Raw genomic sequence first — 55,097 nt, 5'->3', positions numbered from 1 at the left:
GAGGGCAATGGGCTATCTGTTTCAATAGCTTATAGCAGTTGTCATCCCGGCCGCAGCGCAGCGGAGCGCCGGGATCTCCCACAGTTCAGAACCTGCAACGTGGGAGATCCCGGCTCTACGGATCGCTGACGCGCTCCTCCGGTCGGGAAGACACGTTTCCTTGCACGCCAATTGAGTCCGGGCCCTAGGGTCCGCACCCCGGCTTAGGCAGGGAAAACCGTGGATCGGTGACGAAGGTCTCGTCGGTCAGCGTTTCCAGGAAGGCGACGAGTTCTGAGACCTGGCGATCCTCCAGCCGCATCGCCACGCGATGCCGGCGGATCGCCGTCTCCAGCGTCGGAGCCGAGCCGTCGTGCAGGTATGGCGCGCTCAGCGCCACGTTGCGCAGCGAAGGCGTGCGGAAGCGCCCCGCATCGGCCGCCTCGCCGGTGACGTCGGCGAGGCCCTGGTCGCCAGTGAATGGCGCGTCGATGCGGTGGAAGCGGGGCTTGTCGGCGTCGGTGAACAGCGGGCCGGCGTGGCATCCGGCGCAGGTCGCCTTGAACTGCCGCTCGCCGCGCAGGGCTTCGGCCGACACCACGACGGCTTCGCCCCGCTTGCGCTGGTCATGGGGGCTGTCGAACGAGACGAGCGTGCGCTGGAAGGCCGCCAGGGCCTTGGCGATGGTGGTCATGCTGACCTCGCCGCGCGCCTCGGGAAAGGCTTCACCGAACATCTTGCGATAGCAGGCCTGGCCGGCCAGACGCGCGGTCAGCACCGCTTCCTGGCCGGCGAAGCCCATCTCGACCGGCTTGGTCCCGGCGATCGGGATCAGAGCCTGATCCTCCAGCCGCTTCACGCTTCCGTCGCCCCAGGTCAGCGCGCGGAAGTAGCCCACGTTCGCCAAGGTCTGGATGTTGCGCCGCCTGGGATCTCCGTGCACGCCCGGATGGGTGCGGTTGCTGTCGGTGAAGCCGCGTCGCTGCTCGTGGCAGCTGGCGCACGACATCGTGCCGTCGATGGAGAGGTCGGCGTCGTAGAACAGCTTGCGGCCCAGGGCGACCTTGGCGTCCGACATCGGATTGTCGGCCGGGACCGGCGGCGGCGCGACGCCCGGCGGCAGCTTCCACTCGAACGCCGCTGGCGCGAAGGCGGCCGTCAGCAGCAGGCCGGCTACTAACGCCAGCGCCTTGCCGTAAGCCTCCAGCCGCACGCCCCCTCTCCCTCGCCAGGTCAGGGCTTGCGGGCGACCATGATCTGCAGCTCAGCCTGGGCGTTGGCCGAGATCTGGATCACGTAGTCGCCGGGCGAAAGATCGAAGGTCACCATCTTGCGCACGGTCGAGCAGGCCGGACCCCGGCCGTGGGCGGTCGAGCGCTGGGTCGCGCCGTCCTTCAGCACGTCGATCCAGGCGCCCGTCCCCAGGGCGATCACATAGGCGCCGGCCGTCTCGATCTTCAGCGAGAACAGGCCGCCCTTGCTGACCGTGCCGCCGGGCTTTTCCGGCTGAACCGCATAGGCCACCTCCAGCGTCGGCGACAGCGCGGCGACATAGGCCTGGCCGGGCGCCAGCAAGGATTTCGGCAGGTCCGCGACCGAGGTCGCCGCCGCCAGCGGGCTCTTGGCCGACCACGCCGCCAGCTCGGGCGGCAAGCCGGTCTCGACGCCGGGCGCGCAAGCGGCGTCCGGCTGGGTCTGGGCGAAGGCGGGCGGCGCGGCCAGGGCGAGGCCGGCGGCCAGGATCAGGGCGAGACGCATGGCGGGGCTCCTCAGAACTTGACCCGCAGGTCGGCGCGGAAGTTGCGGCCTTCCTCGGGGAAGCCGTCGACCAGCTGGTACTTCTGGTCCAGCAGGTTGCGGGCGCCGACGATGACGTCGATCTTCGGCGTCACCGTCACCTGGGCCGTCAGGTTGGCCAGCACGTAGCCGCCGGTGCGGTAGTAGCGGGCGGGGCTGACCAGCGAGCTCGAGGTCACCGTCCAGCGCTTGGACGCCGCCTCCAGGCTGGGCGTCAGCGACAGGCGGTCGTTCAGCGTCCAGTCGGCATAGACGAACAGCTTGTGGTCGGGCGTGCCGGTCGGGCGGAAGGCGGCGTTGGTCGGGTCGGTCAGCTTGCGGTGCAGGTAGGTGTAGTTGCCGCCCAGCGTCAGGTGGTCGCCGGCCTTGAAGGTCGCCGCGCCTTCCAGGCCGTAGTACTCGCCGTCGCCGGCGTTCTTGGTCTGGTTGACCGTGCCGTAGGGCGCGCCCAGCGCCACCGGGATCAGGATCAGGGCGTCGCGCACGTCGCTGTAGAACACCGCCCCCTCGATCTTCAGCAGCGGCGTGAAGTCGACCGCGCCGCCCAGCTCGTAGTTGATCGCCCGCTCGGCCTTGACGTCAGGATTGGGCACAGCCTGGCCCATGCGGGCGCTGTAGCGCTCGAACAGGGTCGGGAAGCGGGCCCGCGACGAGACGCTGCCGTGCAGCTGCACGTCGGGCAGCGGCCGCCAGACCAGCGCCGCCTGGCCGTTCCAGGCCACATCGTCGGTCAGCGGATAGAAGACGAAGGCGTTCGAGTTGTAGTCCTGGGCCTGGTTCAGGTCGCGGCGGTCGCGCGAGACGCCGACCACCAGGTCGACCTTGTCGCCAAAGCGCTGGGTGTCCTCCAGGGCGATCGAGGTGGTGTCCTCGACGACCGTCTGGCGCGGCTCGGTCCCGGCCGGGGCGAAGCTCTGCTGCCATTCGACATGCTTGTCGCGGCGATAGAAGGCGGCGGCCTTCAGGGTGTTGCTGGCGGTGACGTCGACGTCCAGCTCCAGGTTCCCGCCATAGGCCACGTCGTCATAGTACGAGCGGAAGGCCCGCCCCAGAGTCTGGCTGTTCTGGCGGGCGTTGTCCCACGAGAAGAGCGCGTTCTCGAAGGTGTTGCGATAGACGCGCGCCTTCAGCACCGCGTTGTCGGCGATCTTCGTGCGGGTCAACAGGGCCAGACTGTCGATGTTCCAGTAGGGCCAGGACCAGTAGCGCGTGCTGGCCGTGTCGGTGACGTGATAGGGCGCGTTCTTCTCGCCCTCCTGGCGGGTGTAGGTGATCGAGTATTCGTCGGTGGCGTTGGGCGTAAAGCCGGCCTTGAGGTTGACCCGCCAGTCCTCGCTTTCGGAGTGGTCGCGATTGCCGCCGTTCTCCAGCGCCGTGGCCTTGTAGTCGTCGGGCAGGCGCCAGTGGGTGCGCTCGCTGCGCGCGCCGCTGGCCTGGACGTAGAACCGGTCGGTCTTGCCGCCGATCCGGCCCGACACGGTGTTGCTGTTGAGCGAGCCGTCGCCGTCGAGGCCCGCGCCCAGGCGGATCTCGCCCTCGAAGGGCTTGGCTGGCTTGCGGGTGACCAGGTTGATGGCGCCGCCCAGACCACCCGGACCGTCGAGCACCGAGACATAGCCCTTGGAAACCTGGACCTCGGAAAGATCGGCGGTGAGGAACCTGGCGAAGTCGATGCGGTTGTCGGCCGGCAGGAACACCCGCACCCCGTCGATCGACAGGGTGGTCTGGAAGCGGTCGAAGCCGCGGATGAACACCAGCCGCTCGTTGCGCGAGCCGCCGCTGTTACCCGCCGCCGCGCCGGGGATCAGGTCCAGCGCCTGGTCGACGCTGGCCTTGTCGAACTTGCGCAGGGTCTCGCCTTTGACCGTGCTGCCACCGATCGTTTCGCCGGCGGCGTTGCGGGCGGTCACCTGCACCTCGCCCAACGCATAGACGTCGCCCTGGGCGTGGGCGGCGCCGGCCAGCAGCGAACCGGCGAGCAGTACGGAGCGAAACAGCATGAAATCCCCTCGTTATGTAAATAGACTACATAACGAGTCGCGAGACGCCTCGCCTTGAAGAATTTCTCCACCGGCGCGTGAAACCGACAATGCTAGAGATCGCAGCGTCAATGGAGGCCTCCATGCTCAAGATACTGGGCCGCACCTCGTCGCTGAACGTCCGCAAGGTGCTGTGGACCTGCGGCGAACTCGATCTCGCCTATGAGCGCGAGGACTGGGGCATGGGTTATGCCTCGACGAGCGACCCGGCCTTCCTGGCGCTCAATCCCAACGCCCTGGTGCCGGTGCTGATCGACGAGCACGGGCCGCTGTGGGAATCGAACACCATCTGCCGCTACCTCGCCTCGCGCCACGTCGGCGGCGAGGCCCTGCTGCCTACCGAGCCGCGCGGCCGCGCCGCCGTCGAGCAGTGGATGGACTGGCAGGCCACCGAGCTCAACACCGCCTGGCGCTACGCCTTCGCGGGCCTGGTGCGGCGGATGCCCGGCTTCGACGATCCGGCCCAGATCGCCGCCAGCGTCCGCGCCTGGAACGGCGCCATGGCCCTGCTCGACCGCCAACTGGACCGCACTGGCGCCTTCGCCGCCGGCGAGGCCTTCACCCTGGCCGACGTGGTGCTGGGCGTCTCCGTCCACCGCTGGGCCGCCTCGCCCATCGACCGCGACGCCCTGCCGGCGGTCGAGGCCTACTACGCCCGCCTGAAGACCCGCGAGGCGTTCGCGCCGTGGGCGCTGGACGAAGTGCCGTAGGGCATCAAAGGCCGTCATCCCGGCCGAAGCGAAGCGCAGAGCCGGGACCCAGGGGCCAACGCGATGCGTCGGCCACCGCCTGAACGGCGACCCCAACCCCGCGCCCGGTCCCCTGGGTCCCGGGTCTACGGTCCGCTTTGCGGACCTCCGCCCGGGATGACGGGCCTGGGCAGGTGAGTCGATCGCCGCCCTCCCCTGCCCGTTTCCTGCGCAGCCTCATCGTCCGAACGCTGCGGAACGGTGATCCGCGAACCCATCCGCTCGCCACGCGAACAAAGTGGGCGGCGGGGACGCAAGGCGCCCTGCTTAGCTCGGTCCCGCGAGCCGCCCGGTCGCGGGCGGCGGCGAAGGGGATAGGGCCGAGCATATGCCAGACGGAGTCCGCGTACCGACCAGAAGACAGCTCTTGACCGCCATCGCCCAGGTGGGCGGGACGGCCGCGTTGTACCAGGCCATGACCACCCTCGGCCACGCCGCCGAGACCCAGTTCCACGGCCCGCCCGACCTTGCGGGCGCAAGGCCCGGCGCCTCGGTGCTGGTGCTGGGAGCGGGCCTGGCCGGCCTGCTGGCGGCCTATGAACTGACCCGCGCCGGCTACAAGGTGCGGATCCTGGAGTACCAGGGCCGCGCGGGCGGCCGGAACTGGAGCCTCCGCGGGGGCGACACCTATACCGAGCTGGGCGGCGCGACCCAGAAGGTCGGCTTCGCCGCCGGCAACTACTTCAACCCCGGCCCGTGGCGGATCCCGCACCATCACCGCACCCTGCTGCACTACTGCAAGCGGTTCGGCGTGGCGCTGGAGCCGTTCATCCAGTTCAACCACAACACCTGGGTCCATTCCTCGACCGCCTTCGGCGGCAAGCCGGTGCGCTTCAAGGCGGCCGCGGCCGACTTCGAGGGCAACGTCGCCGAACTGCTGGCGAAATCGATCAACACCAAGGCGCTGGACGACGCGGTCACGCCCGAGGACCGCGAGAAGCTGCTGGAGGCCCTGAAGGGCTGGGGCATGCTCGACGGCGACTATCGCTACGCCAAGGGCCTGCGCAGCTCGGCCCACCGCGGCTATGACCGCCCGCCCGGCGGCGGCGTGGACGGCGCGCCGATCCCGTCCGACCTCTACGCCCTGCACGACGTGCTCGATCCCCAGGTCTGGACCTCGATGGCCTTTTTCATGGGCCACGAGATGCAGACCACCATGTTCCAGCCGGTGGGCGGCATGGACATGATCGGCAAGGCCTTCGCCAAGCAGGTCGAGGGCCTGACCACCTTCAACGCCAAGGTCACGAAGATCGCCCAGGACGACAAGGGCGTGGCGGTCACCTTCAGCGACACCGCCACGGGCAAGGTCGAGACCGCCAAGGCCGACTGGTGCGTCTGTACGATCCCGCTTTCCATCCTCGGCCAGATCGAAAGCGAGATCAGCGACGAACTGGCCGCCGCCATCAAGGCCGTGCCCTATTCGGGCCAGGTGAAGATCGGCCTGGAGATGAAGCGACGCTTCTGGGAGGAGGAAGACTCCATCTACGGCGGCCACAGCTTCACCGACCAGGAGATCGCCCTGATCTCCTACCCCAACAACAATCTGTTCGGGAACGGACCGGCCGTGCTGCTGGGCGCCTTCGCCCGCGAGATGGGGGCCTATCGCTTGGCCGGCATGACGCCGCAGCAGCGCATCGAGGTCGCCCTGCAGCAGGGCTCGGTGCTGCACCCGCAGAGCTATCGCAAGGAGTTCGCGAACGGCGCCTCTGTGGCCTGGAGCCGCGTGCCCTGGGCCCTGGGTTGCTGCGCCCGCTGGACCGAGGAGACCCGCAAGGAGCACTACCAGACCCTGGTGGCCATGGACCGCCGCATCGTGCTGGCCGGCGAGCACGCCTCGTATGTCGGCTGCTGGATGGAGGGCGCCCTGCTCTCGTCCCTCGACGCCATCACCCGCCTGCACAAGCGCGCCCTGGAGGCCTGAGCATGACCCGTCCCGTTCTCGTCGCGGCGTCGGCGCTCGCCGCCGCCCTCGTCTGCGCCATCCCCGCCGTCGCCCAGGCCCCGCCCGGCGGCGACACCGGCGGCGGCGTGGTGCGCGTCCAAAAGCCGATCACCGGCCAGCAGGTCTACGAGGCCGTCTGCCAGGCCTGCCACATGGCCGACGCCAAGGGCGGAACCGGCGCCGGCACGATCCCCGCCCTGGCCGCCAACCCCAAGCTGGCCGCCGCCCCCTACGTCTCGATGGTGGTGGTGCGCGGCCAGGGCGGCATGCCGCCCTTCGCCGGCACGCTGGACGACGCCCAGATCGCGCAGGTCGTCACCTATGTCCGCACCCACTTCGGCAACGCCTACGCCAAGCCGGTGACGGCCGCCGACGTGGCCAAGGTCCCGCATCCGGACAGGTCAGGAGGTCACTAACCGGGACGTGGGGCGTCCGGCGTGCTACAGCGCGCCGATGAGCAACGAGACCAACGACGCCCCACCGAACGAAACCCCGATGCAGCGCGCCCTGCGCCTGAAGAAGGCCGCCCAGGGCCGCCACGGCCATGGCCCCAAGGCCTCCAGCGGCAAGGTCGACAAGGCCGACGCGACCGCGCCGACCGGCAAGTCCAAGCCCTGGATGACCCGCTAGGCTAGAATACCGGCCGGAGGACGACTCATGGCCGACAACTTCGTCCTGATCACCGGCTGCTCGGGCGGCGGCAAGTCCAGTCTGCTGGCCGAGCTGGCCGCCCGCGGCTACGCCGTCGTCGAGGAGCCCGGCCGCCGCATCGTGCGGCAGGCCCTGGGGCCTGACGACCCCGTCCTGCCCTGGAACGATCCGGCCGCCTTCGCCCGCCGCGCCGTCGAACTGGCCCTGGCCGATCGCGAGGCCGCCCGCGGCCCCCATGGCTGGGTGTTCTTCGATCGCGGCGTGGTCGACGCCGCCAGCGCGCTGGAGGCCGCCACCGGCGAGCCCACGCTGCGGGCGCTGGACCGCGCCCATCGCTATCACCGCCGCGTCTTTCTCGCGCCGCCCTGGCCCGAGATCCACGTCGCCGACGCCGAGCGTCGCCACGGCCTCGACGCCGCGCTGGAGGAGTATCACCGCCTGGAAGCCGCCCTCCCCGCCCTCGACTACGAGGTCGTGATCCTGCCAAAGACGTCGGTGGCCGCCCGCGCCGACTTCCTCCTCGCCACCCTGGAAGCCTGAACATGTCGATCCGCCCCGAACGTCCCGAAGACGTCGCCGCCATCGGCGCAGTGACCGCGGCCGCCTTCCTGGGCCGGCCCTACAGCAGCCAGACCGAAGCCCTGATCGTCGCGGCCCTGCGCGCGGCCGGCGCCCTGTCGCTGTCGCTGGTGGCCGAGGTCGACGGCGAGATCGTCGGCCACATCGCCTTCTCGCCCGTCGATATCGAGGTCTCGTCAGGCGACTGGTACGGCCTGGGTCCGGTGTCGGTCACCCCCGACCAGCAGGGCACGGGCCTTGGCCAGGCCCTGATCCGCGAGGGCCTGAAACAGCTGGAAGCGCGCGGCGCCGCCGGCTGCGTGCTGCTGGGCTCGCCCAAGTACTACGAACGGTTCGGCTTCGTGGCCGACGAGGCCCTGACCTACGGCGGCGAGGCCTCGCCCTACCTGCAGCGCCTAGTCTTCAAGGGCCGCCCGCCGCGCGGCGCGGTGACCTACCACACCGCGTTCGGGGCGTAGCCTCCACTTTATCCCGTCATTCCCGCCCTTGTGGCGGGAACCCCTCTGTCAGCCGCAAGAGCGGATGGGGCGGCGTGCTCAGCACGCCGTTGGCGTCTCACATGCGAGCGGAACCAGGGGGCCCCGCCACAAGGGCGGGAATGACGGGAGTTGAATGAGAAGAGCGAGCCCTAGCCGCCCCTAGACCATCCCCACCGTCTTGAGACGCGCCCGGGGGTGGATCTCGTTCTGGCTCATCACCACGGTCTGGCCGCGGAAGCGCTCGATGATCGAGCGGACATAGGGACGGATGCCCGGGCTGGTCAGCAGCACCGGCGACTCGCCCTGCAGGGCCGCGCGCTCGAAGGTGTCGCGCACCCCGCGGATGAAGTCCTGCAGGCGCGAGGGAGCCAGGGCAAGTTGCTTGTCCTCGCCGGGCCCGATCAGGGCTTCGGCGAAGGCCTGCTCCCAGTCGGCCGACAGGGTGATGATCGGCAGGGCGCCGTCGTCGCCGCGGTTGGCCCAGCACAGCTGGCGAGCCAGGCGCGCGCGCACCTGCTCGACCAGCTGGGTGACGGAAGCCGTGTGCGGGGCGGCTTCGCCGATGCCTTCCAGGATCTGCGGCAGGTCGCGGATCGACACGCGCTCCTTGAGCAGGGCCTGCAGCACGCGCTGGATGGTGGCGGCGTTGACGACGCCGGGGATCAGGTCGTCGACGAGCTTCTTCTGGTTCTCCGGCAGCTCCTTCAGGAGCTTCTGCACCTCGGCGTAGGAGAGCAGGTCGGCCATGTTCTCCTTGAGGATCTCGGTCAGGTGCGTGGTCAGCACCGTGGCCGGATCGACGACCGTGTAGCCGCGGAAGGTGGCTTCCTCGCGCAGGTCGTCGGCGACCCAGGTGGCCGGCAGGCCGAAGGCCGGCTCGCGCACGTGCTCGCCGGGCAGCTCCACCTGGCCGCCGCGCGGGTCCATGGCCATCAGGTGACCCAGGCGCACTTCGCCGAGGCCAGCCTCCATCTCCTTGATGCGGATCGCGTAGCCCTGGTTGGCCAGGCGCATGTTGTCGAGGATGCGCACCGGCGGCATGACGAAGCCGAACTCGGTGGCCAGGGTCTTGCGCAGGGCGCGGATCTGGTCGGTCAGGCGGCGGCCTTCCAGGTCGTTGATCAGGGTCAGCAGGCCGTAGCCCAGCTCGATCTTGACGTCGTCGATGGCCAGGGCCGCGCTGATCGGCTCTTCTTCCGGTTCGGCCGGGGCCGCGGCAGCCGCGGCGGCGGCGGCTTCGGCCGCCTCCTTGGCCGGGGCGAGCTTGGCCTGCTGGGCGCGGCGATAGGCCAGGAAGCCCGCGCCGACGGCCAGACCCGCGAACGGCAGCAGCGGCATGCCGGGGATCAGGGCGATGACGCCCGACGAGGCCGAGACCATGCCGAGGGCGACCGGGTTCATGGCCAGTTGGGTGGTCAGGGCCTTGTCGGCGCTGCCCTCGACGCCGGCCTTCGACACCACCAGACCGGCGGCGATCGAGATGATCAGGGCCGGGATCTGGCTGACCAGGCCGTCGCCGATGGTCATCAGGGTGTAGGTCGAGGCGGCTTCGCCGATCGGCACCTTGTGCTGCACGACGCCGATCAGGATGCCGCCGACGATGTTGATGCCGGTGATGATCAGGCCGGCGACGGCGTCGCCCTTCACGAACTTGCTGGCGCCGTCCATGGCGCCGAAGAAGGTGCTTTCCTGCTCCAGTTCCTTGCGGCGGATCTTGGCCTGGTCCTGGTCGATCAGGCCCGTCGACAGGTCGGCGTCGATGGCCATCTGCTTGCCGGGCATGGCGTCCAGGGTGAAGCGCGCGGCCACTTCGGCGATGCGGCCCGAACCCTTGGTCACGACCATGAAGTTCACCACCACCAGGATGATGAAGATGATCACGCCGATGACGAAGTTGCCCTGCATCATCAGGTTACCGAAGGCGGCGATGACCGCGCCGGCCCCGTGGCCGCCCTCGTGACCATTGCCCAGGATCAGGCGGGTCGAGGCGATGTTGAGGCCCAGGCGATAGAGGGTCGCGACCAGCAGGACGGTCGGGAAAGAGGTGAACTCCAGCGGCTTCTTGATCAGCACCGCCGTCATCAGGATCAGCACCGAGCCGGTCAGCGACACGGCCAGCAGGATGTCGAGCAGCGCCGGCGGCACCGGCAGGATCAGCAGGACGATGATGCCCACGACGCCGACGGCCAAGCCCATCTCGCCGCGCAGGATCCCCTCCCACAGCGACTTGGCGCTGGGGATCGAGGAAGCGGCCTTGGGGGCGGCGGCGTCAGCCATGGAAAGCCTTGCTGCTGTTTCTCGGACGTGACCGTTCCGCTTGAAGCGATTTGTGACGGCCCGCCATCTCCTTAATCGAAATTAGCCATGTTCGGCGCCGGACCGATCGTCGCGGGCGCCGAACAGATTCTACACTTGAGGTTTAGGCGGCCGCGCCGACGCCGCCCTGCGGCGGGGGCACGTTGACGCCAGCGTCGCCGTATTCCTTGAGCTTGTTGCGCAGGGTGCGGATCGAGATGCCCAGGATGTTGGCCGCGTGGGTGCGGTTGCCCAGGCAGTGCTCCAGGGTGTCGATGATCAGCGTCTGCTCCATCTCGGCCACGGTCTGGCCGACGAAGCTGCGGGTCACCGCCGCGGCGGCCACGGCTTCGGCCGCGGCCATCGAGGCCCCGCGGGCCACGGCCGCGTCGGGGGCCGGGGCCAGGGGCTGGCCGTCCGGCAGGCGGATGGCGAACTCCTCGATCTCGGCGCCGGTCGACAGCAGCACCGCGCGGTGCATGGCGTTTTCCAGCTCGCGCACGTTGCCCGGCCAGCGGTGGGCGATCAGGCGGCGCTTGGCCTCGGCCGAGATCGGCTTGAGGTCGATGCCGTTGGCGGCCGAGTACTTCTTCACGAAGTGCTCGCACAGATTGATGATGTCGCCCGGGCGTTCGCGCAGCGGCGGCAGCGCCAGGTTCACGACGTTCAGGCGATAGAGCAGGTCTTCGCGGAACACGCCTTCCTTGACCGCGTCGGCCAGGTTGCGGTTGCTCGTGGCGAGGATGCGGATGTCGACCTTGACCGGCTTGGTGCCGCCGACGCGGTCGATCTCGCGCTCCTGGATGGCGCGCAGCAGCTTGGCCTGCAGGCGCACGTCCATTTCCGAGATTTCGTCCAGCAGCAGGGTGCCGCCGTTGGCTTCCTCGAACTTGCCGATGCGGCGGGCCAGGGCGCCGGTAAAGGCCCCCTTCTCGTGGCCGAACAGCTCGCTTTCCAGCAGGTTCTCGGGGATGGCGGCGCAGTTGACGCTGATGAACGGCGCCTTGGCCCGACGCGATTTCGCGTGGACGTGGCGGGCCATCACTTCCTTACCCGAGCCGCTTTCGCCGGTGATCAGGATCGAGGCGTCCGACGGGGCCACCTGGTCGGCCAGCTTGATCACCTGCTCCATGTTCGGGTCACGGGCGATCATCGGACGGTTGTCGTCGGTGACGGCGGCCAGGACCGCAGCGATCAGCTCGGCGTCCGGCGGCAGCGGGATGAATTCCTTGGCCCCGGCCTTGATGGCGCCGGCGGCGCGCATCGGGTCGGCGTCGACGCCGCAGGCCACGACCGGCACCCGGATGCGCTCGTTCTCGTTGGCGGCGATCAGGCCGGCGATGTCGAGGCCGTAGTCGACCATCATCAGGTCGGCGCCCTGCCCGGCCCGCAGCGCGTTGGTGGCCTGCTCCGTCGTCTCGACGTGCGAGACCTTGGCCCCGGCGTTCATCGCCATCTTCACGGCGACCGAGAGCTGACCGTTCAGTTTACCAACGACCAAGAGGCGCATTGTCTTGTCTCCGGGCGGCCCTTCAGGACCGATCTTCTACTGCTTCGCCCTCTTTCAGAAGGCGCGGACTGGGGTGGACGGGAAGCCTGGGCGTCAGCCCGCGGCGTCGCCGTCCTTGATGATTTCCGTCATGGTCACGCCCAGGCGCTCGTCGACGACGACGACCTCGCCCCGGGCGACCAGGCGGTTGTTGACGTAGATGTCGATCGCCTCGCCGACCTTGCGGTCGAGCTCGAGGATCGAGCCGGCCTGCAGCTGCAGCAGCTGGGCCACCGACATGTTCGAGCGGCCGAGCACGGCGGAGATGTTGACGGGAACGTCGAACACCGGCGCCAGGTCGGAAGCGATCTTGTCGGAAAGCTCGACCGGGATCTCCGAGGCCAGCATGCCGCCGTTGAAATCGTTGAGGGTCAGGTCGTCGGACATGGCGGTCAGCCTTCGCTAGGAAGAAGGGGTTCGGCGTGCAGCCCTTCGGCCGCGATGGCGGCTTCCAGGGCTTGGGCGACGCGTTGCGCCGCCTCGTCGGGATTGAACTCGGCGCGACCGTCGCCCCAGTCGAGGACGAAGGCGGCGGGCGGCCGGGCGCCGTCGGCGCGGGCGACGATCGCGCCCGGGAAGCCGATGGCCTGGGCGGTCTGCTCCAGGGCGGCCTGGGTGCGCTCGACCAGGTGCGGCGCGACGCGGACGGAAAGCTTGGGCTGGGCCTCGACCTCGCGGGCCAGGGCCAGCAGGGCCGCCGAGGCCGGCGCCTCGGGGAACTGGTCGAGCGCCGCATCGGCGATCTTGTTGGCGCAGGCGAGCGCCAGGCGAGCGGCGTGCTCGCGGTGCTCGTGGGCCACGGCCGACAGGGTCGCCAGCGCGCCGTGCACGGCGTGGGCGATGGCGTTCATGGCCTGGGCGGCTTCCTGCTCGGCGCGGGCCACGGCCGAGCGCTCGCCTTCGGCATAGGCCTCGGCGCGCGCGGCCTCGACCTCTTCGGGCGTGAAGCTCTTCTTCACCTTGGGCGCCTCGTAGGCGATCCCGCCACGGTCGTCGAAGACCGTGTCGAAGGCGAAGCGCTGATAGGTTCCGTTGCTCATCCCGCGCGCCTCAGTAGATCAGCTCGTCGTCGCTGCCCGAACCGGCCAGCATGATCTCGCCCTTGGCGGCGAGGTCCTTGGCGATCTGGACCATGGCGACCTGAGCCTGGTCGACGTCCTTCAGACGCACCGGACCCATGCTTTCCATGTCCTCGCGCATGATCTTCGAGGCGCGTTCGGACATGTTGGAGAAGAACATCTCGCGCAGCTTGTCCGAGGCGCCCTTCAGGGCCAGGGCCAGCTGTTCCTTGCCGGTGGCGCGCAGCAGGGTCTGCACGCCGCCCGGATCCAGCTTCGACAGGTCCTCGAACACGAACATCAGGGCCCGGATGCGCTCGGCCGCCTCGCGGTTGCGCTCTTCCAGGGCGGCGATGAAGCGAGCCTCGGTCTGGCGGTCGAAGTTGTTGAAGATCTCGGCCATCATCTCGTGGCTGTCGCGCTTGGAGGTGCGCGCCAGGTTCGACATGAACTCGATCCGCAGGGTCTGCTCGATCTTGTCGAGGATCTCGCGCTGCACCGGCTCCATGCGCAGCATGCGGGTGACGCATTCCAGCGCGAAGTCTTCCGGCAGGCAGGCCAGAACGCGGGCGGCGTGGTCGCTCTTCACCTTCGACAGCACGACGGCGACGGTCTGGGGGTATTCGTTCTTCAGGTAGTTGGCGAGCACCGCCTCGTTCACGTTGCCCAGCTTGTCCCACATGGTTCGACCCGCCGGACCGCGGATCTCCTCCATCAGCTGGTCGACCTTCTCGGGCGCCATGAACGACATCAGCAGGCGCTGGGTCTGCTCGTACGAGCCCATGATCGCGCCCGTCGAGCTCATGCCCGAGACGAACTCGACCAGCAGCTCTTCGACCACGCTGGCCGAAACCGTGCCCAGGCTGGCCATGGCCTGGGAGACTTCCTTGATCTCCTCGTCGTCCAGCGCTTCCCAGATCTTGGTGTGGTCTTCACCCAGGGCGAGCAGGACGATGGCGGCCTTTTCAGGCCCGGCCAGCTTGGCGATGTCTGTGACGGCGGCCTTCATCCGATCACTCCGACTCGTGCAGCCAGTTGCGCAGGATCGCGACCGACTCTTCGGGGTGCTTCTCGACGAACTCCGACACGCGCTTGATCGACGAGGCCTTCACCTGGCCCTCGATCTTGGCGATGTCGATGCGCTGGTCGATGTCGCTGACCGGGCCGGCGATGGCGATCGGCTCGCCCGACTGGTCGACGACGACCTGCTGGGTGGTGCCGTCCGACAGGGTGACGAGGCGCGTCACCGGCTGGTCGCCCTGGCCCAGAGCCAGCTGGATCGGATGCTGGCCGGCCGGCTGGGTCAGGCTCTTGATGAACGGACGCACGGCGAACAGCAGGATCAGCAGGGCGACGATGGCCAGGACGCCGATCTCGGCGACGCGCATCAGGTCGTTCTTGTCGAAGCCGGCCATCAGCCCGCCCTTGCCGTCCAGGCCCTGGTCCTCGGCGGTCGGGAAGCGGATGTTGGTGACCTTCACCTGGTCGCCGCGGGCGGCGTCGTAACCGATGGCGGTCTTCACCAGTTCTTCGATCTGGGCGATCTCCTCGGCGGTGCGCGGGGTGTAGGCGCCCGGCTTGCCGTCCTTGCCCGGCGCGGCGGTGACGCCGTCGACGGCCACGGCCACGGCGACCTTCTTCATCGAGCCCGGCTCGGTGACTTCGGTGCGGACCGACTCGGAGATCTCGTAGTTGGTGGTGGTCTCGTTGCTGCCCGAGTTCGAGCCGACAGGCTGGAAGCCGGCCGGCTGGCCGCCGGGGATGTTCTGGGTGGCGGTGACGCCGCTGGTGTCGTCGTTGCGGGTCTCGGACTGGTTGTTGGCGCTCGTGCTTTCCGAGCGCACGACCTGGCCGTCCGGATCGAACTTCTTTTCCTGGGTGGTGATGCGGTTCAGGTCGAGGTCGGCGGTGACCGTGACGCGGGCCTTGCCGGGACCAAGGACGCCGTCGAGCATTTCCTTGACGCTCTTGGCGATGCGGGCTTCGGCCTCGGACTTGCGGTCCTGGGCCAGACGGCCGGCCAGACTCTCGTCGCCGCCGGCCGACAGGGTCTTGCCGTGGTCGTCGATGACGTTGACGCGCTCGGGCTTCATTCCCGGGACCGAGCCGGCGACCAGGTTCTGGACGGCGGCGACCATGTCCGACGACGGCTCGCGGCCGGCGGTGCCGATGGTGACGGCGGCCGACGGTTGCTCGGCGTCTTCCTCGAACAGCTGGCGCTTGGGCAGAACGAGGTGGACGCGGACGTCGCGCACGCCCTGCCAGCCACGGATGGTGCGCTCCAGCTCGCCCTGCAGGGCGCGCTGGCGGTTCAGCTGCTGGACGAAATCGGTCTGACCGATGGCGTTGCCGGTGTCGAAGATCTCGTAGCCGATCGAGCCCGAGGTCACGAGGCCCTTGCCCGAAACCAGCAGGCGGGCGGAATTGACCTTGTCGCGGGCGACCATGATGGTCGAGCCGTCGCCCTTGGTCTCGTACTTGATGCCGGCCTGGTCCAGCGCCTGGGTGACGGCCGAAGCTTCCTTGAGGTCGAGATTCGAATACAGCAGCTCGCTCGGCTGCTTGCCCAGCATCATCACAACCGCGGCCAGCACGGCGATGGAGCCGACGGCGACGCCCGCCAGGGCGGCCAGTCGACCGACGCCGAACCTCTGAATCGCGCTCAGGAATTTATCCACTGGGCCTGTCCCTCAAACTGCGTCCGAACGGGGCGCAAACGAGACGGATGGAAATCCGCCGTCGCTAGGCAGGATTTACCCAGTCGATGGTTAACGACGGCTTTAGATTTGGGGCCGGATCCCGGCTCCATAGGCGCCAAATGGTCGCGGCCGCGCCCCAGGGGGCGCGGCCGCTGAACAGACCGTTCGGGCGCTTTGTGGAGCATAACTCCTCGCGCCCTTTCAGTTTTTCCGCCGTTTAGCGGTACTGCTGAAGCCGGGTGGTCCGCAGACCCGCCATCCCGTGACGATCGATCGACTGCTGCCAGGCGAGGAATTCCTCGTTGGTCAGCTTGTAACGATCGCACGCCTCGTCGAGCGAGAGGAGCCCACCGCGAACGGCGGCCACCACCTCGGCCTTACGCCGGATCACCCAACGCTGGGTTTCCGGGGGCGGAAGATCCGACAGGGTCAGAGGCGCACCGGTCGGACCGATGACGTACTTTTCACCCCGGCTGTTCGTGCGCTGCTGCTGCAACATGGCTTTACGCCTTTCCCACAACCATCACTGTTGACGAGGAATATAGGCGCCGGGGAATAACGACGGCTTAATTCCGGTAGTAAAGAAAGACCTAAACAAGGGACTTCCTCCAGCCACCAGAGTGTATCGATGTGACACACTCTGATTAAGACAAGTTAATACCTATGATCAGCGCTTAATGCTCAGAAGTTCTTCCAGCATCTGATCGGCGGTAGTGATGATTTTCGACGAGGCCGAGTACGCGCGTTGCGTAGTGATCAGGCCGGTGAATTCAGTCGACAGGTCGACAGTCGAAGCTTCCAGCGTCGAAGGGGCCAGAGAACCTGCGCCGCCCTGGCCCGGGGTCTTCAGGCTGTAGGTGCCGCTCTCGTTGGTGACGCGGTAAGCGTTGCCGTTGACGCCCTTCAGGCCGTTGGGATTCGAGAAGGTCGCGATGGCCACCTGGGCGATCCGGCGAGTCACCCCGTTGTCGAAGATGGCCGAGACATAGCCGTCTTCATCCACCTCGATGTTGGTCAGGTTGCCGAAGGCGGTGCCGTTGGTGTTCACCGACTGCACGACCGACTGGCTGTTGTACTGGGTCAGGCCGCCGGCGGCGTTGGCCAGGTCGATCTGGATGTCCTGGGAGTCGATGCCCAGGCCGTCGGCCCAGCGCGGACCCGTGCCGGTGGCGGTGGGGTCCGAAGCGCCGATGTGGATCGCCGTCGGGTTGACGCCGCCGAACAGGTTGCCGACCGAGGCCAGCTTGCCGTCCGTGGTGAAGGTGATCTTGCCCGAGCTGATCAGGCCGTTGGTGTTGTTGTCCAGGTCGCCCGGCTTGGCGCGCAGTTCGGCGAACCACTCGTTCGGGCCGGGGCCCTTGAGCAGCGACAGGGTGACGGTGCGCTGGCCGCCCTTGGAGTCCGAGACCGGGATCTGGATCTCGAAGTCCGGCTTGACGCCGGTGGTCGGATCCTCGGCGTAGTCCGACATCGAGCGAGTGGTCGGGTCGTAGGCGCCGGCGTTCACCGCGTCGGTCTTGGTGTTCAGGCCCAGGGCCGCGAACGACACCGTGGCGCCGCCGCCGGCGTTGATCGAGCCGGCCGGACCGGCCGCGCCGGTCGGGGTGTAGCTGGTCAGGGCGCCCGTGGTCGGGTCGAACGCGGCCGTGCCGGTGTCGACGACGACGCCCGCGCGGCGGACCTCGACCTGATACTCGTTACCGTTGCCCGTCGGGCTGTAGCGGACGGCGTAGTCGGCCGTGACGGCGTTCGAGTCGGCGACGCCGGTCTTGGTCGACAGCGCGTTGGCGGCGGCCGACACGGCCTGCTCCGAACGCAGGTTGGCGTTGACGCCGACGCGGGTGGTCTTCTCGGCGGTGCCGCCGACGCTGCCCACGTTGATCGACGACAGCTGGGTCAGGTCCGACGGGTCGGGCGTGATGGCGCCGGTCACCGGATCGGCCAGCCAGCCCTGCAGGTACAGGCCGGCGTCGTTCTTCAGGTAGCCCAGGTTGTCCAGCTGGAACGAACCGGCGCGGGTGAACGAGCGGGTGTCGGTGGCGGTCAGGCCTTCCGGCTTCTCGGTGGCGACGAAGAAGCCCGAGCCGGCGATCGACAGGTCCAGGCTCGAGGTCGTCGACTGGGTCAGGCCCTGCTGGCTGATGAACTGGTGCGTCAGCGACTTCACGCCGCCGGCGCTGTAGGTGTTGTTCTTGCTCTGCGAGGTGACCAGGGTCGAGAAGTTGGCCGAGGAGCGCTTGTAGCCGACGGTGTTGACGTTGGCGATGTTGTCCGAGATCGCGGCCAGGGCCGACGAGTTGGCGACCAGACCGGAGACGCCCGAGAGCATGGCGCTGTTGATGGACATGACTGAAATCCTGCTCGTGAGGTTTGTTTGGCGGGGTTCAGCGCAGTTTGCGTTTGGGTCCCGGGTCGGCCGTCTGGCTCGGTGGGGGACCGCGTCGGCGTCATTCTGACGCCCGGTTCATTCCTTGGAGGCTTAAGCGGCCTCGGCTTCGGTTTCCGGGGTCTTGTCCGGAGGATTGGTGACGCCGATCACCTGGCTGATCGGCACCTTGACGCCGTCGATGGTGACCATGTTCTGGCCGCTCTCGCTGGTCACCGCGGTCACGATGCCTTCGATGCGGCCCTTGGAGGTGGTGGCGATCTTCGTGCCTTCGCCGTCGACGGCGGTGACGCGCAGGGTGTAGGCGGCGCCGTTGGGCTGCTGGACGCCGCTGGTGCTGTCCTTGCCGTCCCACTCGAAGGTGTGGTCGCCCTTGCTCATGTCGTCGGGCAGCTTGGTGGCGACCACGGCGCCGTACTTGTCGAGCACCTCGATCTTCACCGAGGTGGCGTTGCGGCCGATGGTGTAGCTCCAGTTGGCCTTTCCGTCCTTGAGCACCGAGGTGTCGGTCTCGGCCGTGGCCTGCTTGCCCATCATGTTGACCGCGTCGGCGATGCCGCCGTCGTTCATGCCGACCAGGGCCGCCAGCAGGTCGTTGGTGACCAGCTGCTGCTCGACGCCCGTCATCTGGACGATCTGGCCGGTGAAGGCGTTGGAATCCATCGGCGACAACGGATCCTGGTTCTTCATCTGCGTGGTCAGCAGCTTGAGGAAGGTCTCTTCGCTGCTCGCCAGCTGGTTCCTCGAGTTGTTGATCTTGTCGATCACCGAGGTGCTGCCGGACGTCGCGGTCGTGGTGGCCATGACGCTTGCTCCTAGATCTTGACGTCGACGCCGTCGGATTCCGCCAGGCGGTAACCCGGGATCAGCGACGCAGCCGAAAGGGTGGGAATGTCTTCGGCCATGGCGCCCGCGAAGGCGCGGCCAGCGAAGGCGCGGCGACCGTGGTCGCCGCCCTGGAAGTCGAAGAAGGCGTTCTGCTGCTGGCCCTGGCCGCCGTTGCCGCCCTGGCTCGACACGTCGAACTTCAGGGCGTTGTCGGCGACGTCGAAGCCGGCCTGGCTCAGCGCCTGGCGCAGCTCGCCGGCGCGGTGGCGCAGATCGGCGGCGGCCTGCGGGTTCTCGAAGGCCATGACGGCTGTCAGCTTGCCCTCGGCGCCGATGCGCACCTGCACGTCGACCTTGCCCATGCCTTCCGGCGTCAGGACGATGTCGAAGCGGGTGGTCTTGGCCTCGAGCTTCTTGGCGATCTCGGCCGACAGGGCCGCGACGGTCTCGGGCGAGCCGCGCACGATGGTCTCGGCCGGCGCCTGGGCGGTCGCGGCGGCCTGGGTCTGGACGGTCGGGGCGAAGGTCGCCTCGGCCTTGGGCGCGGCGGCGTCGACCGGCGCGGCGTCGGCGGCCATCTGGGCGAAGGCGTCGCCGCCCTGCGAACCGCTGTCGCTGTTGGTGGCGGCGTCGTGGGCGGCCTGCTCGGCGGCGACGGCGTGAGCCGTGACGACAGCCTCGCCCTTGGCGGCGACCTCGACCTTGCCGGCCTTCGGCGCGGGGACCTGGGCGGTCTCGGCCGGCTTGGCGGTTTCGGCGGCGGCGGCCTGGGCCTCGACCGGCGCGGCGACCTCGGCGGTGTCGACCGGAGTCGCGGCGGCCGTGGTCGCGGCGGCGTCATCGGCGGCGGGAAGCTGCACGGCCTTCAGGCTGGCGATCTCGTCGCCCAGCGAAGCGGCGGCCGGCTGGGCGGCGTCGGCGGCGGCCTTGGCCTGGGGCTGGGCCTGAGGCTGCGGTTGAGCCTGGGCCGGGGCGGCCGCGGGCGTCTCGGCGGCCGGAGCCTGCGGCTGGGCGGCGGCCAGCTTGGTCAGGTCGACGGYGGGAACTTCGGCTGCGGCGTCGGCGGCGGCCGGCAGGACGGCCTCGGCGTCGACCTGCGGCGCAGCCGCGTCGGCCACCAGGTCGGCGGCGGCCTGCACGGTCTGGGCGGCGGCGGCGACCGGGGTCGCGCCGGTCAGCTTGGCCGCGTCGGAAACGGTTTCGGCCACGTCGCCGACCAGGTCGGCGGCCTTGGCCAGCAGATCGCTCGAACCGGCGGCCGGGACCGAAGCCTCGGCGGCGGCGGCAAGAGCCTCCCCGTCGACGGCGTGACCAGCGGCGGCGGGCTGCTGCTGTTGTTGCGTGCTCATGGCGGCGACCACGGCCGCGCCGGCCTGGGCGGCGGCGGCGGCGTCCTGACCGGCGGCCGCGTCGGTCGACTTGCGGTCATCGGCCTTGCGGTCGGCCGTCGGCTTGGCCGCGGCCTTGCCGCCGGCGGCGGGACGAGCGCTCGGCTGCTCCTTCGTCGCGTCTTCGCTCGCACCCTTGGCGGCCAGCAGCGCACCGAAGACGTCGCCCGCGCCGGAGGCGTCGGACGCGCCGGCGGCGCCCTGGGCGGGCGTCGGGAGCGGAAGAGAGGCGGCGATCGCGGTCATGCGGGTCGGTACGCTCGGCTGGACGACGGCTCGGATGGAGCACGCCTTGATCCGCCGTCCTCTGAGCAATCGCCGGGCCAACCCGGAAATTTCTTTCAAGCCATTGATTCAAAATGTTTTAATCTCTGATTTACCCTTTGATTTCGGCAGGTTGCGGCGGTTTTTGCCGAGCGGAAACGGAAAGAATGACCCGTCCTTTGCCGCGTCGGCGCGTCGCAGCCGGGGAACGGCCCGGGTTGGCGCCATCCTTGCGCTCCCCTCCTCGTCGTCCGCACGGCGCATGGAACCCAACGCCTTGTATTTCAACGGTTTGCACAACGGAAACGAGACGCTCGCGACGCCGACCCGGCAAGTTTCGCCGGGCAAGGTCGCGTCGCGTGGTTCGTGCTTTGCCGAGCGGACAGGAGATCGCTGATGTCGCTGAACACCATCCTGAACACCGCGACGTCGGGGATGATGGCCGCCCAGACGGGCATGCGCGTCGTTTCCGACAACATCGCCAACGTCAACACCGCCGGCTACGTCCGCAAGACGGTCAGCCAGTCCAACCTCGTGTCGAACGGCATGGGCGTGGGCGTCAACATCGACGCGATCAAGCGCGCGACCGACCGCTTCCTGCAGTCGGCCAGCCTGAACGCCGCGTCGGACGCCGGTCGCGCCTCGGCCCTCTCGAGCGCGCTGGACAACGCCCAGGAGCTGTTCGGCGACCCCAGCGCCAAGACCAACTTCTTCTCGATGCTCGACGACGTGTTCAGCGCCTTCTCGCAGGCCGCCGACGAGCCGTCCTCGTCGCTGCTGCGCGCCCAGGCCCTGACCAAGGTCGAGGACTTCCTGGGTGAAAGCAGCCGCGTCACCGCCGGCCTGTCCAGCCTGGGCAAGGACGCCGACACCAAGATCTCGGCCGACGTCGACCGCGTGAACGTGCTGCTCAAGCAGATCGACGAACTGAACGCCGACATCACCCGCGCCAAGACCACCGGCGTCGACGCCACCGGGTCGGAGAACATCCAGAGCGGCCTGATCGACGAGCTGTCGTCGCTGATGAACGTGCAGGTCAGCCAGCGCGCCAACGGCGGCGTGCTGATCCGCTCGACCGAGGGCATGAGCCTGGCCGGCGAAGGCGCGGCCGTGATCAAGTACGAGCAGTCGCCCACCGCCAACGGCTTCCTGACGGTCACCTCGGCCAACAGCGGCGGCCAGGCCAGCCCGCTCTATATCAGCAGCGGCGAGATCAAGGGCTTGCTGGAGCTGCGCAACACCGAGCTGCCGGCCCTGTCCGACCAGCTGGGCGAGTTCGTCACCCGCGCCACCGAGGAGCTGAACCGCGCCTCGAACGCCAACTCGTCGGTCCCCGCCCCGGCCAGCATGACCGGCCGCGACACGGGCCTGGACGCGACCACCGCCCTCACCGGCTTCACCGGCAAGACCACCATCGCCCTGACCAACTCGGCCGGCGTCATCCAGCGCCGCATCGAGGTGGACTTCAGCGCCGGTTCGATGACGGTCGACGGCGTCGCCGGCCCGGCCTTCACCCCGGCCAACTTCCTGACCCAGCTGAACAGCGCCCTGGGCGCCGACGGCCAGGCCTCGTTCTCGAACGGCGCGCTCAGCCTGTCGGCCAACGGCGGCCTGGGCGTGGCCATCGCCGACGACCCGACCAACCCGTCGACCAAGGCCGGCAAGGGCTTCAGCCACTTCTTCGGCATGAACGACGTCGTCCGCCAGACGGGCTATTCGCCCTACGAGACGGGCATGACCACGGCCTCGCAGCACGGCTTCACGCCGGGCGAGGAAATCACCCTGCGCCTGACCGACATCGAGGGCGGCCGCATCCGCGACGTGAAGGTCACCGTGCCGCCCGGCGGCACCATGCAGGACATGCTGAACGCCCTGAACTCGCGCAGCGACGGCGCGGGCCAGTACGGAACCTTCGCGCTCGACTCCAAGGGCGCGCTGAACTTCAGCTCCAACAGCGCCTCGCCGGTGACCCTGTCGGTGGTCGAGGACGGCACCCAGCGCGGCGTCGGCGGCCCTTCGCTGAGCCAGCTGTTCGGCCTGGGCCCGTCCGAGCGCAGCACGCGGGCTTCGGGCTACACCGTCGATGCGGCGATGAACGGCAACCCCAGCCGCCTGCCCTTCGCCAAGCTGGACCTGACCGCCGCGGCCGGGACCCCGGCCCTGGCCGTCGGCGACGCCCGCGGGGCCCTGGCCCTGGCCAAGGCCGGCGACAGCTCGGTCAACTTCTCGTCCGCCGGCGGCGTCGGCGCGGCCACCAGCAGCGTGCTGCGCTACGGCGCCGACTTCGCCGGCTCGATCGCCCGCAAGGCCGCCGCCGCGGAGTCCAAGAAGGACGCCACCGCTTCCGTGAAAGTCGAGGTCGACACCCAGCGCCAGTCGCACGAGGGCGTCAATCTCGACGAAGAGCTCATCAATCTGACGACGTACCAGCAGGCGTTCAACGCCTCGGCCCGCCTGATCCAGGCGACCAAGGACATGTACGACGTCCTCGTGAACATCATCTGAGGTCCGCCATGACCCGTGTCTCCACCTCCGGCAACTACGGCGTGATGACGTCGAACCTGATGCTGGCGCAGGTGCGCCAGAACCAGATCGGCGAACAGGTCTCCAGCCAGAAGGTCGCCAGCGACCTGAAGGGCTACGCCAAGAACGCCGAAATGCTGACGGCGATGAAAAGCGCCCAGGCCAAGATCGACGGCTTCCTCGACCAGACCAAGCTCGTCTCCAACCGGCTGGAGATGCAGGACATGGGCATCGAGCGCCTGGCCAACTCGGCCACCAGCGCCCGCGAGGCGATCGCCAACGCCCTGGCCGCCGGCAACGCCACCACCCTGATGCAGCAACTGCAGAACGCCTTCGGCGACGCGGTTCAGGGCCTCAACACCAAGTCCAACGGCCAGTACGTGTTCTCGGGCGCCAGGAACGACACGGCGACCACCACGGCCACCAGCATGGCCGACCTGACGGCCGCGCCGAGCACGGCCTCGCTGTTCCAGAACGACCAGTACATCACGACCAACCGTATCGACGAGTCGACCACGGTCTCGACCRGCGTGCTGGGCGACGCCCTGGGGACCGACCTGTTCGACGCCTTCAAGCAGGTGCAGGCCTATGTCGACGCCAACGGCCCGTTCACCGGCAACCTGACCGACGCCCAGTCGACCTTCCTCAAGGGCCTGCTGCCGGCCTTCGACGACGCCCACAAGGACCTGGTCACCGCCCAGGGCAAGAACGGCCTGAACCAGAAGCGCTTCGAAGACGCCCAGGTGTCGCTGCAGGACCAGTCCGACAGCCTGACGGTGATGATCGGCGGCGTCGTCGACGTCGACATGGCCGAAGCCGTCACCCGCCTGCAGGCCGCCCAGTTGGCCGTCCAGGCCTCGGCCCAGGTGTTCTCCTCGCTCCAGGCCTCGTCGCTGCTGAACGTGCTGAAATAGGTCGTCGACGGACTGCGGCGCTGCTCCACCTCGCAAAATCGGGGTCGAGGCTCTAAATAGCGCCGATGGACGCCGACCTCGCCCGTTTCGACCCCGCCCACGCCCCCGTTCCGGAGGGCGACGCCCTCATCGCGCGCGCCGCCCAGGCCGCCAAGCAGGCCGTTGGCCTGCCCGAGGGAACGCGGATCGTCGCGGCCATGTCCGGGGGCGTCGATTCCACCGTCACCGCCGCCCTGCTGGCCCATGCCGGCTATGACGTGGTGGGCGTGACGCTGCAGCTCTACGACCACGGCGCGGCGATCTCCAAGAAGGGCGCCTGCTGCGCGGGCCAGGACATCATGGACGCCCGCATGGCGGCCGAGCGCATCGGCATCCCGCACTACGTGCTGGACTACGAAAGCCGCTTCAAGGAGCAGGTCATCGAGGAGTTCGCCGACGCCTACCTGCGCGGCGAGACCCCGATCCCCTGCGTGCGCTGCAACCAGACCGTCAAGTTCCGCGACCTGCTGGACGTGGCCCGCGACCTGGGCGCCGAGGCGATGGCGACCGGCCACTACGTGCAACGCGGCTTCACCGCAGCCAGCAACCGCCCGCAGCTGCGCCGCGCCGCCGACCCGGCCAAGGACCAGTCCTATTTCCTGTTCGCCACCACGCGCGACCAGCTGGACTTCCTGCGCTTCCCGCTGGGCGGCTTCTCCAAGCCCGAGGTGCGCGCCGTCGCCGCGGCGCTGGGCCTGTCGGTGGCCGACAAGCCCGACAGCCAAGACATCTGCTTCGTGCCCGAGGGCAAGTACACCACGGTGATCGACCGCATCCGCCCGCAAGGCGCGGAAGCCGGCGACATCGTGCACCTGGACGGCAAGGTGCTGGGCCGCCACGAGGGCGTCACCCGCTACACCATCGGCCAGCGCCGGGGCCTCAACGTCGGCGGCGGCACGGGCGAGCCGCTGTTCGTCGTGCGCATCGACGCCGACAAGCGCCACGTCGTGGTCGGCCCGCGCGAGGCGCTGCTGACCAAGTCGCTGACGCTGAAGGAAGACAACTGGCTGGGCGGCGAGGACGACGTGATCGCGGCGGCCAAGGCCAATGCGCCGGTCCTGGCCCGCGTGCGCTCGACCCGCGAGCCGGTGCCCGGCCGCCTGACGCTGGAAGACGGCGGCGTGCGCCTGGTGTTCGACGTCCTGGAAGAAGGCGTCGCCCCCGGCCAGGCCTGCGTGCTCTACGACCCCGCCGATCCCGAGCGCGTGCTCGGCGGCGGCTTCATCGCGACGACCACGAGGGCGATGGATCAATAGCGTCCCTCTCCCCTTGCGGGAGAGGGTGGCCTCCCGGAGGGAGGTCGGGTGAGGGGTCGCACCAACAGAAACGCCGCGGCGGCTTTTCAGCTGTCGCGGCGTTTTGCGTCTGAGAAACCCCTCATCCGTCGGCTTCGCCGACACCTTCTCCCGCAGGGGGGAGAAGGATCAGGCCTCAAAACTTAATCCAGCGCGCCGATGTACGGCAGACCGCGGCTCTTGCCTTCGTCGTCGAGGCCGTAGCCGACCAGGTAGCGGGCCGGGGCTTCCCAGGCCACGAAGTCGGGCTCCATGCCGCGCGAGGTCGGCCAGGGCTTGCGGGCGAAGACGGCGGTCAGCACTTCGCTGGCGCCGGCGTCCTTCACCAGGCGCGCGGCTTCCGACAGCGACAGGCCGGTGTCGAACACGTCGTCGACGACCAGGGCGCGGCGGCCGACCAGCGGGCGCTGCAGGTCGGCGCGCACTTCGCAGCGGCCGGTGCTCTTGCGCTCGTCATGGTACGAGGCCAGCCACAGGGCGTCGAAGCGGACGTTGCGACCGGCCTTCCACAGGGCGCGGGTCAGGTCGGCGGCGAACCACAGGCCGCCGGTCAGCAGGCAGACGGCGACGGTGTCGTCGTCGATGCGCGGGGCGATCTGGCGGGCCAGGGCTTCCACCCGCTCGGCGATTTCTTGCTCGGAAATGAGCACTTCGGGGCGGTGGAGCTCGGTCATGTCAGGGGATCTTGGTCAATGATGGTCGGCAGGGGCCGGTTCGGCCGCTCCGGTCTCATGTCCAGGGGCTTCATGTCCAGCCCCTTCCGCCGCGGAATCGGCCCCATGGGCCTCCTGCGCGGCATGATCCGTCGTCGGCGTGTCCTGGGCGCCGCGGAGTTCGGGCTCGCCGTGGCCGGCCTTGGCCGGACCAAGGCCGGTCTTCACCGCATGGGCCGCGCCCTTTTCGACGGCGAATCCGACCTCCAGCACCTGGGCGCTGGACGGCGGGTCAAGCAGGGTGACCGAGAAGTGGCGGGTCTGGCCCGGCGGGATGACCGGATCGGCGGCGGCGGCCAGCTGGCCCGACACGCGCTTCTGGCCCTTGTTGAGCAGGGCGATGCGCAGCGGCGGGGCCGAGACCGGCTTGTCGGTGATGTTGCGGATCACGCCGGTGACGGTCAGGGCGGCGCGGCCGTCCACCATCGAGGGCTCGGCCCGGATGCTGCTTTCCTCGACGATCAGGCCCACGGTGTTGATCGGCTTGCCGATCATGGCGTAGGCGCCGGCCGTGCCGGGCATCAGCTTGCCGATGTTCAGGTTGAAGACCCAGGCGCAGCCCAGCACCAGCACCACGAAGGCGGCCATCGAGGCCCAGACGATGCCGGTGGTCTTGGCTTCCTTCAGGCGGCGCTCGGCGTCGGCGCGGGCGCGGAAGACCTTGGGCAGTTCCTCGCCCGGCAGGGCGCTGACCGGCGGTTCCGGCTCGGGCTCGTCGTCCAGGGCGTGCAGCGGGTCGAGGGCGGCCGAGACGGCGGCGTCGTTGGCCGCGCCGGAGGACGTCCCCGCGGCTTGCGGCGCGTCGAACAGGTCTTCGTCGGCGGCGGTTTCGTTACGCGCGGTCCAGCGCGCGCCGCACGAGGCGCAGCGCACGACACGGCCGGCCGAACCGACCTTGGCGTCGTCGACGAAATAGCGGCTGGCGCACTCCGGACAGGTCAGTATCATGGCCGCGAATCGGTCATCCCCGCTTTACAGCATTGGAGGTCGCCGATTTTAACCCTGATGTCCAGAAACCCCATCGACACACCCTTGCGGACCGGCGCAGATCAAGACCTCGACGCCGTCCCCGTGGTCCGTTTCGAAGGCGTCTCCATGCGCTACGGGCGGGGTCCCGAAACCCTGCGCGACATCGGGTTTTCCCTTGCCCCGGGCTCGTTTCACTTCCTCACCGGAGCCTCGGGCGCCGGCAAGAGCTCGCTGCTCAAGCTGATCTACCTGGCCCATCGTGCGTCACGGGGTCGCGTCGAGCTGTTCGGCCGCGACGTGAACCTGGTTCCGGGCGCCGACCTGCCGTTCCTGCGCCGCCGCATCGGCGTGGTGTTCCAGGATTTCCGCCTGCTCGAGCACCTTTCGGTGTTCGACAACGCCGGCTTGCCGCTGCGCATCGCCGGCCGTAAGCCCAACACCTATCGCGACGACGTCGCCGAACTGCTGCACTGGGTGGGCCTGGGCGAGCGCATGCACGCCCTGCCGGCCACCCTGTCGGGGGGCGAGAAGCAGCGCCTGGCCATCGCTCGCGCCGTCGTCGACCGTCCCGACATCCTGCTGGCCGACGAGCCGACCGGAAACGTCGACCCGGCCATGTCGCTGCGCCTGCTGCGCCTGTTCGTCGAGCTCAACCGCCTGGGCACCACGGTGCTGATCGCCACCCACGACGAGGAACTGGTCGCCCGCGCCGGCCGCCCCGTCCTGCACCTCGAGCACGGCCGCCTGGTCGACACGGGCGAGGCGCCATGAGCGGGCCGTTCGACCTCAATCGCTGGAAGCCGGGTCCGCTGCTGCCGCCGCGCGACGCCCGCGACGGGGCGCTGGTCTTCGTCGTCGCCGTCCTGTGCTTCCTGGCCTGCCTGACCGCCCTTGCGGCCCTGGCCGCCAACCGCGCCGCCGAGGGCTGGAGCGCCCAGCTGACCGGCTCGGCCACGGTGGTCGTCCGCGCCAAGGCCGGCGAGACCCCCGACAGCGCCGCCGCCCGCGCGGCCGAGACCCTGGCCGGGGTCAAGGGCGTGGTCCAGGCCCAGGCGCTGACCAAGGACAAGGCCGAGGCCCTGCTGGAGCCGTGGATCGGCCGCGACGCCCTGGTCGCCGACCTGCCGACCCCGCGCCTAGTCACCCTCGACCTCGATCCGAAGGCTCCGGCCACGGCCGCGGCGCTGACCAAGGCCCTGCACGAGGCCGCGGTCGACGCCATCGTCGACGACCACAGCCGCTGGATCGCCGACATCGAGCGCGGCGCCGGGCTGGCCCGCTGGGCGGCGCTGGGCGTGTTCGCCCTGATCGCCGCGGCGACCGCGGCCGTCATCACCTTCGCCACCCGCGCGGGCCTGGCCGCGCGCCACGAGGTGATCGAGGTGCTGCACCATTCCGGCGCCGAGGCGCCCTTCATCGCCGGCCTGTTCCAGAACCGGTTCGCGGCCATGGCCGCCAGCGCGGGCTTGCTCGGCGGCGCGGCGGCGGTCATCGTCGGCGTCGCGGCGCGGCTGGCGGGGGGCGGCTCGGGCCTGACCCCGGTGCTGCCTCTGGCCTGGGTCGACCTTCTGGCGCCCCTGCCCTGCCCGCTGATCGCCGCGCTGGTCGCGGGGCTGGCCGCGCGCGCCGCGGCCCTCCGCCTGTTGAAGGACATGCCGTGAAGAGCATCGCCGCCTTCCTGATCGTGGTGATGATCTGGGTCCTGGGCCTGCTGGCCTTCACCTCGCGGGTGGAGCGCTCGACCCCGGCCGCCGATCCGCCCGTCGCCGACGGCGTGGTGGTGCTGACCGGCGCCTCGAACCTGCGCCTGGAAGCGGCGACCAAGCTCCTGGAAGCCGGCAAGGGCAAGCGCCTGCTGATCTCCGGCGTCAACCGCGAGGCCACCCGCGCCGACGTGCTGGACGTCACCAAGGCGGTCAAACCGATCTACGACTGCTGCGTCGACTTGGGCTTCGCCGCCGCCGACACCGTCGGCAACGCCCGCGAAACCGCCGAATGGGCCAAGGCTCGCGGCTACAAGAGCCTGATCGTCGTCACCGCCGACTACCACATGCCGCGCTCGATGCTGGAGCTGCGCGCCACCATGCCGGACGTGAAGCTCTCGCCCTATCCGGTGGCCACCGAGAGCCTGAACGCCCGTCGCTGGTGGAAGGGCTCGCACACCGCCCGGCGGATGATCGTGGAATACTGCAAGTACCTGGCGATCCTGGGACGCGAGGCGTTCCTGAACCTGGGTCCGAAAGACAAGCCCGCCGAGACGTCGGCAACGGGGAAAGACTCTTGATCTATCTGCGCTCGTTCCTGTTCCAGCTGTTCTTCTGGCTGTGGTCGGCGACCATGGCCATCCTGATGCTAGTGACCCTGGCCCTGCCGCGCCCAGTCAATCGCGCCGCCATGCGCCTGTGGTCGCAGGGCGTGATCCTGGGCCTGCGCTTGCTGGCGGGCGTGCGGGTCGAGGTGCGCGGCCAGGTTCCCACCGGCCCGGCCCTGGTGGCCGCCAAGCACCAGTCGATGTTCGACGTCTTCAGCCAGTTCGCCATCCTGCCGGACGCCTGCTTCGTGATGAAGAAGGAGCTCCTGATGGTGCCGCTGTTCGGCTGGCACGGCCTGAAGGCCAAGATGATCGTCGTCGACCGCGACGGCCATTCGACCGCTCTCAAGAAGCTGGTGCGCGACAGCGTCGACCGCATGAAGGAAACTCGCCAGGTCGTGATCTTCCCCGAAGGCACCCGCGGCAAGGTCGGCGAGCCCGGCGACTACAAGCCCGGCATCGCAGCGCTGTATCGCGAACTGGAGCTGCCGGTCACCCCGCTGGCGCTGAACTGCGGCCAGCACTGGCTGCACAAGAGCCTGCTGGTCCAACCGGGCGTCATCGTCTTCGAATACCTGCCGCCGATCCCCGCCGGCCTGAAGCGCGGCGAGTTCATGCGCGAACTGCAGACGCGGATCGACGGCGCGACCAAGGCCCTGGAAGACGAGGGGATCTGATCCGCCAGATCCAAGAGGCACCTCCCCCTGTGGGGGAGGCGGCCGAAGGCCGGTGGGGGGACGGTTTCAGCTTTCGAGAGGCTGGAAGGATCGCAGTCACTCCCCCCACCGATCGCTTCGCGATCACCTCCCCCACAAGGGGAGGTTCCTAAGCGCCCTCCAGCCCCTCCACCATCTTCAGCAACGCCTCCATGGCGTGGTCGCGCACGCCGTCCTCGCGCAGGTGCATGACCAGATCGCGCAGATAGTCGATGTTCGGCCCCGATAAGCCTCGCGCGCCGGCGATCAGCTGCGCCTGCTGCTCGAGGGTCAGCGCCCCGGCCCACTGGCCGTGCTTGCGGTCGGACAGGAACACCAGGGCCGGGACCTCGCCGTTCCCGTCGATGCGCAGCTTCGACCAGGCCTCGAAATAGGTCTCGGTCGGCTGCTCGCGTTCGCGCAGGTAGGCGTAGACCTCGGGCCAGACGCTTTCCGCCACCCGATAGGCCACGCCCCGCACCGCGCCGCCGGGCGCCAGGCCCAGCACCAGCCCCGGCCGGTCGTAGGTGCCGCGGTGATGCACCGAATAGATGCAGAACGCCCGCCTGCGCCCATGGAGAACCGCGGTTCTTCGGTCTATGAACGGGAACCCGGGCCGCCACATCAGCGATCCGTAACCGAACACCCAACGATCGCCGCCCTGCGGCTGCTCGCTCGCCACGCCCAAAACCCTCACCGACCGGAACAGCCCCTTCGCCCATGACCCATAGCGACCCGACGCCGTCCCGCAAGCCCCGCCGTCGCGGCCTCGCCTTGCCTTTCGTGCTCGCGGCCCTGGTCTGCATCGCCTGGAGCGTCGGCTGGTTCTATCTGCGCAACGAGATGATCAAGCGCATGGACGCGACCTCGGCCCACCTGAAGGCCGAAGGCTACGACCTGTCGTGGACCAGGCGCGAGGTCACCGGCTTTCCGTTCCGCCTGGACGTCACGTTGGAGAACGCCCGCGTCGCCGAGCCCACCGGCTGGGCCGTGCGCGCGCCGCAGCTGAAGGGCGAGGCGATGATCTACGGCATCGGCCACTGGATCATCGTCGCCCCCGCCGGCGTCGTCCTGACCCGTCCCGAGAAGGGCGACGTGACGATCACCGGTCAGGCCCTGCGCGCCAGTCTGGCCGGCTTCGACCAGTACCCGCCGCGCATCTCGGTCGAGGGCGCCAAGCTTGCCTTCACCACCGCCGCGGACGTCGAGCCCTTCCCGATCAGCTCCACCGAGGCCCTGCAGCTGCACCTGCGCTCGGGTCCCGACGACCAGGGCGCGATCCTGTTCAAGGCCGACGGGGCCAAGGTCGCGTTCACGGGCCTCTTGGGCCGCATCGCCCAGGACCGCACCGCCTCGCTCTACTGGGACTCGCGCCTGGCCAAGGTCTCGGCGCTGCGCGGCGACAACTGGACCGACGCCGTCCGTGACTGGACCGCCGCCGGCGGCGCGATCACCGTCGAGAGCGGCAAGCTGACGGCCGGCGACGCCTTGATCGAGGCCAAGTCGGGCGCCCTGACCGTCGACCCGAACGGCCGCCTGCAGGGCGCGCTCGACGTCACCGTTCGCGAGAAGCCGACCCCGGCCGAGGCGATCACCGACGCCCGCTCGGCGGCCGCCGCCCTGGCCACGGCCGTCGGCAAGGACCCGACGCTCAGCGCCACCCTGGAGTTCCAGAACGGCCGCACGCGCCTTGGCCCGTTCGACACGGGCCCGTCGCCGATGGTCTACGTGCCGCGGTAGACTCCCCCTTTTCCCGTCATTCCCGCCCTTGTTGCGGGAAACCCTGGTTCCGTTCGCACGTGAAGAACAAGCGACGTGCTTCACACGTCGCCCCTATCGCCTCTGCGGCTGACAAAGGGGTTCCCGCCACAAGGGCGGGAATGACGGGAGTTAAGGGCAATGCGCGCCCAGCTGCCTCCCGCGCACTCATCGCGCCCGGCGAACGACGCAATTTCCTTCCCCGGCGACGCGGCTATTGCACCCTTCGCGGCAAGGACTATGTTCCGCCCCTCATTTTCGGGGATAGACATGGGTCGCGACGCGGACGAGACGCCGCCCTCGCTGGACGAGGTCCGATGGCGCATCGACGCCATCGATAGCCAACTGCTCGCGCTGATCGACGAGCGGGCCGGTCTTTCACGCGCCGTGGCCGCCGCCAAGCAGGCCGCCGGCGACACCGGCTTTGGCCTGCGTCCCGGCCGCGAGGCCCTGATCGTCCGCAAGCTGCTGTCGGCGCAGCGCGAGCACGCCCCCGACGGCCTGGTGATCCGCATCTGGCGCGAACTGATGGCCGACAGCCTGTCGCGCCAGGGTCCGTTCCACCTGACCGTCTGGGGCGACGGCCGCACGGTCGAGCTGGCCCGTTCGCGCTTCGGCGCCGCCCCGCCGATGCAGGTCGTGGCCGCCGACAAGGACGCCCTGGCCGCCTCCAAGACGCCGTGGGGCGTTTCGGTCCTGGGCCTTTTGCCGGGCAACGCCTGGTGGGGTCGGCTGCTGGCCGAGCCGACGCTGAACATCTTCGCCGCCCTGCCCTGCCTGACCCGTTGGGGTCCGCAGGCCGCCTTCGCGGTGGCCGAGGTCGAGGTCGAGCCCACCGGCGGCGACCAGACCTTCTGGGTGACCGACAGCGCCAGGAGCGCGAGCGCCATCGTCGAGGCCCTGGGCGCCGATGGCGTTGCGGCCGAGCCCCTGGCCGAGGCCGGCGGCCTGAAGCTGTTCTCGCTGTCGGGCTTCTACCAGCGCGACGACGAGCGCCTGGTCCGCGCTCCGGGCCAGCTGTCCGGCGTGATCGGGGCTGCCCCCGTTCCGTTCGACGTGTAAGTAGGGCCGCGCCTTCCAGAGGCGCCCCGCCGAGACCCGTGATGACCGCTTCCGACCGCTCCGCCTCGCCCCGTCCGCTGCCCAAGCCGGGGATCCTCGACATCGCCGCCTATGTGGGCGGCAAGTCGAAGGTGGAGGGGATCGCCCATCCGGTGAAGCTGTCGAGCAACGAGAACGTCCTGGGCTGCAGCGAGCAGGCGAAAGCCGCCTATCGCGACGCCGCCGACCGCCTGCACGTCTATCCGGACGGCAAGGCCAGCGGCTTGCGCACCGCCGTCGCCGAGCGCTACGGCCTGGAGCCCGAGCGCCTGACCTTCGGCGACGGCAGCGACGAGATCTTCGCCCTGCTGTGCCAGGCCTATCTCGAGCCGGGCGACAACATCGTGCAGGGCGAGCACGGCTTCGCCGCCTATGCGATCGGCGCCCGCGCCTGCCAGGCGGAAGTCCGCTTCGCCCCGGAGCCGAACCGCACCATCGACATCGAGGAGATGGTGAAGTGCGTGGATGCGCGCACCCGCATCGTCTTCGTCGCCAATCCCGCCAACCCCACCGGCGCCTGGCTGACGGGCGAGGAGATTCGCGACCTGCACGCGGCCCTGCCGCCGTCGGTGATCCTGGTGCTGGACGGCGCCTATGCCGAGTTCTGCACCGATCCGCGCTTCGAGGACGGCCTGGCCCTGGCGCGCGACACGCACAACGTCGTCGTCACCCGCACCTTCTCCAAGATCCACGGCCTGGCCGCCTTGCGCGTCGGCTGGGGCTATGCCGACGCCGACATCATCGAGCCGATCGAGCGCATCCGCCCGCCGTTCAACACCTCGATCCCCGCGCAAGAGGCCGCCGTCGCCGCCCTGGCCGACCGCGCCTTCGAGGCCGCCTCGGTGGCGCTGGTCGAGCAGTGGCGCCCCTGGCTGGCTCAGCAACTGGGCGGGCTTGGCCTGGCCGTCACCCCGTCGGCGGCCAATTTCGTGCTGGTCGACTTTCCGGCCACGCCGGGCAGGACGGCGCTTGAAGCCGAAGCCTTCCTGGCCAGCAAGGGCTATCTGGTCCGCGCGGTGGCCAACTACGGCCTGCCCAATTCCCTTCGCATCACCATCGGCCGCGAAGAGCACAATCGCGCCGTCGTCGACCTGCTGGCGGAGTTTATGAACCGATGAGCCCCACCGGCCTGCTCTATCCCAAGATGACCGTCGTCGGCGCCGGCCTGATCGGCGGCTCGGTGATCCTGGCCGCCCGCGCCCACGGCGTGGTCGGCGAGGTGACCATCGCCGACGCCAGCGAGACCCACCGCGCCCGGGCGCTCGAGATCGGCCTGGCCGACCACGTCACCGGCGACCTGGCCGAGGCGGTCAAGGACGCCGACCTGGTGGTCATCGCCACGCCCGTGCTGTCGATCGGCGACGTCGCCGCCGCCGTCGCCCCGCACCTGAAGCCCGGCGCCACCCTGACCGACGTCGGCTCGACCAAGGCCACCATCGCCGAGGCCTTCCGCTCGCCCGCCCTCGCCAAGGTGTTCCCGATCCCCGGCCACCCGATCGCCGGCACCGAGCAGTCGGGCCCCGACGCCGGCTTCGCCGAGCTGTTCGAAGGCCGCTGGACCATCCTGACCCCGCTGGCCGACCGCGAGGACGAGGCCTACGCCGCCGCCGTCGCCAAGCTGTCGGCCTTCTGGCGCTCGTTCGGCGCCCAGGTCGAGCTGATGGAGGAAAAGCACCACGACCTCGTCCTGGCCGTCGTGTCCCACCTGCCCCACCTGATCGCCTACACCATCGTGGGCAGCGCGGCCGACCTGGAGAACGTCACCGAGAACGAGGTCATCAAGTACTCGGCCTCGGGCTTCCGCGACTTCACCCGCATCGCCGCCAGCGACCCGACCATGTGGCGCGACATCTTCGTGGCCAACAAGGACGCGGTGCTGGAGATGCTGGGCCGCTTCACCGAAGACCTGCAGGCCATGAGCCGCGCCATCCGCTGGGGCGACGCCGACACCCTGCACGCCCACTTCACCCGCACGCGGGCGATCCGGCGAGGCATCGTCGCGGCCGGCCAGGAAAGCGCCGAGCCGAACTTCGGGCGCGATCGCGGGAAGCACTAGCTTCCCCCACTTCCCGTCATTCCCGCCCTTGTGGCGGGAACCTCTCTGTCCGCCGCAGGTGCGGATGTGGCGGCGCGCCCTGCGCGCCGCTTGCGCCGCCCGTGGAAGCTGACCCAGGGGTTCCCGCCACAAGGGCGGGAATGACGGGAGTTTAGGCAGGACGTACGGACGCCTTCGCCGCCCCTGGACTATTTTACACTCGTATAGCAACCTCTCTCCAGACGCCTCCTGGGGAGAGAGACGATGACCGACACCCGCGACGCCGTGATCATCGGTGGAGGCCACAACGGCCTCGTCTGCGCCTTCTATCTGGCCCGGGCCGGGATGAAGGTCACCGTCTGCGAGGCCCGCGGCGTGGTCGGCGGGGCCGCCGTGACCGAGGAGTTCCATCCGGGCTTCCGCAACTCGGTGGCCAGCTACACGGTCAGCCTGCTCAATCCGCGCGTCATCGCCGACATGGACCTGCACGGGTTCGGCCTGACCTTCCTGGAGCGGCCGATCTCCAACTTTCTGCCGATCAGCGACGACAAATATCTGAAGCTGGGCGGCGGCCTCGAACGCACTCAGGAGCAGTTCCGCAAGTTCAGCCGCCGCGACGCCGAGATCCTGCCGGCCTATTACGCCATGCTCGACGAGATCGGCGACGTGCTGCGCGATCTCGCCCAGGAGACCCCGCCCAACCTGGGCGACGGCCTGCCGGGGCTCCTGCGCGCCCTGCGCCAGGGCGGACGCCTCGCCATGCTGTCGCGCGAGCGCAAGCGCGACCTGCTCGACCTCTTCACCAAGAGCGCGCGGGATTTCCTGAACGGCTGGTTCGAGAGCGAGCCGGTCAAGGCCGCCTTCGGCTTCGACGCCGTGGTCGGCAACTACGCCAGCCCCGACACGCCCGGCTCGGCCTATGTGCTGCTGCACCACACCTTCGGCGAGGTGAACGGCAAGAAGGGCGCCTGGGGCCACGCCGTCGGCGGCATGGGCGCGATCACCCAATGTATGGCGAAAGCCTGCGAGAAGGCCGGGGTCGAGATCCTGCTGAACGCCCCCGTCGAGGGCGTCCACGTGGACGGCGGGAAAGCCGTCGGCGTGCAGCTGGTCGACGGCCGCCAGATCATGGCCCCGATCGTCAGCGCCAACGTCAATCCGGCCCTGCTGTACAAGAGGCTGGTGCCGCCCTCGGCCCTGCCGGCCGATTTCAGGAAGGCGATCGACGGCTACAAGAACGGCTCGGGCACCTTCCGCATGAACGTGGCCCTGTCGGAGCTGCCCGACTTCACGTCCCTGCCCGGCAAGGCGCCAGCCGAGCACCATCAGAGCGGCATCGTCATCGCTCCCAGCCTCGACTACATGGACGCGGCCTATCGCGACGCCAAGGCCGGCGGCATGAGCCGCGCGCCCATCGTCGAGATGCTGATCCCCTCGACGCTGGACACCAGCCTGGCCCCGCCCGGCCAGCACGTGGCCAGCCTGTTCTGCCAGCAGTTCGCGCCCACCCTGCCCGAGGGCCGCTCCTGGGACGACGAGCGCGAGGCGGCCGCCGACCTGATCATCGACACGGTCGATCGCTGGGCCCCCAACTTCAAGGCCTCGGTGCTGGGTCGTGTGATCCTGTCGCCGCTGGACCTGGAGCGGAAGTTCGGCCTGATCGGCGGCGACATCATGCACGGCCACATGAGCCTGGATCAGCTGTGGGCCGCGCGCCCGCTGCTGGGCCACGCCAGCCATCGCGCGCCGATCAAAGGCCTCTACATGTGCGGCGCGGGCGCGCATCCCGGCGGCGGGGTATCGGGCAATCCCGGCCGCAACGCCGCCCGCGAGATCCTGCGCGACAAGGACTTCACCACGGCGGTGAAGCTGGCCGTGGTGGGGCGGTGAGCGCCATGACCGCCCTCCCCAACCACGACCCCCTCTCGGACTGGGGCCTGCCCGGCTGGATCTACGGCTCCGAACGGTTCTTCCGCGAGGAGCAGGACAAGGTCTTCCGGCCGTCCTGGCAGATCGTCTGCCACCTGAACGACATTCCGAAAGCCGGCGACTTCCACACTTTCGACTTCGTGGGCGAGAGCATTGTGGTGGTGCGCGGCAAGGACGGCGGGGCGCGGGCGTTCGCGAACGTCTGCCGGCACAGGGGCGCGCGGCTGCTGGACGGCCCCACCGGTCGCTGCGGCCGCATCGTCTGCCCCTACCACGCCTGGACCTACGACCTTGAGGGCCGGCTGATCGGCGTGCCGATGCGCGACGACTATCCGGCGCTCGACATGGCCAAGGAGGGCCTGGCCAGGCTGGACACCGAGATCTGGCGCGGCTTCGTCTTCGTGCGGCTGGAGGGGGACGGCCCGTCGGTGGCGGACATGATGGCCCCCTACGAAGCCGAGGTCGCCCACTACCGGTTCGAGGACCTGCAGCCCTTCGGCCGCGTCACCCTGCGGCCCCGCGACGTCAACTGGAAGAACATCAGCGACAACTACTCCGACGGCCTGCACATCCCGATCGCCCACCCGGGCCTGACCCGCCTGTTCGGCAAGGGCTATGGCGTCGAAGCCGAGACCTGGGTCGACAAGATGTGGGGCCAGCTGATCGACGAGCCGTCGAACAACCCGTCTGAGCGGCTGTACCAGGACGTGTTGCCAGACGTCCCCCACCTGCCGGACGACAGGAAGCGCCTGTGGACCTATTTCAAGCTCTGGCCGAACTTCGCCTTCGACATCTATCCCGACCAGGTGGACTTCATGCAGTTCATCCCGGTCTCGGCCACGACCACCATGATCCGCGAGATCGCCTACGCCCTGCCCGATGAGCGGCGCGAGATGAAGGCGGCGCGCTATCTGAACTGGCGCATCAACCGCCAGGTCAACGCCGAGGACACCGAACTCGTCGCCCGCGTCCAGCAGGGCATGGCCTCGCGCACCTTCACCGCCGGRCCGCTGGCGACCAGCGAGGTGTCTTTGCGCAGCTTTGGCCGCAAGCTGCGGGCGCTGATCCCCGAAAGCCGCCTGCCGCGGCCGCCGGAGGGGTGGTGAGCGCCCCCTCCGGCCCTCYGGGCCACCTCCCCCAAAGGGGGAGGATCTAAGCAGAAAGGCCCTCTCCATCGGAGAGGGCCTTCGTCGTTTCTACTGCCCCGGAGCCGGGCGCTGGATGGTCGGCTCGAGGTTCTTGATGATCTCGCGGGCGTCGTAGGCGCGCGGGTCGCCCGAGGGCTTGGCGCCCTTGTGCAGGACGATCTCGGTGCTGGCCTCGAACTTCTCGATCGTGCGGACCTCGGCGCGGTTGGCGAAGAAAGGGTCGCCCCAGAACGGGTCCCAGGCGCGCCAGCCGCCGTAGCGGGGGCCGTAATAGCGCCAGGACGGGCGCCAGTAGCCGTAAGGATAGCCGTAGCCGAAGCCCGGCCGCATGAACGGATCCTCGTCGATCACCGTGCGGGCCGTGCGATCGGTGCGGCGGTCGGCGGTCTCGAACCAGTCGTAGCCCTGCTCGACCGTCACCTCGGCGGCGCGGTACAGCAGATAGCGCTCGACGGTCTCGCGGCTGGTCAGGCTGTTGCCCGCGAAGCCGACCCGGTAGCGGTCGCCCTCGAGGCGCATTTCGGTGAAGCCGCCAGAGGCCTTCTGGCCCGGAATGGCCGGCTGGTATGGCGTGGCGGTGGCGCAGGCGCTCAGCGCGGCGGCGACCGCCGCGAGCGCGAGCCATTTGGCCTTCTTGATGGGCATGACGCGTTCCTCTGGGACGACACTATACTCCCGTACCACAATGCATGGCTGAGCTTTGCGGTTTCGCCAAGGCGAACACGTTGCCGCGATGTAAAAAGAGATTGCTGGCCGACTGTAGAAAGCGAGGCTCAGCCCCGGGCCACGATCAGGCCCGCCGCGGTGATCAGCAGGATCCCCACCAAGATGCCGAAACCCTTGCGGAAGGCCGGCTCGTTCATCCGCGAGGCCAGGGCCGCGCCGCCCAGGCCGTAGGCGCTCATGCTGATCAGGTCCATGCCGATGGTGGCGGCGGCGAACATGACCAGCTGCGGAACCAGCGGCCGCTGCACGTCGATGAACGGCGGCAGCACCGCGCCGAAGAACAGCAGGATCTTGGGGTTGGCGATCTGCACGGTGAAGCCGTCGCGGAAGGCCGAGCGGCTGGACGACATGCGCACGCCGGCCAGGGCGGCGCCCTCGGCGTTCGCCGGCTTCAGCGCGCCGCGGATCGACTTGATCCCCAGCCAGACCAGATAGGCCGCGCCGGCCAGGGCCAGGACGTGGAAGGCGGCCGGGAACGCAGCGATCAGCGCGCCCAGGCCCAGGGCCGCGAACACGAACCAGACCAGGCTGGCGGTGTTCATGCCCACCACGCCCAGCAGCGCCGCGCCCTTGCCCTTCTCCATGCCGGTGGCGATGGCGAACAGGTTGGCCGGACCCGGCGTGATGGCCATCACGAACATGGCCGCCAGGAAGGCGCTGTAGCGGGCGGGATCGACGGGCAGGACCATGGCGGGGCTATAGGCCTTCTTCCTGCCAAGACAAAGCTCGTCATCCCGGCCGCAGCGAAGCGGAGAGCCGGGACCCAGGGGTCGCCGCATCGCATCGGCCAACGCCACGGTGGGCGAACCTGGACGCCGAGCCTGGTCCCCTGGGTCCCGGATAAGCCCTGCGGGCTTTCCGGGATGACGAGCTTTATTATCCGGCGGCCGTTTTGAATGTCGCTACAGCCCCACGCTCACCGCCACGAAGATCGCCCGGCCCAGCGCGCCCAGCAGCAGGGCGAAGGTGGTGAAGGCCTGGATGGCGAAGCCCAGGCCCCGCTTCTTCGGATCGGCGGCGTAGGACAGGGCGTAGATGATCCGGCCGAGGATCCACACCGCGCCGGCGGCGGCGGCGAAGAGGTCGTTCCAGTAGATCGCGAACAGCCACATCGACGGCAGGAAGATGACCAGCCATTCCAGGGTGTTGGCCTGCACCCGCACGGCCCGTTCCAGGTCGGGGTGGCCGGTCATGGCCGGAGCATCGATCTTGGTGCGGCGGCGGGCGCCGCCCACGCGCAGGATCATCCAGATGTAGCAGATCAGCGCCGCCAGGGTGACGATGGCCACGAGGGCATGGGTTTGCATGGGCTTGGCGGTCCTCCCCGAACCTTTGATGCGGCGCAAGGACGGCCGCGCGCGGGGAGCTTAAGCTTATTCACGCAGGCAACTCAAAGCCGTGACGGCCAGGGTCGGAACCGTCGCCCCGTCCCATGCGCTTTCAGCCTCGTAGACCCTCGTTCCGAACCCTTTCCGAAGAAAGGTCTCGCGCATGCTCGTCGACTCCAGTGCGATCCGAGCGATCGACTACGAACCCGAACACGGCAAGCTCTTCGTCACCTTCATCGATGGCGACGCGTACGTCTATGTCGGCGTGCCCGAGCGGGTGACGGCGGCCTTCACGCGCTCGCGGTCGAAGGGGCGGTTCTTCCAGCGGATCGCTGCGCTTCGGCCGGGATGACGAGCCGAGGGGGCAAGAAGAAAGCCGCCGCCCTTTGGGCGACGGCTTCCGATCGTCGGCAGTGAGGAGAAAGCTTACGCCTCCTCGTCGCCTTCCTCTTCTTCCTCGACAGCGACCGGGGCTGCGATGGCGACGGGCTTGGCCTTCCTGGCGCGGCGCGGGGCCGGGACGCCGTCGATGGCGGCGGGGGCCGGGGCGGCGTCGGCCAGCGGGGCGGTCAGGCCCGACAACGCCCCGCCGTTCAGGCCCACCTCGGCCATCAGCTGGTCCAGCAGCGGGGCTTGCGCACGATAGCGCAGGGCGCCGCTGACCACCTGGTCGGCCAGGTTGCCGCCGCCGCCGTTCGAACCGCCGCCGGCGTCGTTGGCCGCGGCGGCGCCGGTCGCGCCGTTCAGGCCGTCGACCTGGACGATGCGGATCGAGTCGATCGCTTCCAGCGGCTTGACCGACTCGGCGATGATCCGGTCGAGGTTCTCGATCAGCTTGATGCGGATGGCCATGGCCACCTGGTCAGCCGACAGCAGGTTGGCGGCCTTGTTCAGGGCCTCCTGACCCGAGGCGTCGACGTCGTAGCGCACGCGGGCGGCCTCGGCGGCCAGGCGGACGGCTTCGGCCGTCGCTTCGGCCTCGATGCGGGTCTTGTCGGCCGCGCCCTTGGCTTCCTCGCGCAGGGCCTCGGCCCGGTCGGAGGCGGCGGTCTTCTCGGCCTCGGCGGCCACCTTGACGGCGATGGCCTCGCGCTCGGCCTCCTTGGTGGCCTCGATCAGCTCGATGATCTTCTGGCGGTCGGCGGCCTCGCGTTCTCGGACGGTCTTGACCTGTTCTTCGGCAGCGACGGCGAGCGCAAGAGCCTTGTCGGCGTCGGCCTGGGCCTCGGACTGGGCGCGCGACTTCTCGGCCACGGCGATGGCGCGGTCCTGTTCCGACAGCTCGATGGCCTTGGCCTTCTCGATCGTCTGGGTCTCGACGGCGCGCTCCTTGGCGATCTCGCGCTCGCCCAGCTCCTGCTCCATGGCGATGCGCTGCTGGGCCACGGCCCGGTCGGCGGTGATCTTGGCCTGCTCGATCTGCTGTTCACTGGCGATCTTGGCCTGTTCGGCTTCCTGGGTCTTTTCCGCCTGCTGGCGGGCGACCTCGGCCGACTGCTCGGCGCGGCGGGTGGCCAGTTCGCGCTCCTGCTCGAGCTTGGCGTATTCCTCGTCGCGGGTGATCTGCAGGGTCTGGCGCTGGGCCTCCAGGTTCTTGGTGCGGATCTGCACCTGGGTGTCCTGCTCGATGTCGTTGCGCAGCTTCTTGCGCAGCTCGATCTCCTCGGTCAGCCGCGTCAGGCCCTCGGCGTCGAAGGCGTTGGAGGGATTGAAGTACTCCATGGCCGTCTGGTCGAGGCCGGTCAGCGACACGGTCTCCAGCTCCAGGCCGTTCTTCAGCAGGTCTTCGGACGACACCTGCTGCACCTTCTGGACGAAGTGGGTGCGCTGCTCGTGCAGCTCGGTCATGGTCAGCTCGGCGGCCACCGAGCGCAGGGCGTCGACGAACTTGCCCTCGACCAGCTCCTTGAGCTGCTCGGGATGCATGGTGCGCTGGCCCAGCGTCTGGGCGGCGCTGGCGATGGCTTCCGAGCTGGGCTGAACGCGGACATAGAACTCGGCCAGCACGTCGACGCGCATGCGGTCCTTGGTGATCAGGGCCTGCTCGTTGTTGCGCGAAACGGCCAGGCGCAGGGTGTTCATGTTCACGGGAATGGTCTCGTGGAACACCGGCAGGATCAGCGCGCCGCCGTTCATGACCACCTTCTCGCCGCCGAAGCCGGTGCGGACGAAGGAGGTTTCCTTGGAGGCGCGCTTGTAGAGGCGGGCCAGGATCAGGCCGAGGATGAGAAGGCCGACGAGGCTCCCACCGGCGATTGCGGCGATCTCGATCAGGGCTGGCATGCGGATTTACCCCCGGAGTTTTGGAAAGCGGAAAAGGTTGAAGAGGAGGAAGGCGAAGGCGGGCGTCACAGCAGCGCTTCACTTTCGTTGCGGATGGCCAGGAAGCGGGCGCCGGCGTTGCGCACGATGATGACGCTGGTCCCCTGCGCGAAGGCCTCGCCGTCGTCGTCGGGCTCGACCATCACGTAGTGGGTCTGGCCGTGGGCGTCGCGCACCCGGGCCTGGGCGGGCGAGCCGACCTTGGCCTCGCCGGTGACGATCACCGCCACGCGGCCGACCAGGGTCTCGCGCGAGACGGCGGTGGTCTCGTCGCCCGGCAGGATGCGGGCCAGCAGGCCGCCCAGCACGCGGGTGAAGGGCAGGGCGACCGCGGCCGCCAGCGGGCCGGCGATCCAGGCCGGGGCGGGATGGCGGAAGACGCCGGTGATCAGCTGCTGCAGCACCAGGCCCGTCACTCCGAAGGCGAACAGGAAGACCACGATCACCATCAGCAGCGGCAGGCGGCCGACGTTCAGCCAGCCCAGCAGTGAGGGATGGTCGAAGTCGGGACCGTCGGCGCCGTCGTGGCCGAGGGCGCCGCCCAGGCCGGCGGCCTCGACCGCGCCGATCAACAGCATCAGCAGAAGGGCGGCCAGGAAGATCGTGTTGCCGTCGGCCGACAGGAACCCCCACATCGGCTCAGCTCCCGTTGCGCGCGGCGCGCAGGGCGGCCAGCCGTTCGTCGACGCGGTGGCCGCGGGCCAAGCGCTCCAGTTCCGACAGCTTGGCCCCGCGCGCCAGTTCGGCGTCGGTGGGCGGCTGCGGGGTCTTGGCGCGAGCGGCGGTCAGGTCGGTCAGGTCCTCGGCCATCTCGCGGCGGGTGGCCTGCAGGGCGGCCAGATAGCCTTCCAGCTCGGCCTGGCGCTGGGCGGCGTCGGCGACGGCGGTCTCCAGCACCGGGACCTGGGCCTCGATGTCCAGCTGGTGCTCCAGCGCGGCGCGGATCAGGTCCTCGCGGTCCTGGGAGAGGGCCAGCTCGATCTGGGCCGACAGGTCGTCGTGGCGGCTGGACTGTTCGGTCAGGCGCTTGGCGGCCAGGTGGCGGGCGGCGATGGCGCGGCCGAGCTCGGCGCGCACCTCGTCGATCGCCTGGTCGACCTCGCGCAGGGCCTGCTGGCCCAGCGCGTCGGGCATCACCTCTTCCAGGGCGTCGATCAGGGCGTGGGCGCCGCCGCTGACGATGCGTCCCACTCGGGCGCGCAGGGTATCTGCCATCGGGTCCTCGTCAGGCGGCCGACGGGCGGTCGCCCGCGGCGGTGATCAGGCGGGTCAGCTCGCCCAGGGCGGCGACGCGGCGGGAGACGATCGTCGGATCGTAGGCGGGGGCGCTGGGCGTCACGCCCCAGCGCAGCATCTGCTCGGTCAGGCGCGCGGCGCAGTCGACCAGGCGGGCCTCGTGGCGGGCCAGGGCCTGTGGATCCGCGCCCGCCAGCTCGGCCGGGGCGGCCAGCAGCACGGCCAGCATCTCCTCGATCGCGGCGGTCAGGGCCAGGGCGACGGTGGAGTGGCGGTCGGAGGCCAGCTCGGCCGCGCGCAGGGCCTTCAGGGCCGGGGCGGCGATGTCGTGGGCGGCGGCCAGGGCGGCGTCCCAGCCGGCCGGGGTCTCGGCGCGGCGGCGGGCCTGGCGGATCAGGCCGCGCACCTTGTCGCTGGCCGTGATCGCCCCCTCCAGTTCGAGACCGGCGAGGAAAAGGGCGTCCTCTTCGGACAACCGTACACTCAAGGGCGTGTTCAGCGCGACCATGAGTGGCAATGTGGGGCGATGTAATACGTTTGTAAACAGCTAGGCCTTTCAGCCTGAGATTACATCTTCGTCATGTGCTCGCCGAAAGGTTCGAAGGTCGCCGGCGGCGCGGGGCCGCCGGCGACCGCCGGGTCAGACGTTGTTGGCCACGATGCGGCTGGCCGAGGTTCCGGCCAGGTTGTTGATCGGCTTCTTGAAGACGTTGTCGGCGACGACGAAGTCATCGCAGGTCGCCTCGATCTGCGCGCCGTTGGTCAGCACGGCCTGGGCCTGGAACAGGGTGTTGCCGCAGACCACGATCCGCTTGGCCAGCGAGAACTGCAGCATGTTCGTGGCGTTGACCTCCCTGAAGCGGTTGTTGGCGACGATCAGGCCGTTGGCGTTGAAGGCGCTGATCACCGGTCCCTGGACGCCGACGAACCAGTTGGCGACGAGGCTGACGTCGTTGATCGCGCCCGTGCCGGTGGCGACCATCTCCACCGCCGGCTGCTGGGCGGCGAAGCCGCTGACATAGACGCCGTTGAAGTTGACGTTGTCGATCGTACCGCCGTCGGCCTGCAGCGAGGCCACGCGCGCGGCGCCGACGCCGGCCACCTCGTTGTCGCCCTCGAACTGGCAGCCGGGGTTGAACCAGACGTCGCCCACCTTGCCCGATCCGACGGTGTGGATCTCGGCGCCCCGGTCGGCGTGGTAGAAGATCACGCCGTTGAAGCGCAGGCCCGCGACCCACTCGCCCGAGCCCGCCGCCACGCGCAGGGCCCGCGAGCCGGTGGCCAGCTTCATGGTCAGCTGGCCGTCGTGGAAGCTGCAGTCGCCGCTGCCGCCGTCGATCAGGCAGCCGAGCGCGTTCTGCCGGTGCTCGGCCCAGATCCCGAAGCGCTGGATGCTCCACATCCGGGCGTCGGAAAGGTGCAGGCCGACCTCGAAGTCCTGGATGAAGACGTCCTGCAGCAGGCTGGGCTTGAGCGGATCGCCGCCCGTCAGGCGCAGGCCGGTGGCGCAGCCGCCGGCGTTCCAGACCAGTCCCAGGCTCTCGATCCTGGTCTCGGTATAGGCCCCGTCCGCATTGGGCAGCGCCGTGGCGGTGAGGTTGACCAGCGCCTGGCCGGCCTGGCCGCTCCACGGATGGGCCGCGTCGGACGAGGCGATCAGCCGGGTTCCGTCGTTCATCACCCCGGCCCCGCGCAGCGTCAGCGAGAAGGTCTGGGTCGGGCGCAGGAAGATGGGCGCATGCAGCTTGTACTCGCGGCTCAGCAGCCGCAGTTCCATCGGACCGCCCAGGGCCGCGCCGCTGGCTTCCAGGCAGTCGTGGGCCTGCTGGATGAAGACGGCGTCGGTGGCCGTGTCCTTCTGCGCGCCGAACATCTCGGGCGTCAGGCTGCGCAGGCCGACCACCTTGCCCGTGCCTTCCAGGATGAAGACCTGGCGTTCGGTGGGCAGCTCGACCTCGCCCATCAGATAGAGCGTGGCGTTCTTGATGCGGAAGGTGCAGCCCGGCTCGATCAGCAGGTTCTTGCCGACCGGCATGACCGCGTCCCAGCTGTCGATGAAGTACTGCGCGCCCTGTTGGGCGACCCAGCCGATGTCCGTACCGCCGAAGGCGGCGGTGATGCCGGGCGCGTCGTTGTTGACGCCGTTGGCGACGATGCCGGCGCCGCCGAACGTACCGATAAGAGGTTTGAGGCTCATTGTTCTTCTTTTGTTCCAGCCGCCGGACTGCCCGGCGGCGTCGAAGCCAAGGTGGCGATGGGCTGCGACACTATCGGACGTTGTGCTGCGATCTTTCGATCCCGAGGCGTGATCGGCGTCGCCACGGCGCTTGAGTCGCGGTCTCGTTCGCTCTGGATCAAGTTCCTTGGTCCCGCCGTGGGCGAAAGCCGCGCAGAGGGGGGCAAATCCTGGGCGTCTCGAACATTTTGAGTGAAATTACAGATGCCGGCCCGGACGTCGGGAACGAGGCGAGGCGATGGTTTCACCAAGAGGCGTCGCTCTGGGGATAACCGCCGAGGGCGGGAGTGCGACGGCCTTGAACGAGGACCGTCATGTCGAACCAAGGAATGCTGCTCGCGGGCTGCTCCGCCGCCGTTCTGCTCGCCCTGGCCGGCGCCGCCCACGCGGCCGACCCGGATCCGTCGGCCGCCGCGCCGGACGCCGTCGACGAGATCGTGGTCAAGGCCCGCGACAAGGCCGGCCTGATCGAGAAGGAGCCGAACAATACCGTCTTCGGCCTGGACAAGCCGCTGATCGAGACGCCGCGCTCGGCCAGCTTCGTCTCCGACCTGACGCTGCAACGCTACGGCATCGAGACCATCGACGGCCTGACCGCCGTCTCGCCGGGCACCTACACCGCCAGCTTCTACGGCGTGCCCGGCGCGCTCAACATCCGCGGCACCCTGGCGGAGAACTACTTCCGCGGCTTCAAGCGCATCGAGAACCGCGGCACCTACGCCACCCCGATCGGCGCGGCCGACCAGATCCAGATCGTGCGCGGCCCGCCGACCCCCATCTACGGCTCGGGCAAGGTCGGCGGGATGCTGAACTTCATTCCCAAGTCGGGGAAGGGCGAGGGCGGCTACCTGTCGGAGACGCAAGGCGAGGTCACGGCCACCTACGGCAGCTACAACCGCAAGAACGCCACCGCCCAGGTCGGCCTGCCGGTGAACCTCGGCGACGTCGTCGGCGGCGTGCATGTCTATGGCGAGGTCGAGGACAGCCACAGCTACTACAAGGGTATCTATCCGCGCCGCCAGACCCTGCAGGTCTCGTCCGACCTTGATCTCGGCGACGGCTGGAGCACGGCCGTCGGCGGCATGCTGTACCGCTCGAAGGGCGACGTGCAGACCCCGGGCTGGAACCGCCTGACCCAGGACCTGATCGACAACGGGACCTACATCACCGGCCGCGACACCAGCCTCGTCGACGCCGACGGCAACGGCCGCCTGACGCCCAATGAGATCGGCTTCTATCCGTACGCCAGCGCCATGTACCTGGCCTACTACGGCTTCCCGACCACCGACGCCAAGCACACGCTGGACACCGGCGTGGGCACGACCAAGCTGTCGCCGCGCACGGTCTACATCTCGGGCGCCGACTTCTCGAAGACCGAGACCAACACCCTTTATTTCGACATCGCCAGGGAGCTGTCGCCCGACAGCTCGATCAAGCTGCAGCTGTTCTACGACAGCCTGGAGAACAAGCGCTTCGTCTCCTACGGCTATCCGGCCTGGTTCAACAGCGACGTCTGGGAAGCGCGTCTGACCTGGAACTTCGCCAACGAGTTCCTCGACGGCGCGGTCAAGGCCAAGTCGTTCGTCGGCGCCTCCTACCGCAGCTTCGACGGCCGTCGGCGCGAGAGCTACAACAGCGGTCTGATCGCGCTGGACCGTCGCGACATCGCCTTCGGCGCCACCCCCACCGACATCATCGGCAGCCCGTTCAACCCCGGCGACGGGGTGGCCTGGGAGAACGACAACCGCTCCGAATGGACGCAGGCGGGCCTGTTCTTCACCACCGACATCATGGTCGGCGAGAAGCTGAACCTGATGCTGGGCGGGCGCTACGACGACTACGACGTCACCTCGCAGGACACCGGCTTTCTTTCTTACACCGTGGCCGGCGAGCAGAAGGCGGCCAAGGGCAAGGGCACCTACACCGCCAGCGCCACCTACAAGGCCCCGTTCGGGTTGATGCCCTACATCACCTACGCCAAGGCCTCGGCGCTGGAGATGAGCCAGGCCGGCGACATCGCCCCTGGCCTGGTGGCCGACGCCGGCGACGCCTGGCTGTCGGACGGCGACCTGGCCGAGGCCGGGATCAAGTTCCAGTGGCTGAAGGGCACGCTGGTCGGTTCGCTGGCCGGCTATCGCCAGAACCGCACCCAGCTGACCGGCATCACCCAGACCCCGACCGGCACCCGCGCCAAGGGCGTGGAGCTGGAGGTCCGCTGGCTGGCCAGCGAGCACTTCAGCTTCACCTTCTCGGGCAACACCCAGCACACCACGGTCAAGGGGCCCGACACCTCGTTCCAGTACGTGCCGGTGCACACCGTCGGCGTCACCGGGGCCAACGGCTTCGGCGGTTCCTACGTGGTGTGGAGCTTCGACAGCGTCCGGCCGGGCGACTACGACTACACCCTGATCCCGAAATCGGTGCTCAGCCTCTACGGCGCCTACACCTCCGACGCCTACGACTGGGGCAAGGTCGCCGCCACGCTCGGCGTGACCCGCGTGACCAAGACCTCGGGCACGGTGCCGGGCGCGGTGGTCTATCCGGACTACGCCGTGGCCAGCGGCTCGGTCGCCTACGAGTACGGACCGTATACCGCCACGCTCAACGTCGATAACCTGTTCGACAAGCTCTACTTCACGCCGGTCGGCGACACCTACGCCAACCTGGCGGCCCTGCCGTCCAAGGGCCGCGAGTGGCGCGTGACCCTGTCCCGGAAGTTCTAGTCCCCTGCGGCGCGCTCGCTGCAACGGGCGCGTCGCTCCCTTCCTTGAGTTCCAAGAGAGAGCCTCGCCATGCCGACCTCCCCCTGGCGTCCCTGGCTGATCCTGTCGGTCTTCGCCCTGCTGCTGTTCCTGATCACCGCCTCGACCTTCTCGTCGCTGGGCGTGGTGCTGCCGGCGATGATCAAGGAGCAGGGCTGGGGCTTTGGTCCGGCCTTCCTGGGCTTCACCCTGCTGGGCGCCTTCTGCGGCGGCTCGTCGTGGCTGCCGGCCCTGCTGATCCGCAAGCTCGGCGTGCGGCCGACCATCGTCGCCGGCTCGGCGGTGATGGTCGCGGGCTTCACCTGCCTGGCGGCGACGCCGGGCCTGACCGTCTATCTGGTCGGCACGGCGCTCCTGGGCGTCGGCTACCAGATGATGGCCCTGATCCCCGGCACCCACGTGCTGGGCATGCTGTTCAAGAAGCGCGCCCTGCCGTTCGGGATCTACTTCACCATCGGCTCGCTGGGCGGCGTCGTCGGCCCGTGGATGGCGCTGTCGGGCATGGAGATCGCCGGCGGCGCCTGGCGGCCCTACTGGTGGATGCAAGCGGCCGCCTCGCTGGTCGTGGGCCTGGTCTGCACCGCCCTGGTGGGCAGCAAGGCCTGGCTGGCCGAAGCCGCCGCGCAGACCGACAAGGCCGTCGCGCAGGACATCGAGAGCGCCCCTGCCACGACCAGGGTCTATCGCACCGCCGTCGACTGGACGGTGAAAGAGGCCGTCCGCACCCCGCAGTTCTGGGTAATCCTGGCGGCCTATTTCGCCCACCTGCTGGGCGGGGTCACCGCCGTCAGCCTGGCCCCCAGCCACTTCGGCGAACTGGGCGTGGCCTCGACCGTGGCCATCTCGGCGATCAGCCTGGAGGCCCTGATGCAGGTGGCCGCCCGGGCCGGCGGGGGCCTGGTGGGCGACCGCGTCGACCCGCGCTGGCTGCTGGCGGGCGCGCAGGGGGTCATGGCCGTCGGCCTGCTGGCCCTGACCCACGCCACGACCTGGCCGCTGATGATGCTGTTCGCCGTCGGGGTGGGGATCGGCTTCGGCATGACCGTGCTGGCCGTCAGCATCCTGCTGCTCAACTACTACGGCCGGAAGAACAATCTCGAGCTCTTCTCGATGGTCTGCCTGGTCGGCGCCGTCTCGGCCCTGGGGCCGGTGATCGGCGGGATGATGCGCGACCAGCTGGGCGGCTTCGCCCCCACCTTCCAGCTCTTCGCCGCGGTGATCGGCCTGATCTTCATCGCGGCCCTGTTCATGCGCCCGCCGCGCAAGGCCGTCGAGGCCGAACCGATCGGCGAGCCCGTTCCCACCCTGCTGCAAGACGCCGCCTAGCCGAGGATGCCCGCCATGTATCACAGCCCTTCCAAGCACAAGGACTTCGGGGTGTTCCTGCCGGTGGCCAACGGCGGCTGGATCATCTCCAAGACCACCCCCGTCCTCGACGGCCTCTATGAAACCAACAAGGCCGCCGCCGTGAAGGCCGACGAGGTCGGCATGGACTTCGTCATGTCGATGGGCAAGTTCCGCGGCTTCGGCGGCGAGACCGACCACTGGGGCACGGCCCTGGAGTCGGTGACGATGATGGCCGGCATCGCCGAGGCCACCAAGAACGTCCGCATCTGGGCCACCATCCACCCGCTGCTGCAGAACCCGGCCGTGGCGGCCAAGATGATCGCCACGCTCGATCACATCAGCGGCGGCCGCGCCGGCCTCAACATCGTCGCCGGCGCCTATCGCGGCGAGTTCGCCCAGATGGGGGCGTGGGACGACGCCCTGACCCACGACGACCGCTACGTCCTGACCGAGGAATGGACCAAGATCGTCAAGCGGCTGTGGAGCGAGGACAGCGTCGATTTCGACGGCAAGTTCTTCACGATGAAGGACTGCCAGTCCAAGCCCAAGCCGCTTTCCAGGCCGCGCCCTGAACTGATCTGCGCGGGCATGAGCGACCGGGGCTTCCAGTTCTCGGTGCGCGAGGCCGACGTCTGCTTCATCGGCGGCCGCACGCCCGAAGAGCGCCGCGACGCCAGCCGCCGGGCCAAGATCGCCGCTGAAGGCATGGGCAAGACCATCAAGACCTACGCCATGTGCACGGTCGTCCACGCCGAGAGCGACGCGGGGGCAGAGGCCCTGGTGGAGCGCTACAAGGGCGGCGCCGACATGGGCGCGATCCTGGCCATGCTGGAAAGCTGGGGCGTGCCGGCCGAGAAGCTGTCGACCGTCGCCGCCCAGCAGGGCGCGTTCATGACCCACACCGTGGTCGGCTCGCCGGCCACCTGCGCCGAGCAGGTCGAGGGCTTCGTCACCGACTGCGAGCTGGACGGGCTGATGCTGATCTTCCCCGACTATGTGGAGGGCCTCTCCATGTTCGGCTCGGAGATCCTGCCGGGCCTGCGCTCGGTGTTCTCGTGAGCGACGTCGGCGCCTGGATCGCGCCCGGGCGCACGGCCTTGGTCGTGATCGACATCCAGGTCGACTTCGCCTCGCCCGACGGGGTGCTGGGCGGCTACGGCGTCGACATGGGCATGGTCGCGCCGGCCGTCGACGCGGCCGGCCGCCTGGTCGAGGCGGCGCGGGCGGCGGGCGCGCCGGTGGTGTTCGTGGGCCTGTTCACGAGCCCGCAGACCGACAGCCCCTCGTGGAACGAGCGCATGCGCCGGCGCGGCGGCGATCCCGACAGCGAGGCGGCCCTGTGCCGCGCCGGCCGTCCGGGCAGCGCCTTCCATGGTCCCCAGCCCGCCGATGGCGAACTGGTGGTGGCCAAGACCCGCTACAGCGCCTTCGTCGGCACGGACTTCGATGCGCGCCTGAAGGCCATGGGCGTCGACACCCTGGTCGTCTGCGGCCTGACCACCGAGTGCTGCGTGGCGGCCACCGCCGCCGACGCCTTCGACCTCGACTACCACGTCTTCGTCGCCGCCGACGCCTGCGCGGCCTACGAGCCCGACCTGCACGAGGTCGCGCTGAAGACGATGGGGCTCAACACCGCGATCCTCACCGACAGCGTCGAGGTCGCCAAAGCCTGGAAGGAGGCCGCGTGATGGCCGACGGGTTCGCCAACCTCGCGGGCGTCGCCGCCCCCTACGTCGTCACCGAGGCCGACCGCGCCGCCATCGCCGCGGCGATCAGCGAAAGCGAGATCGTGGAGCTGGCCCTGACGCTGGGCAACATCCCCGCGCCTTCGGGCAAGGAGCTGGAGGCGGCAACTTACGTCTACGACTGGATGGCGCGCGAGGGCTTCTCGCCGCGCAAGGTCGGGGCGACGCCCGAGCGTCCCAACGTCATCGGCACGCACGGCGGCAAAGGGGTGGGCAAGAACCTGCTGTTCACCGCCCACCTCGATACCGAGGCGCCGACCTGGAACCCGGACCTGGACGCCTACAAGTACAGCCCCTCGACCCTGGCCAATCCCGAGTGGGAAAAGTGCTGGCTGGAGGACGGCAAGCTCTACGGCTATCCGATAGCCAACGACCGCGGGCCGATGGCCTGCTTCCTGATCGCCGCCAAGGCGCTGAAGGCGGCCGGCTACGAACTGGCCGGCAAGATGTACCTGACCGCCTGCCCCGGCGAGATCGGCCCCGAGCCGATCGAGGAGCACCGCGGGGTCGCCTACATGGGCAAGGACATCGGCGCCCACTACCTGTTCCACCACGGCGGGGTGGCCCCCGACTACGCCATCGCCGCCGAGGGCTGCGACTTCGGCCTGACCTGGGTGGGCTGCGGCTATGCGGTGTTCAAGATCACGGTGTGGGGCGAGGGGGTGTTCACCCCGTTGCTGGCCCACCCGGCCAGCGCCGACCAGCATCCCAACCCGATCTACAAGCTTGGCAAGCTGACTGAGGCGATCCACGCCTGGAGCGGCCAGTGGGAGAAGGCCAGCCTCTACGAGAGCCCGGGCGGGGTCGCCCAGCCCAAGTCGCAGCTGGCGTCGGTGCGCGGCGGCATTCCCTACGCCTTCGGGGCGGGCACCGAGCGGGTGAACCTCTATCTGGAGGTGGGCCTCAACCCTCGCCAGCGCGTGGCCGACATCCAGCATTCGCTGGAGGCCATGGTGCGCGAGACCGGCATCGCGGGGATCGAGATCGAGCCGGTGGTCGTGCGCCACGGCTTCGAGGCCGACGCGGCCGAGGTGGCCCCGCTGGTCGGCGCCGTGGACGTCGCCACCCAGCTGTCGCTGGGCCATCCGGTGGCCCGCGCGGCCAGCGTCTATTCCAGCATGTGGCGCGACCACAACGTCTTCAACATGCACCGCATCCCGGCCATCACCACGGGTTTCGCCCGCTGGCGGCCGACGCCGAAGGACCTGGTCGACAGCGCCCTCGTCTACGCCCTGACCGCCCTGGCCGTCTGCGGCCGCGCCGAGACGGCGGACGCCGAGAACCGCGCTCCGCCGGTCTATGGCGACAACCCGTTCGGGGGCGAGTGATGGGCGCGGCCCAGGCCCTGGAGGTTCCCGACGTCGCCCTGTTCCGCAAGGCCATGGGCGGCTTCGCGGCGGGCGTGACGGTGGTGACCACGGCGCTGGACGGCCGGCTCAGCGGCACGACGGTCAGCGCGTTCTCGTCGCTGTCGATGGACCCGCCGCTGGTGCTGGCCTGCCTCAAGCGCGGCAGCCGCACCCTGGCCGCCGTCAGCGAGGCGGGCGTGTTCTGCGTCAACATCCTGGCCGCCGACCAGGGCGAGCTGGCCTACGCCTTCGCCAAGTCGGGCTGCGACGAGCGCTTCGCCCTGGCCGCCCTGGAGGCCGGCGCCACCGCCGCCCCGGTGCTGGCCGGCTGCGTGGCGGTGGTCGAGTGCGAGCTGCACGCCGCCCACGACGGCGGCGACCACGAGATCCTCGTCGGCCGGGTCGTTTCCGTCCGCATCGACGAAACCAAGCCGCCGCTCGTCTACGTGCGCGGCAAGTTCTTGAACACCTGAGAGAGTTCGCGATGGCTTACGACGTGCTTGAAGTGAAGCCGATGACCCGCCGGATCGGCGCCGAGGTGTTCGGCGTCGACCTGGGCCAGCCGCTGTCGAACCACCAGTTCGAGGAGCTGCACCAGGCCCTGACCCAGTACCAGGTGCTGTTCTTCCGCGACCAGGAGATGACCCACGACGCCCACAAGGCGCTGGGCCGCAAGTTCGGGCCGCTGGCCATCCATTCGGGCGTGCCGGGCCTGGCCGACCATCCCGAGGTCGTCGCCATCCACGCCGACGCCAATTCCAAGTTCGTGGCCGGCGAAAGCTGGCATTCGGACCTGACCTGCGATCCCGAGCCGCCCCTGGGCAGCATCCTGCACATGCCGATCGTGCCCGACGACGGCGGCGACACCGTCTTCGCCAGCATGTACGCGGCCTACGACACCCTGTCGGACCGGATGAAGGCCTATCTGGAGGGGMTGACCGCCGTCCACGACGCCAACCCGATCTACAAGGCGCTCTTCCCCGACATCGACCGGCAGTACAACCGCACCGCCCACCCGGTGGTGCGCACCCACCCGGTCAGCGGCAGGAAGAGCCTGTTCGTCAATCCGTCCTACACCACCCACATCGTCGGCCTGCCCAAGGCCGAAAGCGCGGCGATCCTTTCCTATCTCTACCACCACGCCGGCAATCCGGACTTCCAGGTGCGCTTCCGCTGGCGGAAGAACTCGGTGGCCTTCTGGGACAACCGCTGCACCTGGCACCAGGCGATCTGGGACTACTTCCCCGACGTGCGCTCGGGCTTCCGGGTGACGATCGCGGGCGATCGGCCGGTTTGAGCAACGCCGCCAGAACCTCACGTCATTCCCGCCCTTGTGGCGGGAACCCCTCTGGCGGCCGCACGGGCGGATGAGGCGGATCGCCGGCGATCCGCTTGCGCTTCACTTGCGCGCTTAACCAGGGTTTCCCGCCACAAGGGCGGGAATGACGGGATGTGAGTGCGTTGGGCCTGTCTTGTCCCGCGACCTTGACCTTTCCGGTCGTCTCGTCGTTGATGCCCGCCTGGGTTTCAGGGGCTTTCGATGACGAAAAAGGGTGGCGTGGGCTTCGTCCTGGGCGTGTGCGGGGGGATCATCTTCGGCGCGCTGATCGACAACATGGCCATCGGCCTGATCCTGGGCTTCGCGGTCGGCTTCGGCCTGATCAAGCTGGGCGGCAAGAAGGCCTCCGAATAGGGCCTACTTCCTGCGAAAGTCCGCCGTGCGCTTGCCCATGAAGGCGGCGATGGCTTCCTTGTGGTCGCCGCTGGCGATCAGGGCCGGCAGTTCCTCCTCCACATAGGCCTTGCCGTCGACGATCCGCTTGGTCGCCTCCACGGCCAGGGGGGCGCGGGACGATATGGCTTCGGCCAGCCGCATGGCCTCGCGCAGCAGCGTGCCGGGCGTGTGCACCGCCGTGACGATGCCGTCGAACAGG

Annotated in this window: 54 protein-coding genes (1 of these 54 only partly in view); 29 read left to right on the top strand and 25 right to left on the bottom strand. The window is 69.3% G+C overall.

The genetic code is table 11. From position 1 onward, the window contains the following. Window positions 1-184 precede the first annotated feature (184 nt). From AC1DCG_RS08615 to AC1DCG_RS08605, 3 genes are read right to left on the bottom strand one after another with little or no spacing between them, the layout of a single operon-like run. Window positions 185-1,192, bottom strand: coding sequence for a cytochrome-c peroxidase (locus AC1DCG_RS08615; RefSeq protein WP_477029600.1), 1,008 nt, complete (start codon window positions 1,190-1,192; stop codon window positions 185-187). A gap of 20 nt (window positions 1,193-1,212) precedes the next feature. Continuing rightward, entirely contained in the window at window positions 1,213-1,737 is a 525-nt protein-coding gene (locus AC1DCG_RS08610) for a homogentisate 1,2-dioxygenase (protein WP_477029599.1), read from the bottom strand. An 11-nt stretch (window positions 1,738-1,748) separates the two neighbouring features. Continuing rightward, the gene (locus AC1DCG_RS08605; RefSeq protein ID WP_477029598.1) at window positions 1,749-3,776 is read right to left on the bottom strand and encodes a TonB-dependent receptor plug domain-containing protein; all 2,028 of its coding nucleotides are present in this window, start codon (window positions 3,774-3,776) and stop codon (window positions 1,749-1,751) included. A 122-nt stretch (window positions 3,777-3,898) separates the two neighbouring features. Between AC1DCG_RS08605 and AC1DCG_RS08600 the strand changes: the two genes are divergently transcribed. The 6 genes from AC1DCG_RS08600 (at window position 3,899) to AC1DCG_RS08575 (ending at window position 8,194) form a co-directional block, all read left to right on the top strand. Further along, the gene (locus AC1DCG_RS08600) at window positions 3,899-4,525 is read left to right on the top strand and encodes a glutathione S-transferase family protein (RefSeq protein WP_477029597.1); all 627 of its coding nucleotides are present in this window, start codon (window positions 3,899-3,901) and stop codon (window positions 4,523-4,525) included. A 367-nt stretch (window positions 4,526-4,892) separates the two neighbouring features. Then, window positions 4,893-6,485, top strand: coding sequence for a flavin monoamine oxidase family protein (locus AC1DCG_RS08595; protein ID WP_477029596.1), 1,593 nt, complete (start codon window positions 4,893-4,895; stop codon window positions 6,483-6,485). Between the two features lie 2 nt (window positions 6,486-6,487). Then, window positions 6,488-6,922, top strand: a complete 435-nt coding sequence (locus tag AC1DCG_RS08590) for a c-type cytochrome (RefSeq protein WP_477029595.1) — start codon at window positions 6,488-6,490, stop codon at window positions 6,920-6,922. A 37-nt stretch (window positions 6,923-6,959) separates the two neighbouring features. Beyond that, on the top strand, window positions 6,960-7,136 hold the full coding sequence (locus tag AC1DCG_RS08585) for a hypothetical protein (RefSeq protein WP_109101518.1): 177 nt from the start codon (window positions 6,960-6,962) through the stop codon (window positions 7,134-7,136). A gap of 27 nt (window positions 7,137-7,163) precedes the next feature. Next, window positions 7,164-7,697: an AAA family ATPase gene (locus AC1DCG_RS08580; protein WP_477029594.1), complete on the top strand. Its 534-nt coding sequence runs from the start codon at window positions 7,164-7,166 to the stop codon at window positions 7,695-7,697. 2 nt (window positions 7,698-7,699) lie between these two features. Then, window positions 7,700-8,194: a GNAT family N-acetyltransferase gene (locus AC1DCG_RS08575; RefSeq protein ID WP_477029593.1), complete on the top strand. Its 495-nt coding sequence runs from the start codon at window positions 7,700-7,702 to the stop codon at window positions 8,192-8,194. A 180-nt stretch (window positions 8,195-8,374) separates the two neighbouring features. Here the strand turns inward: AC1DCG_RS08575 and flhA are convergent, their stop codons facing one another. The 10 genes from flhA to AC1DCG_RS08525 form a co-directional block, all read right to left on the bottom strand. After that, window positions 8,375-10,492 (bottom strand): flagellar biosynthesis protein FlhA, encoded by a 2,118-nt coding sequence (flhA, locus tag AC1DCG_RS08570; protein ID WP_477029592.1) that lies wholly within the window; start codon window positions 10,490-10,492, stop codon window positions 8,375-8,377. A gap of 142 nt (window positions 10,493-10,634) precedes the next feature. Next, on the bottom strand, window positions 10,635-12,020 hold the full coding sequence (flbD, locus tag AC1DCG_RS08565) for a sigma-54-dependent transcriptional regulator FlbD (RefSeq protein ID WP_165259274.1): 1,386 nt from the start codon (window positions 12,018-12,020) through the stop codon (window positions 10,635-10,637). Window positions 12,021-12,113: 93 nt separating this feature from the next. Further along, window positions 12,114-12,446, bottom strand: a complete 333-nt coding sequence (gene fliN, locus AC1DCG_RS08560) for a flagellar motor switch protein FliN (protein ID WP_058346608.1) — start codon at window positions 12,444-12,446, stop codon at window positions 12,114-12,116. Window positions 12,447-12,451: 5 nt separating this feature from the next. Then, window positions 12,452-13,099: a FliH/SctL family protein gene (locus tag AC1DCG_RS08555; protein WP_477029591.1), complete on the bottom strand. Its 648-nt coding sequence runs from the start codon at window positions 13,097-13,099 to the stop codon at window positions 12,452-12,454. A 10-nt stretch (window positions 13,100-13,109) separates the two neighbouring features. Further along, window positions 13,110-14,126: a flagellar motor switch protein FliG gene (fliG, locus tag AC1DCG_RS08550; protein ID WP_058346610.1), complete on the bottom strand. Its 1,017-nt coding sequence runs from the start codon at window positions 14,124-14,126 to the stop codon at window positions 13,110-13,112. Window positions 14,127-14,130: 4 nt separating this feature from the next. Further along, window positions 14,131-15,795 carry a flagellar basal-body MS-ring/collar protein FliF gene (gene fliF, locus AC1DCG_RS08545; protein WP_165259276.1) on the bottom strand — a complete coding sequence of 555 codons (1,665 nt, stop codon included), beginning with the start codon at window positions 15,793-15,795 and terminating at the stop codon, window positions 14,131-14,133. A gap of 238 nt (window positions 15,796-16,033) precedes the next feature. Next, complete coding sequence (gene sciP / locus AC1DCG_RS08540) at window positions 16,034-16,315, bottom strand: CtrA inhibitor SciP (RefSeq protein WP_165259278.1); 282 nt, start codon at window positions 16,313-16,315, stop codon at window positions 16,034-16,036. 168 nt (window positions 16,316-16,483) lie between these two features. Then, the gene (gene flgE, locus AC1DCG_RS08535) at window positions 16,484-18,163 is read right to left on the bottom strand and encodes a flagellar hook protein FlgE (RefSeq protein WP_477029590.1); all 1,680 of its coding nucleotides are present in this window, start codon (window positions 18,161-18,163) and stop codon (window positions 16,484-16,486) included. A gap of 132 nt (window positions 18,164-18,295) precedes the next feature. Continuing rightward, complete coding sequence (locus AC1DCG_RS08530; protein ID WP_477029589.1) at window positions 18,296-19,006, bottom strand: flagellar hook assembly protein FlgD; 711 nt, start codon at window positions 19,004-19,006, stop codon at window positions 18,296-18,298. Window positions 19,007-19,017: 11 nt separating this feature from the next. Further along, window positions 19,018-20,664, bottom strand: coding sequence for a flagellar hook-length control protein FliK (locus AC1DCG_RS08525; protein WP_477041450.1), 1,647 nt, complete (start codon window positions 20,662-20,664; stop codon window positions 19,018-19,020). Between the two features lie 46 nt (window positions 20,665-20,710). Between AC1DCG_RS08525 and AC1DCG_RS08520 the strand changes: the two genes are divergently transcribed. From AC1DCG_RS08520 to mnmA, 4 genes are all read left to right on the top strand, one after another. Further along, window positions 20,711-21,079 carry a hypothetical protein gene (locus tag AC1DCG_RS08520; RefSeq protein ID WP_477029587.1) on the top strand — a complete coding sequence of 123 codons (369 nt, stop codon included), beginning with the start codon at window positions 20,711-20,713 and terminating at the stop codon, window positions 21,077-21,079. Then, on the top strand, window positions 21,079-23,187 hold the full coding sequence (gene flgK, locus AC1DCG_RS08515; protein WP_477029586.1) for a flagellar hook-associated protein FlgK: 2,109 nt from the start codon (window positions 21,079-21,081) through the stop codon (window positions 23,185-23,187). The genes AC1DCG_RS08520 and flgK overlap by 1 nt, the downstream gene beginning before the upstream one ends. A gap of 8 nt (window positions 23,188-23,195) precedes the next feature. After that, complete coding sequence (locus tag AC1DCG_RS08510) at window positions 23,196-24,119, top strand: flagellin (RefSeq protein WP_477041449.1); 924 nt, start codon at window positions 23,196-23,198, stop codon at window positions 24,117-24,119. Between the two features lie 65 nt (window positions 24,120-24,184). Further along, window positions 24,185-25,414, top strand: a complete 1,230-nt coding sequence (mnmA, locus tag AC1DCG_RS08505; protein ID WP_477029584.1) for a tRNA 2-thiouridine(34) synthase MnmA — start codon at window positions 24,185-24,187, stop codon at window positions 25,412-25,414. Window positions 25,415-25,596: 182 nt separating this feature from the next. Here the strand turns inward: mnmA and AC1DCG_RS08500 are convergent, their stop codons facing one another. Together AC1DCG_RS08500 and AC1DCG_RS08495 are read right to left on the bottom strand one after the other, a co-directional pair. Further along, window positions 25,597-26,127 (bottom strand): phosphoribosyltransferase, encoded by a 531-nt coding sequence (locus AC1DCG_RS08500; RefSeq protein WP_101718025.1) that lies wholly within the window; start codon window positions 26,125-26,127, stop codon window positions 25,597-25,599. Window positions 26,128-26,142: 15 nt separating this feature from the next. Further along, window positions 26,143-27,114 carry an MJ0042-type zinc finger domain-containing protein gene (locus AC1DCG_RS08495; protein WP_477029583.1) on the bottom strand — a complete coding sequence of 324 codons (972 nt, stop codon included), beginning with the start codon at window positions 27,112-27,114 and terminating at the stop codon, window positions 26,143-26,145. Between the two features lie 57 nt (window positions 27,115-27,171). On the opposite strand from AC1DCG_RS08495, the gene ftsE reads away from it, so the two are divergent. From ftsE to AC1DCG_RS08475, 4 genes are read left to right on the top strand one after another with little or no spacing between them, the layout of a single operon-like run. Continuing rightward, window positions 27,172-27,906 (top strand): cell division ATP-binding protein FtsE, encoded by a 735-nt coding sequence (gene ftsE / locus AC1DCG_RS08490; RefSeq protein WP_165259287.1) that lies wholly within the window; start codon window positions 27,172-27,174, stop codon window positions 27,904-27,906. After that, complete coding sequence (locus AC1DCG_RS08485) at window positions 27,903-28,796, top strand: cell division protein FtsX (RefSeq protein ID WP_477029582.1); 894 nt, start codon at window positions 27,903-27,905, stop codon at window positions 28,794-28,796. Before ftsE ends, AC1DCG_RS08485 begins: the two co-directional genes overlap by 4 nt. Continuing rightward, the gene (locus AC1DCG_RS08480; protein ID WP_165259289.1) at window positions 28,793-29,419 is read left to right on the top strand and encodes an ElyC/SanA/YdcF family protein; all 627 of its coding nucleotides are present in this window, start codon (window positions 28,793-28,795) and stop codon (window positions 29,417-29,419) included. The genes AC1DCG_RS08485 and AC1DCG_RS08480 overlap by 4 nt, the downstream gene beginning before the upstream one ends. Further along, window positions 29,416-30,123 (top strand): lysophospholipid acyltransferase family protein, encoded by a 708-nt coding sequence (locus AC1DCG_RS08475; protein WP_477029581.1) that lies wholly within the window; start codon window positions 29,416-29,418, stop codon window positions 30,121-30,123. Before AC1DCG_RS08480 ends, AC1DCG_RS08475 begins: the two co-directional genes overlap by 4 nt. Window positions 30,124-30,271: 148 nt before the next feature. Here the strand turns inward: AC1DCG_RS08475 and AC1DCG_RS08470 are convergent, their stop codons facing one another. Further along, a complete protein-coding gene (locus AC1DCG_RS08470; RefSeq protein ID WP_477029580.1) occupies window positions 30,272-30,823 on the bottom strand; it encodes a gamma-glutamylcyclotransferase in 552 nt (183 codons plus the stop codon). Window positions 30,824-30,861: 38 nt separating this feature from the next. Here AC1DCG_RS08470 and AC1DCG_RS08465 point away from each other — a divergent pair, with 38 nt between their 5' ends. The 6 genes from AC1DCG_RS08465 (at window position 30,862) to AC1DCG_RS08440 (ending at window position 38,070) form a co-directional block, all read left to right on the top strand. Continuing rightward, complete coding sequence (locus AC1DCG_RS08465) at window positions 30,862-31,881, top strand: DUF2125 domain-containing protein (RefSeq protein WP_477029579.1); 1,020 nt, start codon at window positions 30,862-30,864, stop codon at window positions 31,879-31,881. Window positions 31,882-32,169: 288 nt separating this feature from the next. Next, window positions 32,170-32,961, top strand: coding sequence for a chorismate mutase (locus AC1DCG_RS08460; RefSeq protein WP_477029578.1), 792 nt, complete (start codon window positions 32,170-32,172; stop codon window positions 32,959-32,961). A 41-nt stretch (window positions 32,962-33,002) separates the two neighbouring features. Beyond that, on the top strand, window positions 33,003-34,118 hold the full coding sequence (gene hisC / locus AC1DCG_RS08455; RefSeq protein ID WP_477029577.1) for a histidinol-phosphate transaminase: 1,116 nt from the start codon (window positions 33,003-33,005) through the stop codon (window positions 34,116-34,118). Beyond that, entirely contained in the window at window positions 34,115-35,056 is a 942-nt protein-coding gene (locus AC1DCG_RS08450) for a prephenate/arogenate dehydrogenase family protein (protein WP_477029576.1), read from the top strand. Before hisC ends, AC1DCG_RS08450 begins: the two co-directional genes overlap by 4 nt. A gap of 243 nt (window positions 35,057-35,299) precedes the next feature. After that, window positions 35,300-36,925 carry a phytoene desaturase family protein gene (locus AC1DCG_RS08445; protein WP_477029575.1) on the top strand — a complete coding sequence of 542 codons (1,626 nt, stop codon included), beginning with the start codon at window positions 35,300-35,302 and terminating at the stop codon, window positions 36,923-36,925. Between the two features lie 5 nt (window positions 36,926-36,930). Next, window positions 36,931-38,070 carry an aromatic ring-hydroxylating oxygenase subunit alpha gene (locus AC1DCG_RS08440; RefSeq protein ID WP_477029574.1) on the top strand — a complete coding sequence of 380 codons (1,140 nt, stop codon included), beginning with the start codon at window positions 36,931-36,933 and terminating at the stop codon, window positions 38,068-38,070. Window positions 38,071-38,160: 90 nt separating this feature from the next. Here AC1DCG_RS08440 and AC1DCG_RS08435 read toward each other — a convergent pair whose 3' ends face one another. From AC1DCG_RS08435 to AC1DCG_RS08425, 3 genes are all read right to left on the bottom strand, one after another. Next, window positions 38,161-38,757, bottom strand: coding sequence for a CC0125/CC1285 family lipoprotein (locus AC1DCG_RS08435; protein WP_165260612.1), 597 nt, complete (start codon window positions 38,755-38,757; stop codon window positions 38,161-38,163). A 128-nt stretch (window positions 38,758-38,885) separates the two neighbouring features. Then, window positions 38,886-39,527: a LysE family translocator gene (locus tag AC1DCG_RS08430; RefSeq protein WP_165260614.1), complete on the bottom strand. Its 642-nt coding sequence runs from the start codon at window positions 39,525-39,527 to the stop codon at window positions 38,886-38,888. 213 nt (window positions 39,528-39,740) lie between these two features. Continuing rightward, complete coding sequence (locus AC1DCG_RS08425) at window positions 39,741-40,145, bottom strand: MAPEG family protein (protein WP_165260616.1); 405 nt, start codon at window positions 40,143-40,145, stop codon at window positions 39,741-39,743. A gap of 184 nt (window positions 40,146-40,329) precedes the next feature. Between AC1DCG_RS08425 and AC1DCG_RS08420 the strand changes: the two genes are divergently transcribed. Then, window positions 40,330-40,518, top strand: a complete 189-nt coding sequence (locus AC1DCG_RS08420; protein WP_477041448.1) for a KTSC domain-containing protein — start codon at window positions 40,330-40,332, stop codon at window positions 40,516-40,518. A gap of 74 nt (window positions 40,519-40,592) precedes the next feature. On the opposite strand, the gene AC1DCG_RS08415 is transcribed toward AC1DCG_RS08420, so the two are convergent. From AC1DCG_RS08415 to AC1DCG_RS08395, 5 genes are all read right to left on the bottom strand, one after another. Continuing rightward, window positions 40,593-42,449, bottom strand: coding sequence for a flotillin family protein (locus tag AC1DCG_RS08415; RefSeq protein ID WP_477036585.1), 1,857 nt, complete (start codon window positions 42,447-42,449; stop codon window positions 40,593-40,595). 65 nt (window positions 42,450-42,514) lie between these two features. Then, window positions 42,515-43,123: a YqiJ family protein gene (locus tag AC1DCG_RS08410; protein ID WP_477028570.1), complete on the bottom strand. Its 609-nt coding sequence runs from the start codon at window positions 43,121-43,123 to the stop codon at window positions 42,515-42,517. 4 nt (window positions 43,124-43,127) lie between these two features. Further along, the gene (locus AC1DCG_RS08405; RefSeq protein ID WP_477028569.1) at window positions 43,128-43,703 is read right to left on the bottom strand and encodes a PspA/IM30 family protein; all 576 of its coding nucleotides are present in this window, start codon (window positions 43,701-43,703) and stop codon (window positions 43,128-43,130) included. Between the two features lie 10 nt (window positions 43,704-43,713). Continuing rightward, window positions 43,714-44,199, bottom strand: coding sequence for a hypothetical protein (locus AC1DCG_RS08400; protein ID WP_240903549.1), 486 nt, complete (start codon window positions 44,197-44,199; stop codon window positions 43,714-43,716). A gap of 165 nt (window positions 44,200-44,364) precedes the next feature. After that, on the bottom strand, window positions 44,365-45,921 hold the full coding sequence (locus tag AC1DCG_RS08395; RefSeq protein ID WP_477028568.1) for a hypothetical protein: 1,557 nt from the start codon (window positions 45,919-45,921) through the stop codon (window positions 44,365-44,367). A 353-nt stretch (window positions 45,922-46,274) separates the two neighbouring features. Between AC1DCG_RS08395 and AC1DCG_RS08390 the strand changes: the two genes are divergently transcribed. The 8 genes from AC1DCG_RS08390 (at window position 46,275) to AC1DCG_RS08355 (ending at window position 54,856) form a co-directional block, all read left to right on the top strand. Further along, window positions 46,275-48,683, top strand: a complete 2,409-nt coding sequence (locus AC1DCG_RS08390) for a TonB-dependent siderophore receptor (protein ID WP_477028567.1) — start codon at window positions 46,275-46,277, stop codon at window positions 48,681-48,683. Between the two features lie 69 nt (window positions 48,684-48,752). Continuing rightward, window positions 48,753-50,048 (top strand): MFS transporter, encoded by a 1,296-nt coding sequence (locus AC1DCG_RS08385; protein WP_477028566.1) that lies wholly within the window; start codon window positions 48,753-48,755, stop codon window positions 50,046-50,048. A 15-nt stretch (window positions 50,049-50,063) separates the two neighbouring features. Beyond that, on the top strand, window positions 50,064-51,128 hold the full coding sequence (locus AC1DCG_RS08380; protein ID WP_477028565.1) for an LLM class flavin-dependent oxidoreductase: 1,065 nt from the start codon (window positions 50,064-50,066) through the stop codon (window positions 51,126-51,128). Then, complete coding sequence (locus AC1DCG_RS08375) at window positions 51,125-51,757, top strand: cysteine hydrolase family protein (RefSeq protein ID WP_477028564.1); 633 nt, start codon at window positions 51,125-51,127, stop codon at window positions 51,755-51,757. Before AC1DCG_RS08380 ends, AC1DCG_RS08375 begins: the two co-directional genes overlap by 4 nt. Next, entirely contained in the window at window positions 51,757-53,142 is a 1,386-nt protein-coding gene (locus AC1DCG_RS08370; protein ID WP_477028563.1) for a zinc-binding metallopeptidase family protein, read from the top strand. Before AC1DCG_RS08375 ends, AC1DCG_RS08370 begins: the two co-directional genes overlap by 1 nt. Continuing rightward, on the top strand, window positions 53,142-53,636 hold the full coding sequence (locus AC1DCG_RS08365; RefSeq protein ID WP_477028562.1) for a flavin reductase family protein: 495 nt from the start codon (window positions 53,142-53,144) through the stop codon (window positions 53,634-53,636). Before AC1DCG_RS08370 ends, AC1DCG_RS08365 begins: the two co-directional genes overlap by 1 nt. An 11-nt stretch (window positions 53,637-53,647) precedes the next feature. After that, a complete protein-coding gene (locus AC1DCG_RS08360) occupies window positions 53,648-54,460 on the top strand; it encodes a TauD/TfdA dioxygenase family protein (RefSeq protein ID WP_477041447.1) in 813 nt (270 codons plus the stop codon). A 243-nt stretch (window positions 54,461-54,703) separates the two neighbouring features. Next, entirely contained in the window at window positions 54,704-54,856 is a 153-nt protein-coding gene (locus AC1DCG_RS08355) for a hypothetical protein (protein ID WP_165260644.1), read from the top strand. A 3-nt stretch (window positions 54,857-54,859) separates the two neighbouring features. Here the strand turns inward: AC1DCG_RS08355 and AC1DCG_RS08350 are convergent, their stop codons facing one another. Beyond that, window positions 54,860-55,097: the 3' portion of an enoyl-CoA hydratase/isomerase family protein gene (locus tag AC1DCG_RS08350; protein WP_477028574.1), read on the bottom strand. The gene runs 491 nt beyond the window's last position; only the last 238 of its 729 coding nucleotides appear in the window; the start codon falls outside the window, past its right edge; the stop codon is at window positions 54,860-54,862.

This window comes from Caulobacter sp. 10L414 (assembly GCF_056395525.1).
This window is presented reverse-complemented; position numbering and strand designations above follow the sequence as displayed.

Bases quoted from the DNA above. Each gene is read 5' to 3' on its own strand.
- flgE (WP_477029590.1), bottom strand. From the start codon at position 18,163: ATGTCCATCAACAGCGCCATGCTCTCGGGCGTCTCCGGTCTGGTCGCC.
- AC1DCG_RS08420 (WP_477041448.1), top strand. From the start codon at position 40,330: ATGCTCGTCGACTCCAGTGCGATCCGAGCGATCGACTACGAACCCGAA.
- AC1DCG_RS08460 (WP_477029578.1), top strand. From the start codon at position 32,170: ATGGGTCGCGACGCGGACGAGACGCCGCCCTCGCTGGACGAGGTCCGA.
- flbD (WP_165259274.1), bottom strand. From the start codon at position 12,020: ATGCGCCTCTTGGTCGTTGGTAAACTGAACGGTCAGCTCTCGGTCGCC.
- AC1DCG_RS08365 (WP_477028562.1), top strand. From the start codon at position 53,142: ATGGGCGCGGCCCAGGCCCTGGAGGTTCCCGACGTCGCCCTGTTCCGC.
- AC1DCG_RS08495 (WP_477029583.1), bottom strand. From the start codon at position 27,114: ATGATACTGACCTGTCCGGAGTGCGCCAGCCGCTATTTCGTCGACGAC.
- hisC (WP_477029577.1), top strand. From the start codon at position 33,003: ATGACCGCTTCCGACCGCTCCGCCTCGCCCCGTCCGCTGCCCAAGCCG.
- AC1DCG_RS08465 (WP_477029579.1), top strand. From the start codon at position 30,862: ATGACCCATAGCGACCCGACGCCGTCCCGCAAGCCCCGCCGTCGCGGC.
- AC1DCG_RS08380 (WP_477028565.1), top strand. From the start codon at position 50,064: ATGTATCACAGCCCTTCCAAGCACAAGGACTTCGGGGTGTTCCTGCCG.
- AC1DCG_RS08580 (WP_477029594.1), top strand. From the start codon at position 7,164: ATGGCCGACAACTTCGTCCTGATCACCGGCTGCTCGGGCGGCGGCAAG.
- AC1DCG_RS08405 (WP_477028569.1), bottom strand. From the start codon at position 43,703: ATGGCAGATACCCTGCGCGCCCGAGTGGGACGCATCGTCAGCGGCGGC.
- AC1DCG_RS08415 (WP_477036585.1), bottom strand. From the start codon at position 42,449: ATGCCAGCCCTGATCGAGATCGCCGCAATCGCCGGTGGGAGCCTCGTC.
- AC1DCG_RS08595 (WP_477029596.1), top strand. From the start codon at position 4,893: ATGCCAGACGGAGTCCGCGTACCGACCAGAAGACAGCTCTTGACCGCC.
- AC1DCG_RS08395 (WP_477028568.1), bottom strand. From the start codon at position 45,921: ATGAGCCTCAAACCTCTTATCGGTACGTTCGGCGGCGCCGGCATCGTC.
- flgK (WP_477029586.1), top strand. From the start codon at position 21,079: ATGTCGCTGAACACCATCCTGAACACCGCGACGTCGGGGATGATGGCC.
- AC1DCG_RS08610 (WP_477029599.1), bottom strand. From the start codon at position 1,737: ATGCGTCTCGCCCTGATCCTGGCCGCCGGCCTCGCCCTGGCCGCGCCG.
- AC1DCG_RS08585 (WP_109101518.1), top strand. From the start codon at position 6,960: ATGAGCAACGAGACCAACGACGCCCCACCGAACGAAACCCCGATGCAG.
- AC1DCG_RS08370 (WP_477028563.1), top strand. From the start codon at position 51,757: ATGGCCGACGGGTTCGCCAACCTCGCGGGCGTCGCCGCCCCCTACGTC.
- AC1DCG_RS08590 (WP_477029595.1), top strand. From the start codon at position 6,488: ATGACCCGTCCCGTTCTCGTCGCGGCGTCGGCGCTCGCCGCCGCCCTC.
- AC1DCG_RS08435 (WP_165260612.1), bottom strand. From the start codon at position 38,757: ATGCCCATCAAGAAGGCCAAATGGCTCGCGCTCGCGGCGGTCGCCGCC.
- AC1DCG_RS08555 (WP_477029591.1), bottom strand. From the start codon at position 13,099: ATGAGCAACGGAACCTATCAGCGCTTCGCCTTCGACACGGTCTTCGAC.
- AC1DCG_RS08575 (WP_477029593.1), top strand. From the start codon at position 7,700: ATGTCGATCCGCCCCGAACGTCCCGAAGACGTCGCCGCCATCGGCGCA.
- fliN (WP_058346608.1), bottom strand. From the start codon at position 12,446: ATGTCCGACGACCTGACCCTCAACGATTTCAACGGCGGCATGCTGGCC.
- AC1DCG_RS08445 (WP_477029575.1), top strand. From the start codon at position 35,300: ATGACCGACACCCGCGACGCCGTGATCATCGGTGGAGGCCACAACGGC.
- AC1DCG_RS08530 (WP_477029589.1), bottom strand. From the start codon at position 19,006: ATGGCCACCACGACCGCGACGTCCGGCAGCACCTCGGTGATCGACAAG.
- flhA (WP_477029592.1), bottom strand. From the start codon at position 10,492: ATGGCTGACGCCGCCGCCCCCAAGGCCGCTTCCTCGATCCCCAGCGCC.
- AC1DCG_RS08500 (WP_101718025.1), bottom strand. From the start codon at position 26,127: ATGACCGAGCTCCACCGCCCCGAAGTGCTCATTTCCGAGCAAGAAATC.
- sciP (WP_165259278.1), bottom strand. From the start codon at position 16,315: ATGTTGCAGCAGCAGCGCACGAACAGCCGGGGTGAAAAGTACGTCATC.
- AC1DCG_RS08390 (WP_477028567.1), top strand. From the start codon at position 46,275: ATGTCGAACCAAGGAATGCTGCTCGCGGGCTGCTCCGCCGCCGTTCTG.
- ftsE (WP_165259287.1), top strand. From the start codon at position 27,172: ATGTCCAGAAACCCCATCGACACACCCTTGCGGACCGGCGCAGATCAA.
- AC1DCG_RS08605 (WP_477029598.1), bottom strand. From the start codon at position 3,776: ATGCTGTTTCGCTCCGTACTGCTCGCCGGTTCGCTGCTGGCCGGCGCC.
- AC1DCG_RS08600 (WP_477029597.1), top strand. From the start codon at position 3,899: ATGCTCAAGATACTGGGCCGCACCTCGTCGCTGAACGTCCGCAAGGTG.
- AC1DCG_RS08410 (WP_477028570.1), bottom strand. From the start codon at position 43,123: ATGTGGGGGTTCCTGTCGGCCGACGGCAACACGATCTTCCTGGCCGCC.
- AC1DCG_RS08355 (WP_165260644.1), top strand. From the start codon at position 54,704: ATGACGAAAAAGGGTGGCGTGGGCTTCGTCCTGGGCGTGTGCGGGGGG.
- AC1DCG_RS08425 (WP_165260616.1), bottom strand. From the start codon at position 40,145: ATGCAAACCCATGCCCTCGTGGCCATCGTCACCCTGGCGGCGCTGATC.
- AC1DCG_RS08430 (WP_165260614.1), bottom strand. From the start codon at position 39,527: ATGGTCCTGCCCGTCGATCCCGCCCGCTACAGCGCCTTCCTGGCGGCC.
- AC1DCG_RS08385 (WP_477028566.1), top strand. From the start codon at position 48,753: ATGCCGACCTCCCCCTGGCGTCCCTGGCTGATCCTGTCGGTCTTCGCC.
- AC1DCG_RS08450 (WP_477029576.1), top strand. From the start codon at position 34,115: ATGAGCCCCACCGGCCTGCTCTATCCCAAGATGACCGTCGTCGGCGCC.
- AC1DCG_RS08485 (WP_477029582.1), top strand. From the start codon at position 27,903: ATGAGCGGGCCGTTCGACCTCAATCGCTGGAAGCCGGGTCCGCTGCTG.
- mnmA (WP_477029584.1), top strand. From the start codon at position 24,185: ATGGACGCCGACCTCGCCCGTTTCGACCCCGCCCACGCCCCCGTTCCG.
- fliG (WP_058346610.1), bottom strand. From the start codon at position 14,126: ATGAAGGCCGCCGTCACAGACATCGCCAAGCTGGCCGGGCCTGAAAAG.